We start from the raw sequence: 57671 nt of genomic DNA, 5'->3' as shown, positions 1-57671 counted from the left end.
ACTAGTCGCCCCATATATGCTTGAAAATTTTGGGGTATAGCCAAGCGGTAAGGCAACGGACTTTGACTCCGTGATGCGTTGGTTCGAATCCAGCTACCCCAGCCATATATGCGGAAGTAGTTCAGTGGTAGAACACCACCTTGCCAAGGTGGGGGTCGCGGGTTCGAGTCCCGTCTTCCGCTCTTCGTTTCATGGCGGCATAGCCAAGTGGTAAGGCAGAGGTCTGCAAAACCTTTACCACCGGTTCGAATCCGGTTGCCGCCTCCATTTTTTATGCGCCGGGGTGGCGGAATTGGCAGACGCACAGGACTTAAAATCCTGCGGTAGGTGACTACCGTGCCGGTTCGAGTCCGGCCCTCGGCACTGTAAAGGCTTGACAAAGCAAGTTTGTGTGATAAAATTTAATTGTTCCATGCCGATGTGGCGGAACTGGCAGACGCGCACGACTCAAAATCGTGTTCCCTTGCGGGAGTGTGGGTTCGACTCCCACCATCGGCACTGTTAAATAGGGAAAAGGTTTTAGGGACAAGGGGTTTCACAAAGGTGAAATCCCTTGTTTTTTATTTACCGAATACATTTGACGCATTTTTATTTTGGAAAGTAGGTGAATAAAATGATCATTGCGAACAACTATAAAGAAATTAAAGATCATTTTGATTTCACGGATAGTATCATAACGGATATGAAATGGAATAATCCATTAGACCTATCTATCACGATAGACTATTATTGGGATACACAGGAGAATAGGGAGGAAAATAGGACATTAGCGTTGCATTTTAAGGATTGCCTAGATGTGGAGTACAAAATAAAAAAAGAGATACTAGAAATGTCAAGGCGTGATATCCATTTTGATAGCTTGTTCACTATTATTCTCTTCGAAAATGTAGAAGCAAATTCAAGCGAATTTTACCATTTTCATATCTATACCTTTGATTATAAAGAGCCGTTGTTAAAAATTATTTGTAAGCAAGTTCAGTTGGAAGAAGTATAGCGCCACTCGTCATGGATTTTAACAAAGAGATGGGAAAGATTAACAACTAAAAGGCGGTTCGCTCCGCCTTGTTTTATTGTTGTTTTTGCGGTATTATCTCGTTAAGAAAAGCGAACGCGTCAAGTTGTTACTAACTCATATTTCGCACCTTGGTAGGGCGGAACAAAAGGATTTTTCATTCAGTTTTTTAGAAACCCGTGGTGCTATATAAAATCGAGTAAGCATAAAAATAGCCCTTGCTTGTGGATCTCCTATAGAATGGAAGTGCCAACCAACATTCGAAAGGAGAATTCCCATGCAAGAGCCCTTTCATTTTACTACAGATCAAGCAAAGATTCAAAAACAATATGCAGTCATTTTCTTTTTTGTTTCTGCCCAGCTGTCACAAATTCAATTCTATCTTCAACGTCGCAATCGTCATTTGGTGAAACAAGAAGATACGGTGATCATTGCTATTCATCTTTTAGGAAAGCTGCTTGGCTTCTCTTCCGAACGTGCATGGCATCGCTTTGTGACTGGGAACTTGTTTACAACGTTCTCGATACAATCGCCGTTGTCGAGCGCTGCGCTTTGCGATCAAATGGATCCGCCATGAGCTAGCCAAACGTGGACAACACCACGCCTATGCGGTCGTAGATAGTATACCACTCGAGTTGTGCCATGCCGCAAGAATGTACCGAGTCAAACGATTTCAAGGAATCGCGGACATCGGTCTCTGTGCATCGAAAAAGCAGTGGTACTATGGATTTAAGCTCCATCTTCAGGTGACCAACCAAGGACTGCCCATGGGATACGTGGTAACGGAGGCGTCCTGTCACGATCGAACTGCAGCTGAAACCGTCATGACCCAAATTCCTCATCCTTTTAATTTGGGTGATAAAGGATTTATCAGTAGCGAATTGCAAAAAAAGTTGTATGAAGCGTACCAAATCGCTTTTTGGACTCCATCTCGCAAAAATCATCGTTTTTGATTATATGAATTTGATTGTGTATGAAACCAAAAGGTGTTATGTCAAATCTCTTCTTCATTTGTAACCACGATGCCTATTATTGTCCAGGCATATATGCGCGCATTGATTTTATAGGGAAAAATGAGTTATAAAGAGATGAGTGATGCATTTTTGAAAAAGTTGTGAACAACGTATTGACTTGTCCGAGGGGAGTCGATATAATGTAAAACGTAATTACGAAACAGGGATTCCTGTTTTTATTTTTGCATCTGATTCGACAAATTTCTACTTTTTCTGCATGCGGGTGTAGTTTAGTGGTAAAACCTCAGCCACGAGCGACACATCGTCGAATAAGCGACGAGTTGCCTCGACGCACCGATCATCGTTGAGTAAGCGGGAAGAGGAAGAGGCATAGTTGAGCGTGCAGGGCAATTGTGGATATAGTGAATACAATGATGCGGGTGTAGTTTAGTGGTAAAACCTCAGCCTTCCAAGCTGATGTCGTGGGTTCGATTCCCATCACCCGCTCCATACATACGGGGACAACGCAGTGTTTCGTTTCGAAGATGAACGGGGCATTGCGTTTTTTTATTTCGCTTCGCCCCGTATTTGTTATATGATGAGTTGTGTATGAGCTGTACCCCCATGGATTTGAATAAACATCTCTTTCATCGCTTGCAATATTTGTTCACATTGCGTTTCTGTAAATGAGGGCAGAAAATATACGATTTGAATTGCATTTGTTGTTTGCTCTGTAACCATTGTTCGTTTCGAATCAACGATTGGACTGCCGAACGGGCCTTGAGCGTCTTTTGTGACGAGTTTTCGATCAAAATTTGTCGTCCGATCATTGATGCCGATATATTCATCTGCTTGTGTACCGATCGTGACGGCTATATCTCCTGTTAGATGATCTTGATCATAAATGCCGATCGGTAGTTTATAATATAAGGAAAAAAAGTTATTCACATCGGCCGCCGAGTGAATGGATGGAATAAAACTTTGCTTCTGTACGCGACGAAGCAAACTTTCCGATGAAGGACGATATCGGCTCGGATCTGTGCCAATTTGTTTAAATACAGACCGCCATTCTTTTACTTCTGGCCATTCAGCCAACGGAGTTTGTTCCATATCAAAATATAGCAACTCTTGAAATTGGCGAAGTTTCCCTTTCAACATGTTGGGGGACGGACCGACGACGATTTGATCGTATGTAAGGACACCGATTTTAAAATGGGATACGCGCTGTTTTATTGTGTCACAAATGGTTAACATATCGTTCACTCCTTTTTCTTTACATTGTAACATAAACAACGAAGAAAGGAGGGATTCAGGGATGGACGTTGAAGCGCTAAAAGAAGAAATCATTCAATATAGCCGAACAATCGGTATTGATAAAATTGGTTTTGCTCATGCGGATCCATTTTTTGAACTAAAAGAGCGATTGCGTCAACAACAACAACTCGGATATGAATCGGGATTTGAAGAGCCTGATATTGAAAAGCGGACAACCCCATCTTTATTGCTTCCAGAAGCACGTTCTATTATTGCAATTGCCCTCGCGTATCCGTCGAAGCTAAAAAACGCACCGCGAAGCACGAAAACAGAACGAAGAGGCATTTTTTGTCGAGCATCTTGGGGACAAGATTATCATGTTGTTTTACGCGATCGCTTACAAAAATTAGAACAATTTATTTTAGAACGTGTACCAGATGCAAAAGTAAAATCAATGGTAGATACAGGAGAATTATCGGATCGTGCAGTAGCCGAACGAGCAGGGATCGGATGGAGTGGGAAAAACTGCTCAATTATTACGCCAGAGTTTGGATCGTACGTATATTTAGGAGAAATGATTACAAATATCCCGTTTCCTCCTGATACGCCAATCGAAGACCAATGTGGGACATGCACGCGCTGCATTGATGCTTGTCCGACAGGAGCGCTTGTGCAAGGGGGACAGTTGAATGCGAAACGATGTATCGCTTTTTTAACGCAAACGAAAACGTTTATTCCTGATGAGTTTCGCGATAAAATTGGTAATCGATTGTACGGATGTGATACGTGTCAACTTGTTTGTCCGAAAAATAAAGGAAAAGACTTTCATTTCCATCCAGAGATGGAGCCGGATCCAGAAGTGGTGAAACCGCTATTAAAACCACTTCTTCATATGACGAGTCGCCAATTTAAAGAAACGTTTGGACACCTCTCTGGGGCATGGCGCGGAAAAAAACCGATTCAACGGAATGCGATCATTGCATTGGCTCATTACAAAGATGAAAGTGCCATCGACGATTTATTGATATTGCTTCAAAAAGATTCACGTCCAGTCATTCGTGGAACGGCCGCGTGGGCGCTTGGGAAAATCGGAAATCGTAAAGTTGTGCCGATGCTCCAGCAAGCAAAAGAAAAAGAACAAGATGAGGACGTTATTCGAGAAATTGATAACGCGTTAGCGATGCTTGAAAATGTGTAGTTGTTTTTCTTTCATCTCTGACATAACGTATTAAAAAACGAAAAAGTGGTGAGCGAGATGAGAAAACAGCTACACGCCCTTCTCGATCAGCGTATTCGTTCCTTTTTTGCGGCTAATGTGACGGATGAGGAAATGGAACGAAAAAAGCAACTGCTGGCGAAGCGACAGGCGAAGCTTGTGAAATGCGAAGGAAAAGGAGTCGTAATAGAAAAGAAACATATTGCCTCTCACACGTTCGTCCGCTACATCGTTCATTTCCGTTTTTTTATTTGGCAAGACGGGTGGATGTATGTTGAAGAGGAACAAGAGATGCGTGAAGCAATATTTGAACGACGTGAGCTTGTGAGTGATCGCCCGCTTTTGCCTAACATGGAGACGGAACAAGTTGAAAAAAAACAAGAACGTCATGAAGATGAACGAGTTCGTTATACGTATGATCGATTAGCCGCAGTACGATATGCTGAAGTATGGTGGAATGGTTATAACCCCGCGTTTCATCAATTCCATGTTGATTGCACAAATTTCGTTTCTCAATGTTTGCATGCGGGCGGTATTCCGATGATCGGATATCCAAATAAAACGAAAGGATGGTGGATGCGAGAAAACGATTGGAGCTATACGTGGACGGTTGCACATGCATTTCGTTGGTATTTAAGTGGAACGAAAACAGGTATTCAAGCAGTTGAAAAAAAATCGCCGGAACAGTTGTCTCTTGGTGACGTCATTTGTTATGATTTTCAAGGGGACGGACGATTCGATCACACGACGATCGTTGTCGCGAAAGATAAACAAGGGATGCCTCTCGTCAATGCCCATACGTCCAATAGTAGAATGCGTTATTGGTCATACGAGGATTCAACCGCTTATACGCCGAATATTCAATATAAGTTTTTTCATATTATTGATCGAATATAGGAGTGAAGAATGTGGCTTTACATGTCGTTTTATATCAACCAGAAATTCCAGCAAACACAGGAAATATCGCGCGTACGTGCGCGGCGACAGGAACGTCATTACATTTAATTCGACCGCTCGGATTTTCAACTGATGACAAAATGTTAAAGCGTGCCGGATTAGATTATTGGGAGTATGTTAACGTTCATTATTACGATTCATTACAAGAGCTTTTCGAAAAATATAAGGAAGGTCAATTTTTCTTTATTACGAAGTTTGGAGAAAAATATTACACCTCTTTTGACTATAGCGATCAAACGAAAGACTACTTTTTCGTTTTTGGTCGCGAAACAAGCGGATTGCCGAAAGATTTAATTGAAAATAACATGGAACGTTGTTTGCGTATTCCGATGAATGAATACGTCCGTTCGCTCAATTTATCGAACACAGCTGCTATCCTCGTGTATGAAGCGTTAAGACAACAAAACTTTCCAAACGTATTTTAAGCGACTTTCGAATGAAAGTCGCTTAATTTTTTACTTCTGGCTTATCATTATATCCTGCGGTGAAGATCGCCACCAAAAAGGCAGCGATTACGCCAAGAATGAGAAGCGTCTTCATATACAATCTCCTCCCTTGATGAAGTGACAACAAATGTCCACGTTTTCATTATAGCTTAATTGCATGTCGGGATGAAAGTCATTCTTTCACGAATGATCCCGGACATCCTTGCATACATATGGTATTAATCACAATGCTAGATCACAACGGTGGAGGAGGTCCGTGTATGGACATTTTAAAAAAAATACAAAAATATAGAGAAGAAGAACAGAAGTTAAAGTGGGAAGGGACATTTGCGGAATATTTAGAAATCGTAAAAGAAAAGCCATGGGTAGCTCAGTCTGCTCATTCTCGCGTTTACAATATGATCAAAGATGCGGGCGTAGAAGAAGTGGATGGGAAGAAAAAATACAACTTTTTTAGCGGCCAGTTGTTTGGACTTGAGGAAGCGCTAGAGCGTCTTGTAGAAGAATATTTTCATCCAGCTGCGAAACGATTAGATGTTCGAAAACGTATTTTGTTGTTAATGGGGCCAGTAAGCGGCGGAAAATCGACGCTTGTGACGATGTTAAAGAGAGGGCTTGAGGCGTACTCATATACCGATCGTGGTGCTGTATATGCCATTAAAGGATGTCCGATGCACGAAGATCCGCTTCATTTAATCCCGCACCATTTACGCGACGAGTTTTATAAAGAGTACGGTATTCGTATCGAAGGAAACTTATCTCCATTAAACATGATGCGGCTTGAAAAAGAATACGGTGGGCGCATTGAAGATGTGATGGTTGAACGCATCTTTTTCTCAGAAGATAAACGTGTTGGAATCGGGACGTTCAGCCCATCCGATCCGAAGTCCCAAGATATTGCTGATTTAACAGGAAGCATTGATTTTTCAACGATTGCTCAATATGGGTCCGAATCGGATCCGCGCGCATATCGCTTTGATGGGGAGTTAAACAAAGCAAATCGCGGCATTATGGAATTTCAAGAGATGCTGAAATGTGATGAAAAATTTTTATGGCATTTACTTTCTTTGACGCAAGAAGGAAATTTTAAAGCGGGACGTTTTGCACTTATTAGTGCTGATGAATTGGTTGTTATTTGATATCTACTAAAAATATATAAAAGCGTAAAAACAAATATGACCAAAAAATAAAAAAACTTCCCTTTAGTGGGAAGCAGAGGAGATAGTGTTTAAAATGATTTTAGGGTTAATGTAAGCATGCAGATTAAATTTCCCTTTACCTGTTTTTTCTAACACAATGTAATCAAAGATCCCTCGTAAAATTTCATTCTTTTCACCTTTAGATAAATCACCGTTTACATACAAGTCATACAAAGTTTTAAATCCTTGCTGTATAGACTCAACATTTACTTCTTCAATTTGCTCCTTATGTGTTTCTGCTTGCAAAAAATAAAGTTGTCTTTCTTTTTCCTCTTTTTGTTTTAAAATTTCTGCACGATCTTTTTCATATTCCTCATCTGTTATTTGTCCTTTCCGCAACATTCTCCGCAAAGCAGTCAATTCACCATCCAGACTTTCTAACTGTTTTTGTATGAGTAAAACTCGGTCAGTTGGATTAACAGAATTTTTCTGTTTCATTTTATCTAAGTCAATCATTTCTTCAAGCCTTTGTCTTAATATTTCAGTATCGACATTAATGAAATCTTCTTGCAGGATGCGGAGAATTTCTTGTTCTACAGTTCTATACTTCATATAAACCCTGCAAGCCAAACAATTTAGAAATTCTTTGTCATATACAGACTGTGTACCGTCTTTTTTCGTATAGTATTGTCTAGAGTACTGCCTTTGCATTTTATTTCCGCAACTTGAACAAACGATAAGTCCTGCTAGTGGTTGAGGCTCAAAATCTAATCTGACCTTAGGACTGTTTTTATTTTCTTCCATGATTTCAGCCGCTTTTTCAAAAGTTTGTTTGTCAATCAATGGAGGATGGGCATTTTCTGCTACTATCCAGTCTTTTTCCTCCAGTTTTATTTTTTTCTTATTTCTAAGTCGTGTGGTTCTAAATTGTACGGTGCCAATATAAACGGGGTTTCTCAATATTCGTCTAATAACCATGGGCTTCCAATATGTTTTTCCTATTGGAGAAGGAATTCCTTCTTCCCTAAGTTTTGTACTAATAGCATTGTAACCAATACGATGATTTACATAGTAATCAAAAATCTTTCGCACTACCCATGCGGTTTCTTCATCAGGTTCTAATCTCTGGGTAAAACTATTAAACTTATATCCATACGGAATCCCGCCACCACCCGTCATCCATCTGCCTTGTACCGCATATGTATAGCGCGCTTCCCGCATTCGTCGCGTTATTTTGCTATATTCCATATTGGCGAAGAACATATGGAATTTAATGTATTCCATATCGTTATCATCAAGAGGATCAAATGTTTGGAATGGAGTTATAATGTAAATGCATTTTTCTAATATGATTTTTTCTAGAAACCCCATCTGCTCATATGAACCACGCCCCAGACGGCTTATATCTTTGACCATTATAGCAACTGTGCGTGGTTTTACTTTTTGCAACTCTTCAATAATATGTCGAAAAACAGGCCGTTCCTCAATAGCATCTGCACCGCTCCCTACTTCTTCGTATAAATCCCAGTCGTAATGCTGGTATCGTTCGTTTAAGATTCTTTCCAATAACGCGCGCTGTTCTGCTAGTGTATCCTGATCTGTCTTTTTTTCCCGTTCCAAGTCTTGTCGAGAACGACGGATATAAGCGTATATATACTTAACGCTGGATGGTAACTTACTATCCATATACCCATTCCCCCTGTTTTGGTATGTGTTTAACGACTATTATACTACTAAATATACATATGTAGCACATACAAAAACACAATAGTTATTGCTATAAACACACAAGAAAATGGGAATTGGGATTTTTGTATAAAATAACCTAAGATTAGGTGTTTGGTATAATTAATATATGAACTCAATATATTTTTAGAATTTTTGTTACAAGGGGGAGGGGATAGGATGATTGAAATCGTATGGGAAAGAATAAAGGAATGTGAAGGTCAAGTTTTCAAGCAAATTCGTGGAGGAGAGTTTACGTACAAAGTTAAGGGAAATTCTATTGAGTTAAGCAGAACTAATCGCTCAATATCAAAAAATACTTTTAAAGAAGCACTAAAATATGTACCGTTAGAAAATACTGTACCTGTACAGCACTTGCAGGCTCCGTCTTATTTGTTTGCAATATTGATGGACAGGAGAGTAAGGCAAAATGATTGGTAATAGTAGAAGAAGATAAAAATTGAATATTGGACCTTTACAAGAAGTTTATGATGTAGTATCATAAAAGCAATCTAATTTTAGTATATTGTTATATATTGGTATATTTTTATATATAATAAATGGTTTGTTGTTTAATATACGGGAATTTTAACGTTTATATTTATACGATATCTCCTTCTTTTTAATACACGGAGAAGAAAAAATATATAATACACCGCATTTAATAGTTGAATATGTGCACATATAAGGATATCTGTGCCTGTTTATATGGGGGTATTATGTATTTTTATAATTTTTGTGTTTAAAAAGGAGGAGTTTTTTATGCAAAAAAGTCAATTTGATAAGAACGGAAAAAAAGTAGGTTATCTCGTACATCTTGCTCCATCTTACGACAACAGCATTGATTTATACTTAGAATCCCGAGTGGTGATTTCTTTATTAATTGAAACTACAGGATTAACTGTAGGCGGGTATCTTTCATATAAAGATAACCCAAAATGCGCAGAGTATTTTATCGAAAAACTTAAGAAAGATCAAATTGATACAATTGTTGTACATGATATTGAAATATTTAACAGAGACATCATTGATTTGTTCATACAAAAGGGATTCCAGTAACTATTCATCCCGATAGTAGTATGTAAAGAAGCGCAACACAAATAGGACATCCCCGTAATAGAAAATGCCCTAAGTGGTAGAAAGAACACGATCGAGCGTGTCACCCGTCAACAGAAGACATAACGAATCCCACACGTTTTTTTCGTGTTTCGTCAGTGTGGAAACGATGCTTCTTGCGATGCAAAACGACTGCGCGAATGTTTCTTCGCGAAACGTACCCGAAATGTTCTCTTTGACTTTAACCATGCGAAGATCGCGTTCGGCTTGGTTGTTGTCAAAGGGAACATGTACTTCACGTAAGAAACGCAACGCTTCTTCCTTTCGTTTCTGAAGCCGTCGAACAAAAGCGAGTGCTTTTTTCGGAAGAGGTGTCATCGTTTCCAATCGATGTTGTGCTCTTTCTAGGATGCGATCATACACTCGTTCCCACCGTCTCGCTTCTTCTTCGGAAAGTGCACCGTGATGGGCTTCGACGGCTTGCTTGGCGGCTAACAGAAACGTGGTCATGCGCATCGCCCACGTATGCCCTTGTTCGATGAATCCTTTTAACTCACGCAAATGGTGGGCATGACAAAGGGCATGGGTGGCATGTGTGTATTTCGGATACGTACCGAACCCATCGTGCATCATCGTCCCTTTGTATTGTGGAAGAATCCCGATCTCATCCGTTGCTTTCTTTCCACGAGAAGCGTGAGAAGCCAAGTATGTATATCTCGATGTACACGCGACATGCACCCATGCGAGTTTCCCATTGATGCGCAAACTCGTTTCATCGACATGCAGGATGTTGGATTCAAGTAAGGCGTCTTCGATGATGTCCATATTTGATTCCAGCGCTTCGCGTCCTCGTTTCACCATATTGGCAAGGGTTCCTGTACTAATCGAGTGTTGATATAACGCTTCGATTGTATCACTTAAACGCTTGTACGGGATCAATTGGATATGATGTAAATAAACAACGAGCGCAGTAAGGCGTGGACCGTATTGCACATGATTCGTGACATGGGATGGGAATTCGGCTTGTTGCACGCATCGACAATGCGGACACGATTTCACTTCACGTTCATGTTGTGTCACCTCGATCGCCACAGGAGGGACATCAAACACTTGACGGATATCGACTTTGAACGGTTTGACGTCACGCAAAGAAACCCCACATCCTTGACACGTATGCACACGGTGGACGACACGATGATGTGGATGTTCCACTTGACGGAGCGTCGTTCCTTGATGTCCTTCTTGTCCGCCTGGCTTGTTGCCAGATGGTTGACGAGAAGAACGTGTGTTGGCAAAACGGTCAGAAGATGGGGGCAAATGGCTATTGGAGCTGTTTTTTTTCGTGCGTGCTTCCAGCTCTTGAACGCGATACTTCAGTTGTTCATTTTCTTTGCGCAGCTGTTTGATTTCGTGACGCAAATGTTCATTTTCTTGAACGAGTTGATGAATGAGCTGTTTTTGTTGTTGAACTTTGCTGATTAAGCTTTCAACTGTAAATACAGCTTGTTGTACCGTCAACATGCGATTCACCTCCTTGTCTATCAATATTCACATCATAGACAAGGAAAGAAGAAAATATTCAGCTCACTTTATGATGTGGCTGAATAGTTACGGATTCCATTTCATTGTGGTAGAGATTGATAAGTTTAACTCTAAATATTGCATTTTTGAAATAGAAAACAACGGTAATAAAATTGATGCTTTTACCGTTTATTCCAAAAGAACAAATGCTCAATGGCACCGCCTTAAAACAAAATACAAAAAGGCAATTAGCAGAAATAAGATTCTTGCGAGAAACTTAAACAACATTTGCGAGCAGTTTGGACTTTAAAGTGAATAGGTTGTGTAAAGAATGAAGAGACCACTTGTTAATGGTGGTCTCTTTTTTATTTGGAATTGATTTTTTGAAGGTTTTTGGTTGCAAATGTTGAATTTTAGTTAATGAATGTCTGATTTACCTTGTTCAATACTTTTTATTCATCAAAATTGTGTAAGAACATTTATAACTACCAAGAATAATAAATAAAGAGCAAGTCACTTTTTTTCTTCTTTAGGAATCTGATGAAAAAATCTCTTTTAATTGATTTAAAACAGCAAGTTCTCCTTCTGGAAGATATAACTCTTTAGACAAATCAATAGTATTAATAAAGAGTTTTTCCATTTCTTGATTTTCGAATTTGTAAGCAATGCTTATGTCGTCAGTATATTTAGGATACAAGAGATAAATTTTCGGTTTCCCATATTTATGGTAATAACCAAACATTTGATATACATCTTGGTCACTGACACCACTTCTTCTTTGTTCTTTACGGAGAATTTTGTATTTAGTATCAATGAGAATGATTACACGCTTGTTACTTACCAATGCTATGTCTGGTTTTAGAAGAAAAGACCCTTTATCATTTTTATCGTATATTAAATGTGATTTACCATATTGAGAAAAAACACTTACCTGTTCAAATATATCAGTTGAAAATTCCTTAATTAATTCATAAATATACTCTTGGAATACGATATTCATATCTATGTTAAAAATAAAATTATCTTTATAATGAGAGTCGGAAATATCAAATGAGTGACCCTCCAAAAACATTTTAGCGAGTCGCAAGAGTTTAGAATATTCTCCTAGAAGTCGATCTTCCCTAATTAATGAAAATGTATCCTTAGTGATATAGATATTACTAACATCTGCTAATGTATGAATAATATTTTGAGCAATTGTTCTATTTTGGATGATGTATAAAATTTTGTGTAAAGCATTTTGCTAGGCAAAAAGAAAAAAGGTAGGGTATTCTCTGATTTGAACCAAAAATCTTAGAGAAAGGAGTACCCTACCTATGTCTAAAAGTATACCGAATGTAGACTGGGCAAATCAACTGGAAAGTGTCATTCGTCAGTTTGTGAAGGAAAAATTAGAGCTGATTATGCGGGAAGAAATCAAACATTTCCTCGAAATCGAACAGGCGGACACATCCAATATGAGAAACGGCTACTATCAACGAAATCTAGATACGCAATATGGCCGAATTGAAGGCCTTTTGGTCCCAAGGGATCGAAATGGGGAATTTCAAACGCAGCTGTTTGCCCCTTACCAACGTCATACTGGTTGGCTCGAGGAAGCCGTCATCAAAATGTATCAAAGTGGCATGAGTACGAGGGAAATTGGCAAGTTTATCGAACGAATTTTAGGAAATGCCTATTCTCCAACGACAATCAGTCGTATTACCGATGTAGTGAAGGAAGACATCGAGAAATGGCACAATCGTCCTCTACATCAGCGTTATTCGGTTTTATATTTGGATGGTTTATACGTAAAACTTCGTCGCGAAACCGTGGAGAAAGAAGTCATTTATGTGGTGTTAGGGGTGAACGAAGAAGGATATCGCGAAATTCTTGATTTCTTTGTGGGAGGACAAGAAAGCGCCTATGTATGGCAGGAAATCCTTCAACACCTCTATCAAAGAGGCGTCAAGGAAGTGCTTCTGGGCGTATTCGATGGACTACCGGGGTTGGAGGAAGCCTTTAAGGCGGTTTATCCGAAAGCCGATGTGCAGCGTTGTGTCGTTCACAAAGTCCGTAACACCCTCAGCCGTGTTCGGAAAAAAGATCAATTTGAAGTGGCAGAGGATCTCAAACTGATTTATCGCGCGCCGAATAAGGAGATGGCGTTACAAATGTTTCAACAGTTTGAGTCGAAATGGTCCAGCAAGTATCCGAGAGAAGTTCAATCTTGGGCCAATGAGTTGGATGTCCTCCTTACATTTATGGATTATCCAAGCAGTATTCGAAGTGTGATTTATACGACCAATGCCATCGAACGAACGATCAAGGAAATTCGGAAACGCCTAAAACCGATGAACAGTTTGAATAGTTTAGAAGCCGCTGAAAAAATCGTGTATTTGACCATTCAAGATTTTAATGAGAAATGGGCAGGGCGAAAGTTGCGAGGATTTGCCGAAGCGCATGAAGCCCTTCAACGAATGTTTGAAGAACGTTATTGTTAACCAAATATTGTAAATAAACAAAATAAGGGGATTCTCCCTTTCCACACAAGAGACTGAATATTCAGTCTCTTGTGTGGAGGAAACCAGTCTCCCCTCTATTCTAAATCTATTTCAGAGATACCCTATCTATTTTACATTACACAAAATTCTTGACGGTACCGATTATCCACAATTATTTATACCTGAATCCGTGACAAAACATCTTTACAATGGTCGCAAACCGTTGATACGATAAGGGAAAACGACGTTGACGACTCTTCATCAAGTAGGTGAATGTGATGAAAGATTTCCCGATTCGGTTTGTATTGACAGATGAAGCGATTACTCCAAGTGCTGGGCTTGCTCTCGTGGGCTACTTACTGCACCAAACGAAGCTGGATAAACGAGTAAACGCACTTCGGCTCCCAACGGTTCGTCGAGATGTGCACATTTCCCATAGCGACGTCATTCGCTCGATGATCGGCTTGCTTGCCACAGGAAAAACGGATTTTGATCATATCGAAGCGTATCGTCAGGACGATATCTTTTCGACATCAATGGGCATTCGGCACGTACCTTCCTCCCCAACGTTGCGACAGCGTCTCGATCAGCTCGCTTGTCTCCCGATGACCGAAACCATCATTTGGGAGGAATCGATGCGTCTGTTGGTTCGACAACACGCTACCTTGTCCGCTTGTTGGACGAAAGGGAAAACGACATGGCTTCCCCTTGATATAGATGCTTCCCCATTTGATAACTCCGATACGAAAAAAGAAGGAGTGAGTCGAACGTATAAAGGATTTGACGGTTTTACGCCGTTGTTTGCGTACGCAGGGAAGGAAGGGTATATCGTTCATGCCGAGCTGCGTCCAGGGAAACAACATGTACAAGACAACATGCCTTCGTTTTTAACTACCGCCATCCGTCGAGCTCGTCCGCTGACCTCGTCTCGTCTGCTTGTCCGCATGGATGCAGGGAACGATGCGGAAGCGAATGTGCACGTATGTCTAAAGGAAGACGTGGACTTTGTCATCAAGCGAAACTTACGCCGAGAATCGAAAGCGCTTTGGTTCCAGATCGCTTCGCAAAAGGGCAGACGCGTCGATGATGGACAAACAGAAGGAGTACAAACGTATGAGTTATGCCTTCCACAGACAGCAGCAATCGATGGACACACGTATACGTACGTTCAAGTCACCCAAGTGACGGAACGAACGATGGAACGAAATGGACAGCTGATGCTCGTTCCTGATTACGAAGTCGAAAGCTACTGGGTGCGCCTCGAAGGATACGAGCATGTTCGAATGAGTGATGTGCTCGCATTGTATCACGATCATGCGACATGCGAACAGTTTCATAGCGAACTGAAAAGCGACTTAGATTTAGAGCGACTTCCATCAGGGAAGATGAAAACGAATGCGCTCGTGTTAGTCATGGGAGCATTCGTGTACAACCTTCTTCGCCTGATTGGACAAGATCTATTAAGCGATCCGAGACATCCATTACATCATAAAGTGAAACGCCGCCGCATCAAGACGATCATTCAGACGGTGATCACGATGGCAGGTCGACTCGTCCGCCGATCACGACAGATCTGGATGAAACTGACGCGAAGGAGTGGGTACAGTATACTCCTACTGAATGTGTATCAAAAATGGAAAGAGGCAAGATAACAAACAGATGTTCGGGTACTCATATCCATCACTCCCCCCTGTACTTTTTTTGTCTCTTTTTTGGTTTGTATCTCCATAAAAGAGGATTTATCTCGTTTTCAAACATGAAAGTGGTGCAGGGAATCATCAAAAAAAGGGATGTATGGATCATATATCCATAGAACTAACACCAAAATCAAAGTTGATTTCCAACCATCACGGATTCAGGTTATAATTATTCACAATCATTTTAATTGTTGTAATGATTATTTTACTGTAGATGAGCAAAATCACTAACATAAATTTACATCGAAACAAAAAAGGAGACATGAACCCGATTCCTTGATTAGAATAGATGTGCTACCAAACCATTCACAAGGAGGTTCATGTCTCATGAATAGATTAGCACATCATCAAGGAATTCACAAGTTTTTCACGATGTTGGGGTTGGCCCTTTATTTTTCAAAACCCGTTATGAAGCATCTCGTTCATATCGTGGATGCGATGATCACGAAGGGATTTTCGGGAACATTGACCGATCTTCATCATGGGAGCTTTCATCCGAACCACCGCACGACACTCAGCCATTTTTTCACGAAAAGCCCATGGGAGGAAGAGGCGCTGCTTCATAAACTCCAGCAGTGGATCCTTCGTCGTGTCGAACGCATCGCCAAACAGGAGAATCAACCCTTGTTTGTTTCGATCGATGATACGATTTGCCAAAAAACCAAGCCTTCGTCACGGGCAACACACGCGATTCAGGGATGTGATTGGCACTACTCTCACTCAGAGAAAAAATCGATTTGGGGCCATTCTCTTGTTTGGTTCATGGTTCATACTGCAACCCAGGCGTTTCCCTTTGCCTTCCGCCTCTACGACAAGACGGCGGGAAAAAGCAAAGGGGAACTCGCAATCGAGATGCTTTCTTCGTTGGATGTACGCCGTCCCGTTTATGTGCTGATGGATTCGTGGTATCCATCGAAAGCGCTCGTGGAAGCTTGTCTGAAAAAAGGATTCCACGTCATCGCGATGCTCAAGACGAACCGGATTCTCTATCCGAACGGCGTTGCCGTCCAAGCGAAGCAGTTGGCCCGCTCCATCGAACCGAATGACACTCACCTCGTCACGGTGGGAGAAGAGCATTATCGCGTCTATCGTTACGAAGGAGCGCTCAACGGTCTCGACCATGCGGTGGTGCTGCTCGCTTGGAAAGCCAATCAGCCGATGACATCGGAACATCTTCACTGCGTCTTGAGCACCGACCGGGAGCTAAGCGATGAAGACATCTTGCGCCACTATGCCCAACGCTGGTCGATCGAATGCTTTTTTCGACAAGCGAAAGACCAGCTGAAGCTCGATGGGTACCGTGTTCGTCAGGTTCGAGCGGTGAAACGCTACTGGATCTTGGTGCAGCTTGCTTACGTGTACAGCCTATTCGAGTCGAACAGCGATTTTTCTGATGGGCTCGATCTCTTGCGCAAGAGAAAAGGACATAGCCTCGTGGAGTTCATTTACTGTGCAGCGAAACAAAATATTCCCATTGATACCGTGAAAAAACAGCTCCATGTGGCATAAGGGTTACCCTGTTTGTTTCTTTTTACATGGTAATTATTGTTATGAAAATTGCTCATCTACAGTATTTTATTAATGATGAAAGTAGTTAATGGAATTTTTAACAATGGGAAGCGAAGAAATAAATCAAGAAGAGGCTATTTATATAATGGAAGATTGAAAATGGGGCAATCACTCTGTTTTTAATTTTTTATAGACGTTGTCTTTTGCAAAAAGGACAAAATAGGATATGTGTTGAATGTATAATATATATAGTAAATAAGGCAAAATTGCGATATGTTATACATAAAGTAAATTCTACTGCTATAATCGTATTTGCGGGGGTGACGATATTGAATGAAATAGAACTAAAAAAATTATTGGATAAATTTAGAAGCCTCCCCTCCGAAAATGAATGGGTAGAGTTTAAAGAAGCCAAAAATAATTTTGGTTTTGATGATTTAGGTGAATACTTTTCAGCGTTAAGCAATGAGGCTAACTTAAAAAATCAGCCTTATGGGTGGCTTATTTTTGGAGTAAAAGATAAAAATAAAGAAATTGTTGGAACACAATACAGAGAAAATAGAGCCGATTTAGATAGCCTTAAACATGAGATATCGAGGCATACAAACGGTGGGCTGTCGTTTGTTGAGATTTATGAACTTTTTTATCCAGAGGGCAGGGTGATTATGTTTCAAATTCCTGCTGCGCTGAAGGGAATGCCAACATCTTGGAAAGGTCATTATTTTGGCCGAAATGGTGAGTCGAAGGTTCCACTCAGCATACAAGAAATCGAAAGTATTCGCAACCAACGTATGAAAGAAGATTGGTCGGCCGTGATTTGTCCCGGTGCTACGATTGATGACTTAGATAAAACGGCCATTGAGAAGGCAAGAGAAGAGTATAAAAAGAAAAATCCACGTTTAGCCGAAGATGTCGATAAATGGGATGATATAACGTTTCTGAATAAAGCAAGGGTAACGATTAACGGACAAATTACGAGAGCAGCCATTATATTGCTTGGTAAACCTGAATCCGAACACTTTTTGGCGCCGGCTGTTGCAAAAATGACATGGATTTTGAAAGACGAACATAATATTGAGAGGGATTATGAGCATTTTGGACCGCCATTTATTTTAAACACAAATGAACTTTTTGCAAAAATCCGCAATTTAAAATATCGCTATATGCCGGACCAAAGTTTGTTCCCAATTGAAGTGAATCAGTATGATCCTTACGTCATTCGTGAAGCATTGCATAACTGTATTGCTCATCAAGATTACACTCTTCAAGGACGAATTAATGTTGTTGAAAAACCAGAGGAATTAATTTTTACAAATCTTGGTGAATTTATTCCTGAAACGATTGAGAATGTGATTGAACGTGATGCACCTCAAGAATATTATCGAAATCGCTTTTTAGCCGAAGCAATGGTCAATCTGAATATGATTGATACAATTGGTTCGGGAATTAAGAAAATGTTTTTAGAGCAACGAAAAAGATTCTTTCCAATGCCGGATTATGATTTAAGTGAACCGAATAAAGTAAAAGTGACCATTTACGGCAAAATATTGGATTATAACTATACTCGTATGCTTATCAGCCATACAGATCTCGATTTGAGTGTAGTGATTGCGTTAGATAAGGTGCAAAAAAAGCAACGCATCACACAAGAAGAAGCAAAAAAATTAAGGGCATTAAAATTAGTGGAAGGCAGATATCCAAACCTATATGTTTCCGCTAAAATCGCTGAAATTACAGGAGATAAAACCACCTATATTAAAAACAGGGCCTTTGATAAAGAGCATTATAAGCAACTGATTATCTCATTTTTGCGTCAGTATAAAGTGGCAAGTAGGAAAGATATTGATGATTTGTTGCTAGATAAACTATCTGATGCTCTCAATGAAAAGCAAAAAAAGAGGTACATCGGAAACCTGCTTCAAGAAATGTCCAAGAAGGATAAAACTATTGTAAATCAAGGTTCTGCCCGCTATCCAAAATGGGTATTAACTAATTAGTTAAACTTAGTTTTAAATTAGTTATAGGTTTAGTTAATAAAATTAGTTATAAAAATTGCCCGAATATTGATTTTACGCGGTTTTTCCATTAACTAATTAGTTATAGGAATAGTTATTGTTAGTTGTAGGATTTAGTTAAAGACATCGGTTCAATTTAAACTGGTGTCTTTTTAATATTTACCAAAGAGTTTAAAACATATTCTAGAATTTGAGGTTTTTGTCTGAATATGTTGAATCTTTATTTGTAAAGAAGTAATCCCCTATAAAGAGGCTAAAGGTAGAATTTCTTTATTCAACTTAGCCTTTGGATGAAACAAAAAGTGGATACGATGTCACATTTTGTTCATGTAGATATTTTATCCAACTTTTTATAAGCACGAAGCAATATACGGTTAAATATCTATATATGAGATGTTCTACGAAAAAATGTGATGATGTAAGAAGAAAACAGCCTCTTTGATTTGGGAAACTCCCACTAAAATTTTTGATGATTCGGGTGAGACAATGTTTAGCGAAAAAATTTATAAAGAAGTGGATAGTGCTATAAAAAGGGTTTGGTTGGAAGACATCAAAGAAGATTATTTGCGGCATAGTTTATTGAAAGAGGATTCATTGAAAAATGCTTTTTATTATCACTTGAGAAGACGATTAGGCGACCATTATTTATTGGATAATCATTTAAGGATCTATACGGAATTTTATTATATGGGATTACGAGCAGACTTAGTTGTTGTAAAACTGAATGAAAATCCGGGGCAAAATGGCCACTTGAAAAACGATGTTGCCGAAATCATTGCAGCCATTGAAATGAAATATAAATATGATTTATCAGATAAACCATTTCTAAGTGACATCGAAAAAATACGAAAAAGTATTGAAGAATATAAAATAAATGCTCTCTATTATTTAGCATTTATCCATGAAGTCGAATATGAGGCGAATTCAACATTGTCTTGGATAGATATAGAAAAATCGCCTTGGGCAAAAGGGCGAGTCGTTGAATTGAATGGCTATTTTGTTACCGAAAAACAAGATCCGGTTTGGGGAGTTGTTTCTTATAACGGATTAAACGAAGAAATATTTAGGAGAGGAAATTATGGTAATGAAGAAAGAAAAGACAATCCAGCCTTTTCAGTTAGTAGCATTAGAGAAACTTTCTAAAATTATAGCCGATAGATATACCGGAACAGAAATTACAAATTTTTTTCATAAAGCAGGTTTTAGACAGTTTTTTCATGATGGTTCAACAAAATGGAGATTTGTTTATAATGTGTTGCAAGAGATACAAAACGAATATTATGGACCTTATAACGTCTTAAAAATTATTGAAACGCTATGCAACCCACAAGAATTTATAGGTGAATTGGAGAAATTCGAGGAGATTGTTACTGTAGTAAACGAAATTTTAAGATTTTATGGGTTAAAAGTCGATTTACGTGACGGTAAGGTAAAAAGAACAGAAATATCTACGCATGTTCATGATTCCGAAGAAAAGAGAATGTTTTATGCAAGAAATTTTCATTATGAAATCAGAAAACATGGAGAAGAATTATTCTTAGAGAAAAGGTATTTTCATGCAGTATTTGAGTGTTGCAAAGCCTTTGATAAGTACGTTAGGGAGAAATCTAAAATTGAAAAATTCGGTTCTGAGTTAATGTCTGCTGCACTTTCAATGAACGGAACTTTAAAATTAAATAAACAAATGAGCACAACTGATAGAAATGAACAGGAAGGGATAATGCTTTTATGTATGGGGGTAATGAGAGCAGTAAGAAATCCAAAGAGTCACGAGCCAGCATTAGAATGGAAAGTTTCACGGGAAGATGCTCTTGATATTTTATCTTTGCTAAGTTTCCTGTATAGACAAATTGACAGAGCGCAATATTTTTCGATGTAAGAAATTATAAGGGGAGGTCGCATTTCTCAACTTTGTCTCGATTTTTAGAATCAAGGGATTCACCTTTTTTCTGCCAAAATGACTTATGAATAGGTTATTACATCCTGTTGGGTGTACATAATGGAGTAAATGACTCGTGGTGTTTCCGAGTCAGTTTGGGATACTAGCCAAAGGCGAATAGCATTGCAAAAAATTTAATTGTAATTGGATGTATCACCCAATAGGCGTAAGGATGGAAATAATACAGGGGTGAAAATAGTGATTATTGAAACGCATGATATCGATTTTATCAAACAATTATACGAAAAGTTTAAAAATACGAATGAAGAAAATATTAAAAATCACGTCGTAACACGTTTTTTAGAAATGCTGGGGTATAACGCTTTTGATTTTTACTATGAGCATCAATTGTATCACAGAAACGGAAGAGCAGATATCGCAATAAAAATTAATGATTACACTTTTCTATATGTCGAGGTAAAATCTCCATACAATAAATTAGATATAAAAGAACAAGCACAATTGGCTTCTTATTTGTTCGATAGAGGATTAGAGTGGGGAATATTAACAAATGGAAGAAACTACATTTTATTTAATAATAATATTACTTCACTTCCAAATCCAAATCGTTCGGTTTATCTAGATAAAGTGGTTTTCAATATCGATATCTTTAACAAAACACAACTTGAGAACATAAAATATTTTTCTAAAGAAAGTATTTTTGATACGAAAGTGTCAAACTACTTTCGTGATATTGCACAATATAAAGCATTAAAATACCCTAACGGTGGTAGTAGTTGGAATGTTTATAAAGGGACTCTTTATAACTTTTTTAAATATTATGTTAAACAGCAAGGTAAGTATAGAAGTTTGGAGCAGATACGTGTTGATGAATTTGAAGAGTTTCTGAGTTATGAAAAAACGTTTAAAAATGAAACAAAAAAAGGTAAAAGAATAAATTCTGTAGATACTTTTGAAAATAAGTACTCTCACATAAGATCGTTTTATCAAACAATGAAGAAATATAATAAAATTAGTTCTCATCATTTTGAGGAAGAAAAAAAGAAACTAATTCAAAACTTTGATATAGAAGAAGAGAAGCAAGAAGTTAATCATGTTTTAAATAACGAAAACATTAGTTTGATTCTCGACTTTTACAGTAATCAAAAAGATGCAATAAGAAATAAAACAATATTCTTGCTTTGTTTGGCATTTGGTTTAGAGTATGAGTAAAATGTTTGTGGGAGAAAAAAAGACAGGTTCCTGATTTGGTATAATAAGGAACCTGTCAGATATGTAAGCAAAATAGATGAAAAACGGGCTCTCCTCCTGGTAAGGTAGTAAGTGTGAAAAAAAAATACAACCAAAGAAAGGAGTGGAGCCCATGCAGGATTATATCACAAACGGCTTGACATTAAAAGAGATCGAACAGTCTTTATTTAGAGTATGAGTAAAATGTTTGTGGGAGAAAAAAAGACAGGTTCCTGATTTGGTATAATAAGGAACCTGTCAGATATGTAAGCAAAATAGATGAAAAACGGGCTCTCCTCCTGGTAAGGTAGTAAGTGTGAAAAAAAAATACAACCAAAGAAAGGAGTGGAGCCCATGCAGGATTATATCACAAACGGCTTGACATTAAAAGAGATCGAACAGTCTTTATTTAGACATATGCAAAAACAATATGGTCATCTCCTTCAACAGGTGTTGGAGGAGATCGACCGCACATTGGCAGAACAGAGGGACAAGAAACGATATGCGCTCAAAGATAAGCGGACGATCCGACTCCAAACGCTATTTGGAGAGGTGGAAGTGAAGCGAAACTACTACTTTGACCGTGAAAAAAAGGTGTATACGTCTTTACTCGATGTCTTTCTCCAGTTCGATGGGGCGCATGGAGTGAGTCCGCTATTAGAGGAGACAGCGATTCATCTCGCCGTGACGGGTTCTTCGTATCGACAGGCTGCGCAGTCGCTTGAAAAGCTGGTGGGGTATGCATGTATGAGTCACGAAACGATTCGCCAGTCCATCATCGAGGCAGAGGTGGAAGGGCACCGTGCGATGGAGAAAAAAGGGCGCGTGTTTTTTATCGAAGCAGACGGGTTGTACGTGAAACGTCAACGAAGCCGCATCAAAGGAAAAGAAGAAAAGATCATCACGATTCACCAAGGATGGGAGAAAAACGGGAAACGCGTATCCTTAGTGAATCGACGGTATATGGTTCATCAAACGAATGAACCGATTTGGGAAGCTGTAGAGAATTTTCTGATGAAGGAATACAGCTATGATCCGTTTGAGGATTGGGTGGTCATCAATGGAGATGGAGCCCCATGGATTACAGCGTGTCGAGAATATTTCGGGGACAGGGGGTACTTTCAGCTTGATCGGTTCCATGTGGCAAGAGAGATTCGTCAATTGTTCCGAGGTCATGCGAGATATCGGGTGATTCGAAAGAAGTTAGCATCATGGGATGAAGAAGGTGTGTTACGAGAACTCACAAGTGCCATCGGTACGTTAGAACATGAGGAGAAGGAAAAGCAACTCGAGGCGCTTGTTCGTCGAATCGAGGAGATACCAGGATGTTTACGTGACTATCGCGTATGGTTGAAGGAAAAAGGGATTGACACGACAAACATGAGGGCGATGGGGAGTGCGGAAGGAACGATGCATGTGTTTGCGAAACGAAGTAAAAACGGTCGAAGTTGGAGGGATGCAGGGATTGAAGCGATGTTGCGAGCGATCGTCGCGATAAAAGATACGTTACTCATTCGGACACGCGATGGAGTGATGTATGGCGTGGAAGAACGAGAAGAAACGAAACGAGAAACGATCGTGAAAAAGGCACTGAAGCGCGTGCAAACGCAAATGACAGAAGTGGTACGAGATAACATCCCATACCTTCGCCAATCTTCAGGGACACCGATTTACGAGGCATTGCAAGCATTGAAAGGTTTTTAAAACGAGAGAAAACGCACATACCTACAGGATGAGAGTAAGTAAAAGCGCTTACATATAACGATTTTATAAAACCATATATAACCAAAAAAATCGGTCGAGAAAAAAATCTCCCACAAAGTCTTGACTCAAACTGGTTTAGAACGTTCTACTCTTATCAAACTTAATACTAGTAATATTAGAAATAATAAATTAATACTTGATAATAGAGAACTTGTGCTTCCTCCTGTACTGGAAAAAACAATTAACGAACTCATAATAGAGAATAAACAGAGGAACATAAGAAATGGTTATTTATTTAATACGAAGTACAATAAACAATATAAAGTTATCACGGAAGGCACTATTAATAGTATCTTTGATGTACTGAGAAAAATAAACAAGGAGTTTAGTGTGTTATCTCCCTCTTTTATAAGGACAAATCTTATAAAACGCTTGTTCTATAATGGTTATTCGATAGAGGAAATTGTATATTTAACCGGTACTGATTTGGTTAGTTTAAGTAAAATTATTTCTTATGAAGAAATTTTGGAACAAATAAAAGCAAAAAATAAAAAGGGAAATAAAAACCACCCATTTAAGGAATTTTTATATGAAAGAGGAGGACACTAAACTGCTTTAATTGTGTTCTCTCCTTTTGCAGATGATGACGAGATTAACTCATTAAATTAAAGAAAGTTTCATCATAATGTGTACTTGACAAACATTAAAGTTATGTAAGTACGTGTTGCGATTTATTATGATTTAGGTGGAACTTCAACACATTTTTCCAAGAAAATCAATCACAATTTATAGTGAAAACCCTAAAAGTTTTTTAATTATTGGCACTTGTACAATTATGGATAAATTTATATAATCAGTTATATATTGAATAAAATCTTAGCAAGTGGTTGCCTTTACAACACAATTGGTTAATAAGTATTTACAGAACGATTCAAACTACGGTTTAAACTCCACATGTAAACAATAACGCTAAAAACACAATTAAAACTACATATTTACAGTACTGTTTAAAATACATACCACTCCTGCTAGCACAGGGGGTATGTATATATGTACGTTAAAGAAAGAATATTACACGAAAATCGGACTCTTCACCTGCATACGATGTATAAACGGCATCGTGCAGGGGTGAAGGGAATGGAAACAGTTACTCAACCTTCCCAACAAATCAAAGAGATCGAAGGGAAGTATGGAGCAATCAAAGTATTTCAATCCCAGAGAGAAGTTTCAAAGACGGACGAGGATATCCATTCTTTAATTGCAAGAGTTCTGTTGATGAAACAGAAAAGACTGGCCAACAACGGCTAGTCTTTTTTGTTTCTCAGTGAAATAGATACATATTTTCATATTTTAGTAGATATCATACTATCACTGATGAGCTCATTGTTGCTCATACGAATGAAACAGAGTATCGTTCGTTTATTGCTAATAAGAAAAATGAGGCGCTTCATTCGCGAATTATCGTCATGCCGATTCCATATAACTTAAAAGTGTCAGAAGAAGAGCGTATTTATGAAAAAATGATTCGCGAAAGTGACGTAGAAGATGTGCATATTGCACCGCATACGCTGCGGGTAGCAGCGATGTTTACCATTTTAACGCGATTGAAAGAGCCGAAGCGCGGTGATATCGACCTTGTGAAAAAAATGCGCTTGTATGACGGTGAGTTAGTTGAAGGATTTAATGAAGTGGATGTCGAAGAGCTGAAAAAAGAATATCCAGATGAAGGAATGAGTGGTATTGATCCACGTTATGTTATTAATCGTATTTCGTCTTGTATCATTCGAAAAGAAGTGCCGTCCATTAATGCATTAGATGTATTGCGAGCATTAAAAGAAGGGCTAGAGCATCATCCGTCTATTTCAAAAGAAGATCGGGAACGTTATTTAAATTTCATTTCGATTGCAAGAAAAGAATACGATGAAATTGCAAAACGTGAAGTACAAAAAGCGTTCGTCTATTCGTATGAAGAATCAGCAAAAACGTTAATGGATAACTATTTAGATAATGTAGAAGCGTATTGTAACAGAGCGAAAATTCGGGACCCGCTCACAGGAGAAGAAATGAATCCAGATGAAAAGCTGATGCGTTCGATTGAAGAGCAAATTGGCATTTCGGAGAATGCGAAAAAAGCATTTCGTGAAGAAATTTTAATTCGTATCTCAGCATATGCCCGCAAAGGTCAACGATTCGATTACAATTCGCACGAACGGTTGCGTGAAGCGATCCAGAAAAAGTTGTTTGCAGACTTAAAAGATATTGTCAAAATTACGACGTCTACAAAAACACCTGATGAACAACAACTCAAGAAAATTAATGAAGTTGTTGCGCGGTTAATTGATGAGTATGGTTATAACTCCACTTCAGCAAATGAATTGCTTCGTTACGTCGGAAGCTTGTTAAACCGATAAAGCATGCCGCACTTGGCATGCTTTGTTTTATCATCGTATAAAACAGGCTTGTCCTTCAGAAAGGGATTTGAACAATTTTCGCAATCATTTGTCAATTTTTTTCGGTCGTCGCATAGGATAAAGTAACTAGCCATTCATTTATGATTTTTTATTAGCCAACATAGTGTATGCGAGGAAAAAGAATTTGTGCATGATTATTTCATATGTAGGAGGGGAAAAAATGAGTAGAAACTTCATTGTGTCAAAGGAAGATTGGTCCCTCCATCGAAAAGGCCACGATGATCAAAAACGGCACGAAGAAAAAGTGAAAGAGGCAATTAAAAATAATCTCGGTGACTTAATTACAGAAGAAAGCATCATTATGTCCAACGGTCGCGATGTCATTAAGATTCCGATTCGTTCGTTAGATGAATATAAAATTCGTTACAACTATGACAAAAATAAGCACGTCGGCCAAGGCGATGGGGACAGTCAAGTTGGTGATGTTATTGCGCGCGACGGTTCTGGTGACGGTCAAAAAGGACCCGGAAAAGGGCAAGGGGCAGGTGATTTGGCAGGGCAAGATTATTATGAAGCAGAAGTATCTCTAATGGAACTTGAAGAAGCGTTATTCAGTCAATTAGAACTTCCAGACTTAAGGAAAAAACAACACGCTGATCATGTTGTGCAACATATTGAGTTTAACGATATTCGCCGAACGGGATTGATGGGGAACATCGACAAGAAAAAAACAATGATGGCTGCGTTTAAACGAAATGCATTAAGTGGCAATCCGAGTTTTTATCCAATTTATCCCGAAGATTTAAAATTTAAAACGTGGAATGAAGTCATTAAGCCGGATTCGAAAGCGGTTGTCATCGCAATGATGGACACGAGCGGATCAATGGGCGTATGGGAAAAGTATATGGCTAGAAGCTTCTTCTTTTGGATGACGCGATTTTTACGGACGAAATACGAAACGGTCGATATTGTTTTTATCGCGCATCATACTGAAGCGAAAATTGTAACGGAAGAAGAATTTTTTACAAAAGGGGAAAGTGGCGGGACGATATGTTCATCAGCGTATCGAAAGGCACTTGAAGTCATTGAAACGACCTATTCACCGACGAAGTATAACATTTATCCATTTCACTTTTCCGATGGCGATAATTTAACGTCCGATAACGCCCGCTGTGTCAAGCTTGTGCAAGAATTAATGAAAGTATCGAATATGTTTGGATATGGAGAAGTGAATCAGTACAATCGTCACTCTACCCTTATGTCAGCATATAAACATATTAAGGATGAAAAATTCCGTTACTACATTTTAAAACAAAAATCAGACGTGTTACAGGCAATGAAAAGTTTCTTCCGAAAAGAAGAAAATAAGGCATTTGTATAATGGCACATCTTAAAATAGACGCGGTTTTCTATTCATGACGAGATCGGTTGAAAACTCAGTTCTATGGGTTAGGAAAATATCATGCAAAAGCCAGCCGTATAACCGGCTGGCTTCAGACTGTTGGCAAAATGGTTGTAAGGCAACTGCCTCACAACCATTTTGTTCTATTTTGATATTTGTTTTCCTCGATGAACCGACGAAAATAACGACATACATAAGTGAAAAAGAGGGGAGATGCCCATTCTCCATAGGCAGTTTGCTAATTTCTTTAAATTCATCGCAGCACAAACAAGCATCGCCTGCATCTGGTTTCTTTCCAATCCACGGTAATTCGTCCAGCGCAGACCATGCTTCCCTTTCAAATCTGCAAAATTTCGTTCGATTGTCTCTTTTCTCCGCTCATACAATTCTCGATGCTCCGGCACATATCGTAAGTGCTCGGCTTCTTCGTAGTAATCTTGCCAAACATGGCGTGTGACCACTTTCGTGTGGCTTTTGCTTTCTGTGCATTTTTCTAGATAAGGACACGTCTTGCACACAGATGGATTGGATTTATATTCCCGATAGCCTTCCCGATTCGTTGTTGAATAAGATAACACTTGGTTATTGGGACAAAGGTAACAGTCAAAATGTTCGTCATATGCAAATTCAGATTTCCGAAAGAACCCCTCTTTCGTCTTTGGACGCGTATATGGCCAAATCGGATCAATCCCTTGTTCTAATAGGTATTTCGCAATGGCTGGCGTCTTGTATCCTGCATCGATGCACAGCTTCACTTCCTTTTTGACTCGTTCAAACAGTTCAAAAAAGGCTTGACTATCATGCACGTTTGCCGCCGTGACATAGGATTGGAGGATCCAGCCATGGCGATCGCAAGCCGTGTGATAAGAGTAAGCAAATACTCGTTCGCGTTCATTTTTCACAAACATCCCACTCTCGGGATCCGTCTTACTGATCTTTACTTCTCGTTTTTTTTATCTGTTTCTGGCGGTAATGGAGATTTTCCGTGTGCGATCCGGTCTCGTTCAATCTCTTTTTCCAATTCCTCTTGATACGCTTTCGCTTCGACTTCTGCCACTTCGGTGTTGAATTTTCTTTTGTTTGCACTCGCCTTTACATGGGTAGAGTCAACAAATACGACACTTGGATCCACCAGCCCGTGTTGAAAGGCTTCTTCGAGAATTCTTGAAAAAATCTTTTGAAAGACGTCTGTACCTGCAAAACGTCGTGCATAATTTTTGCTTGGAGTCGAATGATGTGGGACAGGATCATGAAGACTCAACCCTAAAAACCACCGATATGCCACGTTGGTTCGAATTTGTTCCACCGTTTCACGCATCGAACGAATGCCGAAGATATAACGGATCAAGTACATTTTGAACAACACAACCGGATCAATACTTGGTCGTCCATGATCGGGTGAGTATGGGTCTTTGACAATGTCGTAAATAAAAGAGAAGTCAATCGCTTTTTCTAGCTTACGCACAAGGTGATCCTCAGGAACAAGGTCATCAATCAGTAGCTACACAATACTATACTCATCCTGCTCTACTTAAAGAATAGGCTTACTCCATGGGAACCCTGCCTTTTGGCAGGGGGTTTTTTTGTTTTTTGCGACATGTTTCGACATTTTTCATGATGGTTGTCTGATATGATAATAAACAAAAAATAACTAGGAGGATCAAAAATGTACGTTGTGGATAGTGTTGGTAGAGTCACTTATCCATCTAACTTTGCAAATAATTTATGGAGTGGGCAAACGCTAAAAAGAGGTGATCGAAATGATTATGTGAAAACGCTGCAATCTTGGCTTTACAAAGCCGGATTTAACCCTGGGGGAATTGATGGAGTTTATGGAGCAAATACAGAGAAGGCTGTGAAGGAATTTCAGAAGAAGGTGGGAATTACAGCCGATGGTATTGCAGGAAAGCAAACATATAATGCCTTGATTCAAATTAAAAATAATGATATCACAGGACAGAAAGATAGAGTGGAAATTTCTCAAGAATCTAGGCAACGTTTTGAGAATCAGTATAATATATATAATACATCAAAAACCTTGTTTACTAGTGCAACTAGTTGGACTAAATCAGCAGTTAGCTGGTTACAGAAAGCTGGAGAGTTTTTGCTTGATGCGGCTAAAGAAGGCCTCGATTTTTTAGTACTTGATGATATCCGTACGCTTTTTGATCCGAATTCAAGCAATCCCGAGAAAATTATCTCCCTCATAGGACTTTTTCCTGCAGGAAAAGTAGTGAAAGCGGGAAAGGTTTTTGATTTACTAAAAAGTAACTATTCAGCCACATCATAAAGTGAGCTGAATATTTTTTGCTTTTCCTGTCCATGATGTGAATATTGATAGACAAGGAGGTGAATCGCATGTTGACGGTACAACAAGCTGTATTTACAGTTGAAAGCTTAATCAGCAAAGTCCAACAACAAAAGCAGCTCATTACTCACCAACAACAAGTCATTGAGCAACTGTTGAAAGAAAACAAACAGCTACGCAAAGAAAATGAACAACTGAAGTACCGTGTTCAAGAGCTGGAAGCACGCACGAAAAAAAACAGCTCCAATAGCCATTTGCCCCCATCTTCTGACCGTTTTGCCAACACACGTTCTTCTCGTCAACCATCTGGCAACAAGCCAGGCGGACAAGAAGGACATCAAGGAACGACGCTCCGTCAAGTGGAACATCCACATCATCGTGTCGTCCACCGTGTGCATACGTGTCAAGGATGTGGGGTTTCTTTGCGTGACGTCAAACCGTTCAAAGTCGATATCCGTCAAGTGTTTGATGTCCCTCCTGTGGCGATCGAGGTGACACAACATGAACGTGAAGTGAAATCGTGTCCGCATTGTCGATGCGTGCAACAAGCCGAATTCCCATCCCATGTCACGAATCATGTGCAATACGGTCCACGCCTTACTGCGCTCGTTGTTTATTTACATCATATCCAATTGATCCCGTACAAGCGTTTAAGTGATACAATCGAAGCGTTATATCAACACTCGATTAGTACAGGAACCCTTGCCAATATGGTGAAACGAGGACGCGAAGCGCTGGAATCAAATATGGACATCATCGAAGACGCCTTACTTGAATCCAACATCCTGCATGTCGATGAAACGAGTTTGCGCATCAATGGGAAACTCGCATGGGTGCATGTCGCGTGTACATCGAGATATACATACTTGGCTTCTCACGCTTCTCGTGGAAAGAAAGCAACGGATGAGATCGGGATTCTTCCACAATACAAAGGGACGATGATGCACGATGGGTTCGGTACGTATCCGAAATACACACATGCCACCCATGCCCTTTGTCATGCCCACCATTTGCGTGAGTTAAAAGGATTCATCGAACAAGGGCATACGTGGGCGATGCGCATGACCACGTTTCTGTTAGCCGCCAAGCAAGCCGTCGAAGCCCATCACGGTGCACTTTCCGAAGAAGAAGCGAGACGGTGGGAACGAGTGTATGATCGCATCCTAGAAAGAGCACAACATCGATTGGAAACGATGACACCTCTTCCGAAAAAAGCACTCGCTTTTGTTCGACGGCTTCAGAAACGAAAGGAAGAAGCGTTGCGTTTCTTACGTGAAGTACATGTTCCCTTTGACAACAACCAAGCCGAACGCGATCTTCGCATGGTTAAAGTCAAAGAGAACATTTCGGGTACGTTTCGCGTAGAAACATTCGCCCAGTCTTTTTGTATCACAAGAAGCATCGTTTCCACACTGACGAAACACGAAAAAAACGTGTGGGATTCGTTATGTCTTCTGTTGACGGGTGACACGCTTGATCGCGTTCTTTCTACCACTTAGGGCATTTTCTATTACGGGGATGCCCTATTTGTGTTGCGCTTCTTTACATACTACTATCGGAGTGAATAGTTACACTAAAAAAATACGGTAAAGGTGAAATAGTAGATGTTGTAGCTGGAATGGGAAAGGTTTTAAAGTACAATAGCAGGGCTATTTTAATGGAAGGGAACTCGAAAGAAGGTTGGAAGCATATTGTTGATGGTCATGTAATTGGAAAGAAAGGAAAGACGTTATTTCCAAAGCATATGGGTGAAGGGGAAATTAAAAACTTAATAATGGAGAGTGTAGAAAAAGGAGGAATTCGGACAAAACATCCAGATGGGACAATGGAATATGTATATAATCCCAATAAATATGGTATTAGTGAAATGATTACCATTGTAAGTAAGGATGGAATCATTCGAACTTCCTATCCAACAAAAGGAATAAGTGTAGTTACGAAACAGTAAAAAACGAGGAGGATATATTATGGGTATCAAAATCTCATTAGAGGACTGGGAAGGAGATTGGAGAGAAACACTCAAAAGTGAAAATCTCAATAGTTTTTTTAGTTGTGAAATGTATATGACTGTTCATAACGGTATCGAACAAATGACGATCAATATTGCGACCCTCTATGGCACAGCTTTGCTAAGTATGGCTGTTGGTATTATGGAGATGATAGCCAACAAAGAGAATAAGCCGTTCCGCATCTCTGGATTTGGTTCTGTTTATGATTATTTTTTCATAGTGAAAGGACAACAAATCAAAATCGAAGCCGTAAATGTTACAAATGATGAGGTGGAATCCTTTCTTTTTTATGATAAAACAAAATTTGCTCATGATTTTGTGAAAGCGCTGAAAAACCATTTACAGGAGATTGCACAAATTAACATACGAATTAAGGAACAAGAAACATATAAGCTTCTAGAACAAAAAATGTATACTCTCAATTCCGTGCTTGAGAGTCATTAATAAGATTTTTGTAACTATTCAGCCACATCATAAAGTGAGCTGAATATTTTCTTCTTTCCTTGTCTATGATGTGAATACTGATAGACAAGGAGGTGAATCGCATGTTGACGGTACAACAAGCTGTATTTACAGTTGAAAGCTTAATCGGCAAAGTTCAACAACAAAAACAGCTCATTCATCAACTCGTTCAAGAAAATGAACATTTGCGTCACGAAAACAAACAACTACGCAAAGAAAATGAACAACTGAAGTACCGTGTTCAAGAGCTGGAAGCACGCACGAAAAAAAACAGCTCTAATAGCCATTTGCCCCCATCTTCTGACCGTTTTGCCAACACACGTTCTTCTCGTCAACCATCTGGCAACAAGCCAGGCGGACAAGAAGGACATCAAGGAACGACGCTCCGTCAAGTGGAACATCCACATCATCGTGTCGTCCACCGTGTGCATACGTGTCAAGGATGTGGGGTTTCTTTGCGTGACGTCAAACCGTTCAAAGTCGATATCCGTCAAGTGTTTGATGTCCCTCCTGTGGCGATCGAGGTGACACAACATGAACGTGAAGTGAAATCGTGTCCGCATTGTCGATGTGTTCAACAAGCCGAATTCCCATCCCATGTCACGAATCATGTGCAATACGGTCCACGGCTCACGGCGCTCGTTGTTTATTTACATCATATCCAATTGATCCCGTACAAGCGTTTAAGTGATACAATCGAAGCGTTATATCAACACTCGATTAGTACGGGAACTCTTGCCAATATGGTGAAACGAGGACGCGAAGCGCTGGAATCAAATATGGACGTCATCGAAGACGCCTTACTTGAATCCAACATCCTGCATGTCGATGAAACGAGTTTGCGCATCAATGGAAAACTCGCATGGGTGCATGTCGCGTGTACATCGAAATATACGTACTTGGCTCCTCACGTTTCTCATGGAAAGAAAGCGACCGATGACATCGGGATTCTTCCGCGATATCAAGGGACGATGATGCACGATGGGTTCGTTACGTATACGAAATACACACAAGCCATCCATGCCCTTTGTCACGCCCATCATTTGCGTGAATTGAAGGGTTTCATCGAACAAGGGCATATATGGGCATCGCGCATGACGACGTTTCTGTTAGCCGCCAAACAGGCCGTCGAAGCTCATCACGGTGCGCTTTCCGAAGAAGAAGCGAAACGATGGGAACGAGTGTATGATCGCATCCTAGAAAGAGCACAACACCGATTGGAAACGGCGACGCCTCTTCCGAAAAAAGCACTCGCTTTTGTTCGACGGCTTCAGAAACGAAAGGAAGAAGCGTTGCGTTTCTTACGTGAAGTGCATGTTCCCTTTGACAACAACCAAGCCGAACGCGATCTTCGCATGGTCAAAGTGAAAGAGAACATTTCGGGTACATTTCGCGAAGAAACATTCGCCCAGTCTTTTTGTATCACAAGAAGTATCGTTTCCACACTGACGAAACACGAAAAAAACGTGTGGGATTCGTTATGTCTTCTGTTGACAGGCGACACGCTCGATCGTGTTCTTTCTACCACTTAGGGCATTTTCTATTACGGGGATGCCCTATTTGTGTTGCGCTTCTTTACATACTACTATCGGGGTGAATAGTTACTATAATAGAAGTGGAGGGCACTCATTCTATTAATAGGGAGGTTAAAATCACTTGAAAAATAACTTACTTAAAAAATACCAACAATTAAATATGCCTCATAAGTTTTTAGTAACTGAGGTAGACAATGTAACTATTCAGCCACATCATAAAGTGAGCTGAATATTTTCTTCTTTCCTTGTCTATGATGTGAATATTGATAGACAAGGAGGTGAATCGCATGTTGACGGTACAACAAGCTGTATTTACAGTTGAAAGCTTAATCAGCAAAGTTCAACAACAAAAACAGCTCATTCATCAACTCGTTCAAGAAAATGAACATTTGCGTCACGAAATCAAACAGCTGCGCAAAGAAAATGAACAACTGAAGTATCGCGTTCAAGAGCTGGAAGCACGCACGAAAAAAAACAGCTCCAATAGCCATTTGCCCCCATCTTCTGACCGTTTTGCCAACACACGTTCTTCTCGTCAACCATCTGGCAACAAGCCAGGCGGACAAGAAGGACATCAAGGAACGACGCTCCGTCAAGTGGAACATCCACATCATCGTGTCGTCCACCGTGTGCATACGTGTCAAGGATGTGGGGTTTCTTTGCGTGACGTCAAACCGTTCAAAGTCGATATCCGTCAAGTGTTTGATGTCCCTCCTGTGGCGATCGAGGTGACACAACATGAACGTGAAGTGAAATCGTGTCCGCATTGTCGATGCGTGCAACAAGCCGAATTCCCATCCCATGTCACGAATCATGTGCAATACGGTCCACGCCTTACTGCGCTCGTTGTTTATTTACATCATATCCAATTGATCCCGTACAAGCGTTTAAGTGATACAATCGAAGCGTTATATCAACACTCGATTAGTACAGGAACCCTTGCCAATATGGTGAAACGAGGACGCGAAGCGCTGGAATCAAATATGGACATCATCGAAGACGCCTTACTTGAATCCAACATCCTGCATGTCGATGAAACGAGTTTGCGCATCAATGGGAAACTCGCATGGGTGCATGTCGCGTGTACATCGAGATATACATACTTGGCTTCTCACGCTTCTCGTGGAAAGAAAGCAACGGATGAGATCGGGATTCTTCCACAATACAAAGGGACGATGATGCACGATGGGTTCGGTACGTATCCGAAATACACACATGCCACCCATGCCCTTTGTCATGCCCACCATTTGCGTGAGTTAAAAGGATTCATCGAACAAGGGCATACGTGGGCGATGCGCATGACCACGTTTCTGTTAGCCGCCAAGCAAGCCGTCGAAGCCCATCACGGTGCACTTTCCGAAGAAGAAGCGAGACGGTGGGAACGAGTGTATGATCGCATCCTAGAAAGAGCACAACATCGATTGGAAACGATGACACCTCTTCCGAAAAAAGCACTCGCTTTTGTTCGACGGCTTCAGAAACGAAAGGAAGAAGCGTTGCGTTTCTTACGTGAAGTACATGTTCCCTTTGACAACAACCAAGCCGAACGCGATCTTCGCATGGTTAAAGTCAAAGAGAACATTTCGGGTACGTTTCGCGAAGAAACATTCGCGCAGTCGTTTTGCATCGCAAGAAGCATCGTTTCCACACTGACGAAACACGAAAAAAACGTGTGGGATTCGTTATGTCTTCTGTTGACGGGTGACACGCTCGATCGTGTTCTTTCTACCACTTAGGGCATTTTCTATTACGGGGATGTCCTATTTGTGTTGCGCTTCTTTACATACTACTATCGGGATGAATAGTTACTAGACAATATATTAAAAAAGAAATATAAAGCGGTTGAAGTTCCTGTCAATGAGTTTATAGAGTTTAAAAAAGATCCTTTTGTTGATTATTCAACATTTGTGAAAAGTTACTTTATTCAAAATGAGGAGATTTTGAATAGTTTGTATAGTGAGAAAGAGAAAGCGGACATTGATAGAATGAGAGAGTGTATTCAAGAGATGAGGGCGGCTGGTGAACTTCTTCTTCCGCAACCGAGTGATGAAGATTATGATTTGCAGGTTAGATATACTAATTTTGCAGAGGGAAGACTAATAGCAGTTATTTTAGAAAGTATAGATAGACAATATGTCAGTGGTTTTCAAATGCAAGGTGCAATGTGTGAGAAATTATATCATGAACTAAAGGTATTTAAAGGAATTGATCCAGCAGATTGTGTAGAAGGGAACCCTATTTTGGATGAGTATTTGGAAGCTTTGGTGAAAGCAGGTTATTTACAGGAATAAAAAATGGTAAGAAACTTCGCTCATCTAGAAAAATTACGAAGAGCAGGTTATATTACATGGGAACTCGGTAAACCAAGAACACTAAGAATCTTAAAATTACAAGGCATCAATTAATATGATGCCTTTTTTAAATGCTTCCTAAAGATCAATCTGTATTACAGTAGAGGATACATCTCCCACAGTGTATAATATTTATTAGATATTATAAATTAAACCTCACATTTCGCACCCTCTCGACAAAAATCGGGAGGATTTTTTTATCTTCCTGTCGAATAAAACCTTGGAATACAAGGAAAGCAAAGGAGTTTGCTCATCATGGACGTTCAAATTCGGGCCATTTATGAAAGTTCTTATTTGAATATAATAAGCGCCCTGTTCAAAGATCTTGACCTTCCTCAGTTGATTGATCGTCTCGTTCCCGTGGATCCGCAATGCCAAACTCGAGCCAGCGATATCGTCAAACTAATCGTTCTGGATATCTTGAGCGGCCGGCAAGCGCTCGTTCATTTGGAACAATGGGCGCATGACATCGATTTGCCGAAGCTGATTCGGCCAGGGCTGGAGCCGTCTTGGTTCAACGACGATGCCATCGCGCGTCATTTGGATCGCCTGTATGAGGCGAATATCCATCAAGTCCTTTCGTCTTGCCTCGTGCAGATCTACAAGAAAGAAGGCCTCTCTCTTCGCGTCTTCCACGCCGATACGACGGACAAGACCGTTTATGGCGCGTATGAATCGGCCTCGCCGGATGCCTTGCAGATTACGCATGGCTACAACCGGCATCATCGTTGGCAAAAGCAGATCGGATTTGGGCTGATTGGCAACGAGGATGGCATCCCGTTTTATGGCGATGTACACGACGGCAACCTGCCGGATAAGACGTGGAATCCCGAGGTGTTGTCCCGTGTGCAGAAACAGCTGAAGCAGGCGAAGATCGAAGATGAATGGATTTATGTTGCCGATTCTGCCGCCATGACGAAAGACACACTGGCGCAAACGAAGGCCGCCAACGCCTTTTTGATCACAAGAGGCCCTTCTTCGCTCCGGATCGTCAAAACCGCGCTGGCTAAAGCTGATGCCCAAGACACGCCGTGGAGCGATCCGTTCTCCTTAGCGGAGAAAAACGGAGCCACCTACCGGGTGTGGGAAACGACATCGACGTACGAAGGTCATTCGGTCCGGTTGATCGTCGTTGAATCCAGCGCGCTCGACCAACGAAAAGGAAAGACGCTCGAAAAAGAGCGAAACCAAGAAGCAGAGCTTCTTCGGCAGAAACAAACCCAGTGGGAAAGCCGTCTGTTTTCGTGCCGGGAAGACGCCGAACAAGCCCTAGCGTCTCTAAAGACGTCCCTTCGTCTCCGGTTCCATCGCGTCGAGGCGTCGGTCGAAGCGATCGTGCGTCCGAAAAAACGGCGCGGACGTCCGAAAAAAGGGGCGGAACCGGACATGGAAACGCTGTACGCCCTTCGCTTGAACGTGGAATTCGACCAAGATGCGTGGGAACAGGCGAGACGGAAAGCGTCCCGGTTTGTCCTTGTCACGACAGTTCCGGAGGAATGGAAAGGTCAACCGATGGATGCGAAAGAGATCTTGAAGTTGTATAAAGGCCAAATCTCGGTGGAAATGAACTTCTCTTTCTTGAAAGACCCGTTCTTTACGGATGAGATTTACGTAAAAAAACCGGAACGGGTCGCGGTATTGGGCTATTTGTTTCTGTTGGCCTTGGCGATTTACCGCGTCTTCCAGCGCCGGGTGCGTCAGTTCATCACCCCGGAACACCCATTAAAGGGCGCGGGAGGCCGGAAACTGACCCGACCGACCGGACAAGCGATTTTTCAATTGTTTTGGTATGTCAGAGTCGTCCTGTTGGAACTGCCGGATGGACGAATTCAACGCGCGTTAGGTCAACCGCTCACGTACGAGCAGCGAAGGATTCTGCAAGGATTAGGGATGGACGAGAGCATTTACGTCTAATGGGATAAAGAACGACCAACGATGGTAAAAAAAGGATACCATCGCTTTTGGTGTTGGTTTAAAAGTTATTCTAAAAAACTGAATAAAAAATCCTTTTGTTCCGCCCTACCAAGGTGCGAAATATGAGTTAAACTTTAATACGCAGAAGTGTACAGCGTTTATAGTTGTATCAGTACAATCGGCATTCGACTCTCATGTCCGCATATAAGCATATTAAAGATGAAAAGTTTCGCTACTACATTTTGAAACAAAAGTCGGATGTGTTACAGGCAATGAGGTCGTTTTTCCGGAAAGAAGAATTGAAAACACTCGTTTAAATCCTTGTGTCATGCAAGGTTTTTTTTTGGAGAAAAAACAGTTGACAAACGGGTGGGGGTTTTTGTAATATACTCATAGAGGTAATGGTAATAAATTATTTTTTGAGATTAAAAATACCCTTATGAGTATAGAGAGGTGATAAAAATGAAGCATATATTGCCACAGGAAGTAGATCAACAGTTAAAAGAAGGGCGTGCGCTAAGCATTATTGATGTCCGCGAGGATGAAGAAGTGGCTCAAGGGAAAATTCCTGGTGCTTGTCACATCCCGCTCGGTCAATTACTTGAGCGGATGAACGAAGTGAATAAAGATCAAGAACATATTCTTGTCTGCCGCTCAGGAAATCGAAGCGGTATGGCTTGCCAATTGTTAGAGAGTTACGGATACCGCGTCGTAAATATGACGGGCGGGATGCTCGAATGGACAGGAGAAGTTGAAAAAGGGGAGGGAGTAAAGTGACAATTCACGTAGATTATGTCGTTGATGCGCGTGGACTAGCGTGTCCGATGCCGATTGTTCGTACGAAAAAGGCGATGGAGCAATTACAACCTGGTCAAGTGCTTGAGGTGCAAGCAACGGATAAAGGATCGCTTGCCGATATTCAAGGTTGGGCAAAAAATACAGGCCATCAATACATCGGAACGATCGAAGAAGGGGAGGTATTGAAGCATTACCTTCGTAAGGCGAATCCTACCGAAGTGAAAGTAGAAACAAAATACCCTCATGTCGTCGCTTTAGATGAATTGCAAAGAAAAGTAGAAAACAATGAACAACCGTTTATTTTAGATGTGCGTGAAGAAGCAGAATATGCGTTTGGTCATATACCAGGGGCGTATCATATTCCGCTTGGACAATTAGAAATACGTATGAATGAATTAAACAAAAATGAGACGATTTACGTCATTTGTCGAACAGGCAATCGCAGTGACCTTGCAGCCCAACAATTAGCTGAAAAAGGATTTGCGCATGTATTTAATGTCATTCCAGGTATGACAGAATGGAAAGGAACAATGGTTAAAGGGGGAAATGAATAATGAAAAAACGTGTAGCAATTATTGCAGCAAACGGCGGTTTATTTGATGCATATAAAGTATTTAACATTGCAACAGCAGCTGCGGCAACAGAAGCGGAAGTAGCGATTTTCTTTACGTTTGAAGGACTGAATTTAATTCATAAGGAAGCGTATAAACAACTGCCGTTGCCAGAAGGAAAAGAACAAATTCAACAAGGATTTGCACAAGCGAACGTCCCATCCATTCCAGAACTTGTGGGAATGGCGCAAGAAATGGGCGTGAAGTTTATCGCATGCCAAATGACGATGGATGTTATGGGATTAACAAAAGAACATTTTGTAGACGGCATTGATGTTGGTGGAGCCGTTACATTCCTTGATTTTGCGAAAGACGCTGACATTACATTGACATTTTAAGGAGGGAAAAACATGAAAGCGGATCTTGTTGTTGATGCAAAAGGGTTAGCGTGTCCAATGCCGATTGTTCGGACAAAAAAAGCGATGGATACGTTACAATCAGGTCAAGTGCTAGAAATTCATGTCACGGATAAAGGAGCAAAAAACGATTTATCTGCATGGGCGAAATCGGCTGGTCATGAGGTGATCGACATGATTGAAGAAGGAGATGTACTAAAATTTTGGGTTCGTAAAGCGTAGTGAACATCGGGAATGTTTCCCGATGTTCAATGTAAGGAGTGAGCTAGCATGAGCATAGGTTTTATCGTGACGATTTTTCTCATCGGCTTCATCGGTTCGTTCATTTCCGGCATGGTTGGGATTGGTGGTTCAATTATTAAATATCCGATGTTGCTATATATCCCTCCATTGTTAGGCTATGCGGCATTCAGCGCACATGAAGTATCAGGTATTAGCGCCATTCAAGTATTATTTGCGACGATTGGCGGTGTTTGGGCGTACCGTAAAGGTGGGTATTTAAACAAGACGTTAATTATTTACATGGGAACGAGCATTTTGATCGGTAGTTTCATTGGCGGTTACGGCTCGAAATTAATGAGCGAAGGCGGCATCAATATCGTTTATGCGGTGTTAGCTACTATCGCGGCAATGATGATGTTCGTTCCGAAAAAAGGAATTGACAACATTTCACTTGATCAAGTAACATTCAACAAATGGCTTGCTGCGGCATTAGCATTCATTGTCGGTGTGAGCGCTGGAATTGTTGGTGCTGCTGGTGCGTTTATTCTCGTACCAATTATGCTCGTCGTATTAAAAATTCCAACGCGCATGACAATTGCGACTTCACTAGCTATTACGTTTATTTCATCGATTGGGGCAACAGTAGGAAAAATTACGACAGGTCAATTTGATTTTTGGACGGCGTTCATTATGGTTGTTGCAAGTTTAATTGCTTCCCCGATTGGAGCGAACGTTGGTAAAAAGGTAAATACAAAAATATTACAGTTTATTTTATCAGCACTTATCGTAGCAACAGCTATTAAAATTTGGTTGGATATTTTGTAAAAAATGTTGAAAAGTTCATCCTTCATGTTATAATACTAGTAGGGGTATATAGAATACCGTAACACAAAGGAGGAGTAGTGAGATGAAACAAGTAACTGTATATACAACAACAACATGTCCATATTGTACATTATTGAAAAACTTTTTAGCTGAACGCGGCATCCCATTTAAAGAACTGTAGATGAGCAAATTTACTAACATAAATTTACAACCAAACAAAAAAGAAGACATGAACCCGATTCCTTGGTTAGAATAGATGTGCCAACAAACCATTCACAAGGAGGTTCATGTCTCATGAATAGATTAGCACATCACCAAGGAATCCACAAGTTTTTGACGATGTTGGGGTTGGCCCTTTATTTCTCGAAACCTGTCATGAAGCATCTCGTTCATATCGTGGATGCGATGATTACAAAGGGCTTTTCGGGAACGCTGACCGATCTACATCATGGGAGTTTTCATCCGAACCATCGCACGACACTGAGCCATTTTTTCACGAAAAGCCCATGGGAGGAAGAGACGCTGCTTCGCAAACTCCAACAGTGGGTGCTTCATCGTGTCGAACGCAGCTCGAAACGAGAGAATCAACCCATTTTTGTTTCGATCGATGATACGATTTGCCAAAAAACGAAGCCCTCGTCACGGGCAACACACGCCATTCAAGGGTGTGATTGGCACTATTCTCACGCAGAGAAAAAGTCGATCTGGGGACATTCTCTCGTTTGGCTCATGGTTCATACGATGACCCAAGCGTTTCCTTTTGCCTTTCGCCTCTACGACAAGACGGTGGGGAAAAGCAAAGGGGAACTCGCGATCGAGATGCTTTCTTCGTTGGATGTGAGTCGACCCGTTTATGTGCTCATGGACTCTTGGTATCCATCGAAAACCCTCGTGGGAGCCTGCTTAAAAAAAGGGTTCCACGTCATCGCGATGCTGAAGACGAATCGGATTCTCTATCCAAAAGGGACGGCCATTCAAGCAAAAGAATTTGCCAAATCTATGGAGCCACGGGATACCCGCCTCGTCACGGTGGGAAAAGAGCGTTATCGGGTGTATCGCTACGAAGGCGCTCTGAACGGTCTCAAGGATGCCGTGGTGCTGCTCGCATGGAAAGCCGATCAGCCGATGACGCCGAAACATCTTCATTGCGTCTTGAGCACCGATCGCGAGCTAAGCGATGAAGAGATCTTGCGCTACTATGCTGCACGTTGGTCGATCGAATGTTTTTTCCGTCAAGCGAAAGACCAGCTGAAACTCGATGGATACCGCGTTCGCGGGCGTCGGGCGGTGAAACGGTATTGGATCTTGGTGCAACTTGCGTATGTGTACAGCATGTTCGAGTCTAACAGTGATTTTTCGGATGGGCTCGATCTCCTGCGCAAGAGAAAAGGACATAGCCTCGTGGAGTTCATTTATCGTGCAGCAAAACAAAATATTCCCATTGATACCGTGAAAAAACAGCTCCACGTGGCATAAGGGGTACCCTGTTTGTCTCTTTTTAAATGGTAATTATTGTAACGAAAATTGCTCAACTACAGTAAAGAAGTGAATTTGCATCAACATCCTGAGGCTATTGATTATGTTGTTCGCTCAACTGGACAAATGGGTGTGCCACAAACTGAAATTAATGGACGTTGGGTGATTGGATTTGATCCGCAACGCATTATGCAATTGTTACAACAATAATTTTTTATCTATAAAAATACCCTATAAGGTATAAAAGAGAGGTGGAGAGTATATGGCAGTACATGCATTAACGGCACAGCAAATAAACGAGATGATTGTAAATAAAGAACCGTTTTTCTTATTTGATGTTCGCAATGAGTCAGACTTTGCGGATTGGAAAATTGAAGGGGAACAAATTGAATATTTAAATATCCCTTATTTTGAACTCATTGATGGTGTGGAGCCTGTGTTAGAGCGTTTACCGAAAGATAAAAAAATCGTCGTCGTTTGTGCAAAAGAAGGGTCTTCTATGATGGTTGCGGAAATGCTCGCCGAAAAAGGATTAGAAGTATTTTATTTAAAAGGCGGCATGAAAGCATGGAGTGAATATTTATATCCGGTTGTCGTATATCAAAATGAAGATATGAAAGTATATCAATTCATCCGAGTCGGCAAAGGTTGTCTTTCTTACATGGTCGTATCAGGAAAAGAAGCTCTTATCATTGACCCTTCTCGTTTTATCGATGTGTATAAACAAGTGGCAGAAAAAGAAAATGTAACGATTACTCATATCGTTGACTCGCATCTGCATGCAGACCATATTTCAGGCGGATATGAATTGGCGAAACAAACAGGAGCAAAGTACTACTTAATGAAAAGTGAAGGAGCCGTATTTGAATTCGAGCCGCTTGAAAACCATGATCGCATTGAATTTGAAAAAGTCAGCTTAGAAGTATTAGCGATTAAAACACCAGGTCATACTCCGGGAAGTGTATCGTTCTTCGTAAACAATAAATTGTTATTCTCAGGCGATACCATTTTCGTCAGCGGTCTTGGTCGACCAGACCTTGGTGGAAAAGCGCGCGAGTGGGCAAAAGACTTATACGACACAGTATATAACAAAGTCGCACAAATTGCAGATGATGTCATTGTCCTGCCAGCACACTATGCAAACTTCGATCAAGAAGTGAATGAGCAAGGATATATTGGCAATACGTTAGGAAACATTCGTCAAATGAATGAAATTATGCAAGGGAAAACGAAAGAGGAGTTCGTTGAACATGTGGCACAATCGGCATCTTCTGAAACACCGCCAAACTTTGAAGACATTATTGCTATTAACCGTGGCGTAAAAGATGCTACACAAGAGCAACAACAAGAACTTGAAATTGGTCCAAACCGTTGTGCTGTTCACCATACACACTAAAACAAAATACCCCAATTTGTTGGGGTATTTTGTTTCTAGAATGAAAGGAGATGAACAAATGGAAAAGAAGGAGAAAACAACAATTATTTTATTTAGTGGTGATTTAGATAAAGCGATGGCAGCGTTTATTATTGCCAACGGTGCTGCGGCTTATGATCATGATGTGACGATTTTCTTTACCTTTTGGGGATTAAATACGTTACGAAAAGAAGAAAGCGTGTCTGTAAAAAAAGGATGGCTTGAAAAAATGTTTGGCTGGATGATGCCAAAAGGAGCGAATCGACTAGGATTATCGAAAATGAACATGGGCGGACTCGGTCCAAAAATGATTAAACATGTGATGAAAAAACATAACGCGATGACGCTTCCGCAATTAATTGAAATGGCACAAGAGCAAGGAGTGAAACTTGTCGCTTGCACGATGACAATGGATTTATTAGGCATTAAGAAAGAAGAATTAATTGATGGTGTTGAACTTGGAGGGGTCGCTGCTTATTTAGGAGATGCGACAGAAGGAAAAGTAAATTTATTTATTTAACCTCGCTTATGGTGAGGTTTTTTTTCGGTTTTATGAAACTTTTTGGACACAATAGTCGTATATAACATATGTAAAGGGTATTCTCTTTCATTTTCGATCATTTTTCACTAAAATAAATGTATGGAGGGATGATGTGATGTTTTTTCATCCAATGGATTTTCTCATTTTAATTGCCTTCGGGGTATCGATTTGGGCGCAATTCAAAGTAAGAGGAAACTTTAGCAAATGGTCGGATGTTCCAGCTTCATCTGGTTTAACAGGAGCGGAAGTTGCGCGACTCATTTTAGACAGAAATGGGTTATATGATGTGCCAGTTGAGCTTGTTCCAGGCACATTAACGGATCACTACGATCCAATTGCGCGTGCGGTTCGTTTATCAGAGCCTGTGTACTACGGTCGTTCGATTGCTGCTGTATCGGTGGCTGCCCATGAAGTTGGCCACGCAGTGCAACATCAACAAGCGTATGGTGCGCTCGTTTTACGGCACCGTATGTTCCCGCTCGTGAATTTTACATCAGGAATTGCTCCATTCCTTCTTCTTGGCGGGTTTTTGATGCAACAATTTTCGTTAATTGGTTTAGGGATCATTTTATTCTCGTTTGCCGTTGCATTCCAAGTTATTACATTGCCAGTTGAGTTTAATGCAAGCTCACGCGCCAAAGACTTTATGATTGCGGAAGGTATTATTCGCAATGAAGAAGAACGTGGAGTCAGTAAAGTATTAAACGCCGCAGCGTTAACATATGTTGCTGCAGCGCTTATTTCGGTGTTAGAATTAATTAAGTATGTGCTTATTTTTGTACAAGGAAACGATGAAGATTAATCAATAGGAGGTCAACAACCCAACGGTTAAAGCCGTGGGCTTGTAAGCCCCGTGTTGACTAGACCAAGGCTTGAAACAGAGCCTACGTTATAGATGTCATGACACGGTGGGGTGCTTCTCCAGCCCTACCCTCTGTCGTGCAAGATTAAACAAGCGTGGTGGGTAGCGCTAGTGTCTTGCATATAACAAGCATCTATAACATGGTCGAGGAGAATATGACCTGCTTTATGCAGAGGAAAGGGGAGAACCCTATGGTTTTTGTATTAGATACAAATAAGCGTCCACTCGCCCCTTGTCATGAGGCGGTCGCAAGAAAGTTATTAAAGCAAGGAAAAGCAGCGATCTACAAACGCTATCCATTTACGATTATTTTAAAAGAAATTGTCGATAATTTTCGACCGAAAACACCGTATCGGCTCAAAATCGATTACGGAAGTAAACACACAGGACTTGCGATTGTGCGAGGACAAGAAGTGGTATGGTTAGGGCAACTTGACCATCGCACAGACATCAAAGAGCGATTAGACAAAAGACGGGCGTTTCGTCGTGCAAGAAGAAAGCGAAAAACTCGATACAGAAAACCACGTTTTCTTAATCGTAGGAGAAAAGACGGGTGGTTGCCACCATCGTTAGAGAGTCGTGTGCAAAATATTCAAACATGGGTGGAGCGTTTAAGGAAGATATGTCCGATTGAGCATATATCGTACGAGAACGCAAAGTTTGACACGCAACTCATGCGAAATCCTGAAATCAATGGTGTAGAGTATCAACAAGGTACGCTACAAGGATATGAAGTACGGGAGTATTTGCTTGAAAAGTTTGGGCGGAAGTGTTGTTATTGCGGAAAAGAAAATGTTCCACTTGAAGTGGAGCATATCATTCCAAAATCGAGAGGTGGAACAGACCGAGTGGATAACCTATGTCTTGCCTGTCATGACTGTAATCAGCGCAAAGGAAGTAAGACAGCAGAAGAATTCGGGTATCCACATATTCAAGAAATGGTCAAAAAAACGCTAAAAGACGCAAGTGTAGTGAATGCCACTCGATGGAAAGTGTATGAAGTGTTAAAACAAAGCGGATGCGAAGTAGAGTGTGGAACAGGCGCACGAACGAAAATGAATCGAATACGATTAGGACTACCGAAAATTCACTATTTTGATGCTTGTTGTGTAGGCGAAAGCACGCCACTCCAATTGCATTTCAAAACAAAAGAAGCATTATTTATCAAGGCAAAAGGACGCGGAAGTCGCTCTCGTACAAATCTTGATAAGTATGGCTTTCCAAGAGGATTTTTGGCAAGACAAAAGTTCTTCTTTGGTTTTCAAACAGGGGACATGGTTAAGGCTGTTGTCCCAAGAGGGAAATATCAAGGCGTTTGGTTTGGCGAAGTCGCATGTAGAAAGACTGGAAGTTTCGATATTAAAGGTAAGGACGGAAAGCGTATCGCACAAGGAATAAATTATAGATATGTCCAAGTCATTCAGCGATTCGACGGATACACATATCGAAGGGAGGGAATGAACATTGCGTAAGGCGCAATTCCTCCCCGTGCCTTAAGGCAGGGGCTTCCTTGCGCAAGTGTTCGTGAAAAAAATTGAAGTGACACGTCTTCCCCATAACGTAGATGTAGTGACAGATATGAATGAAGAGGCAGCGTTATAATAACGTGCCTCTTTTTATGTGACCGAAAGTGGTTTCATCAGGCAAAGCGGAACAAGTGATACGTTCCCCAGTAAACGGATGTAGGAACGATAAAGAGAACGCATGTAACGCTTGTCGATCGATCCACGGTTTTCCTCCATATAACGTATCACCAACTAATGGATGGCCAATATAGCTCATGTGGACACGAATTTGGTGCGTTCGTCCTGTATCAAGCGTGAGACGAACAAGTGATACGTGCTTTTGTTTGTCATATTGGAGACGTTCATAGTGCGTGATAGCTGTATCTCCTGTTTTTGATACGCGGCGTCTTGTTGGATGATGGCGATCACGGCCGATCGGTGCTTCGATCGTTCCCTTTTTTTGTTTGACATATCCGTGAACAAGTGCAATATATGTGCGATGAATCGTTCGTTTCGCTAAATATTGATCCAGAATAGCCCCAGCCAGTGCATGCTTGGCGAATAAAATAACGCCGCTTGTATCGCGATCGAGTCGATGAATATGACGAACTTTACTATAAATGCCTTCACATTGAAAGTGGAAGGCTACAGCGTTTGCTAACGTATTTGTTTGACTCGGTTGCGTCGGATGGACGTCTATATGCGCTCGTTTGTTAACGACGAGCACATGATCGTCTTCAAATACAATATGAAGCGGGAGCGGTGTTGGAGTCGGTTCAATCGTTTCTTCTTTCATATGAATGCGAATGCGATCATGCGGTGAAATGATTGTTCGAAAAGAAACGATTTTGTCATTTATAGCCACTGCCTTTGTCATTCGCCATTCATGCAACATCTTTTTCGGAACGAACCATTTCGTTTGAAATGCTTGTTCGAGCGATAAACCGCTCCATGATTTTGGCGCTTCAAACAGAAGCCAATTTCCTTTCTTTTGCACATTCATTCGTCTCACTCTTTCTGTACAATAAATTACCAACACCATAAAGTGCGTTGATATGTTACAATTTCGTTATACATTAGGAAGTGAAATGGAATAAGGTGAGGCCAATTGAAAACCGTCTATGCTGCTACGGAAGAACAAAAGCAATATATTCATTCGCTTATTGAACAGTTTTATACATGTATTTTTCCAAAATATTTTACAGACGATGAAATTGAAACGTTTCAATCGCTCGGTGTATTACAATTTGAAGCGTCCACATATGACGGAACGTTGAAAGAGGCATTTACGATTATTTCTGCATTGCAATCACTACAAGCCATCATTGAGTTTGTTTCGTTCCATCATCGTTCCGCCCATTATGAACAGCTGTTTCAGCGAAATATTGAGCAGCTAGAACAGCATGGGATTAGTTTTCCACTCACTCTTGAACATTTTTTGCATCAAAGAGATGAGTATGTAAGCATGTATATGAAGCCTATTCATGCTTGGGTGATGTAAAAAAAGCCTTCGTGATGAAGGCTTTTTATTCCATTTGTTCAAACCATTTTCGAAATACGTCTTCCTCGTAATATCCTTCAATACGCGCGACTTCTTGTCCATTTTTAAAGTGAACAATGGTCGGTGTTGCCTCGATATGATACTCATCCCAACCTTCTTCAAATTCAAGCAGGTTAAATTGCTTCAAGTCGATTCCCATTTCTTTCGCTAATGGTACGACGATTGGTGTCGTTTTTTTACAAAACTCACATGTTGAACTGTAAAAATAAATCGTCATCGTTTCTTTATTGTTTAATGCTTCTCTTAATTCATCAGGCAAAATAATGTTTTTGTAATTCGGATCATCGAGAAGATCGATCGTGGCAGGATGTAGCTCTTCTTTCCCGAACGGGTTCCCTTCTGCTTTTTGTTTTTGGGTATATGATGTAATCCAAGCTAGCGCCCCGAATAAAATGATAATGATCCCACCGAAAATAAGCAACTTTTTCATATGTATTTCCCTTCTTTCTCCATTTGAATTACTCGGTAACTAATTACACTAATGGAAATAAAGGCAATCAATGCTAGTAGTGGGATGGTAATAAACCCAAGCCAGTTTAAATAATCTCCTGTGCAAGGCACAATGCTACATGATGGAGCGGTATTACGGAAAAATGGAACTTTTTGAATGAAATAATGGTATAAAGAAATCGTTCCACCGATGATGGACAACATCAGTGTATAACGTGCGATAATAAATTGTTTTCGTACGAAAGCCATACCGAGCAAAAATACTTGTGGATACATAAAAATACGCTGGTACCAACAAAGTTCACACGGAATAAATTTTAGTACCTCGGAAAAGTAAAGGCTGCCAAGTGTAGCGACCAGCGCGACGCTCCAAGCGGCTAATAAGTAATTTTCTTTATGCATCATCGTCCCACCTTTTTATATTTCGCTCTTCGTTCATTATAGTACATAGAAAGAAATGATGTAAATTCCGACGATATTTTACTTACATAATGAACGGTTGAACGTACACAATAAAAAGCGAAAGGGGAGGATGATATTGAGTCATACTGTTGAATCGATTATGACGCGCCAAGTGGCAACGGTTACACCAGAACAATCTGTTCAAGAGGCCGCGCAATTAATGAAGGAACATAATGTTGGTGCCATTCCTGTCGTTGAAAATGGAAAGGTCAAAGGGATGGTTACTGACCGCGATATTACCCTTCGCACAACAGCGAAAGGGCTAACTCCTTCGACAGCTGTTTCGCAAGTGATGTCAAGCGATGTTATTACAGGCACACCAAATATGAGCGTTAACGAAGCAGCGAAAGTGATGGCGAAAAATCAAATTCGTCGTTTACCGATCGTACAAAATAACGAGCTTTGCGGCATTGTTGCGCTTGGAGATATTGCCACAAATCATACGTATGATGAAGCGGCAGGACAAGCGCTATCCGAGATTTCTGAACCTTCATACCATTAAGCGACAAGGGGCTTCTTTTAAAGAAGCTCCTTTTTAACTACGAAAAAGGAATTTGTATAAAAAAGCGAGAATTTTAACTACGAAAAAGGAATTTGTATAAAGAAGCGAGAATAAGTTACAATAGACAACGGGTATGGAGGGATAAACATGACGTGGAAAATCATATATGAGCGTTGGAAAGAAGCACAGTTAGATGAAGAATTGCGCTCACACTTGCAACAACTAGAAAAAGACGAAAAGCTGTTAGAAGATTGCTTTTACAAAACGTTAGAATTTGGCACAGGAGGCATGCGGGGAGAAATTGGACCAGGAACGAACCGCATGAACATTTATACCGTACGAAAAGCATCGGCAGGATTAGCACGATACATCGCATCGTTTGGGGAGGAGGCGAAGAAACGGGGAGTTGTGATCGCATACGACTCGCGTCACAAGTCGCAACAGTTTGCGATGGAAGCAGCCAAAACGCTTGCCACCCATGGTATTCAGACGTACGTATTCGATGAGCTTCGCCCGACACCGGAGCTTTCATTTGCCGTCCGTCATTTACGTGCTTTTTCGGGTATTGTCATTACCGCAAGCCACAACCCACCAGAGTACAACGGGTATAAAGTATACGGAGAAGACGGGGCGCAATTGCCGCCACACATTGCGGATGTTGTCATTGAATATGTCAATGCGATTGAAAACGAATGGGAACTCGTGGTTGAACGAGAAGAGGTATTAAAAGAAAAAGGACTTATTCAAATGATTGGCACAGAGATTGACGATGCATACATACAAAAATTAAAAACGATTTCGCTACATCCAGAACTCTCTCACGAAGTTGATGTCAAAGTCGTATTTACACCGCTTCATGGCACAGCAAATAAACTCGTTCAACGTGGATTAAAGGAATTCGGCTATGAACACGTGTTTGTTGTAAAGGAACAAGAACAACCGGACCCGAATTTTTCAACGGTAAAATCACCGAACCCAGAAGAACATGCTGCGTTTGAATTAGCGATTCAGCTTGGAAAACAAGTCGATGCAGACGTGTTAATTGCAACAGACCCGGATGCGGATCGTTTAGGCATTGCAGTTAAAAACGATGAAGGGGAATACGTTGTTTTAACGGGCAACCAAACAGGTGGATTGTTACTTCATTACATTCTTTCACAAAAGAAAGAAAAAGGGATATTGCCAAAAAACGGGATTGTATTTAAAACGATCGTCACATCTGAATTTGGGCGTGCGATTGCCAAGTCGTTTGGAATCGAAACGATGGATACATTGACAGGGTTTAAGTTTATTGGTGAAAAAATTAAACAGTACGAACAAACAGGCGAGTATGTTTTTCAATTTGGTTACGAAGAAAGCTACGGCTATTTAATTGGTGATTTTGCCCGTGATAAAGACGCGATTCAAGCGGCTGTGTTAGTTGTTGAAGTGTGCGCGTTTTATAAAAAGCAGGGCTTATCTTTATACGAGGCACTTATGCGATTATTTGAACAATATGGATATTATCAAGAAGGACTTCGCACATTAACGCTCAAAGGAAAAGAGGGAGCGGAGCGCATTGAATCGTTATTAGCTACGTTTCGCTCGGAGCCACCGACTATTGTTGCCAATCAGCGTGTAGTCATTCGCGAAGACTATAAGACGAGCGAACGAGTGCATATGGAAACAGGAGAAAGAGAGAACATCGATTTGCCGAAGTCGAACGTATTAAAATACGTATTGGAGGACGGCTCGTGGTTTTGCGTGCGTCCGTCTGGAACGGAGCCAAAGATGAAGTTTTATTTTGGGGTGAAAGGGCAAACATTGACGGAGGCGAAAACGAAGCTAGAACAGTTAGAAACGGCAGTCATGGAGCGTGTATATGCATTAACAGCTGATAAGGTGTAATACCTTATCGGTTGTTTTTTTGTATAGGGTGAGGGTAACATAAAAGCGACAACATAGAAAGGGTGTGTTCAACATGTTACAAGGGCAGGTTGCGATTGTGACGGGGGCGTCACGCGGCATCGGTTTGGCAATCGCACATGCGTTGGCTAAGCAAGGAATGAAACTTGTATTAATTGGGAGTTCATCCGATATTCACCGTGTTGGCGAACAATTGAAAGGGTCGAAAACATTTCAAGCGGACGTATGTAATGAACAACAAATGAACGAGGTCGTCGCGGAAACTGTTGCCACATTTGGTCGCATTGATTTGCTTGTAAACAATGCAGGCATTGGTGTATTTAAGCCTGTGGAAGAAACGACAGTCGAAGAATGGAAGCGGTTGTTTGAAGTAAATGTACAAGGTGTATTTATCGGGACGAAAGCCGTTCTCCCACAAATGAAAAAGCAACGTTCTGGTACGATTATTACCGTTTCATCGGACGTTGGACGATACACCATCGCAAACGGTTCGGCATATACAGCGACGAAATATGCGGTTCAAGGATTTTCAGGAAGTGTGGCTCAAGAAGTGCGCCCATACGGCATTCGTGTCGGTACGATCAATCCAGGGATGGTTGATACATACTTCGCTAACTCGACGCAAGGATTGCCTGAAAAAGCAGAATGGTTAAAGGCAGAAGACGTCGCCGAAGCTGTTGTCTATATGGCAAGCGCACCGAAACATATGTTGGTCGATGAAATCGTATTACATCCGCTTATTCAAACGTATCCGGTCGTATAAAAAGCGAAAGGAGATCGTTCCTTTCGCTCTAATAATCATATTGCATCGTAAGTGTTGGCTCTTGTTCGTACACATCCAACGCGTGGTCGATGTAACGCAACAATGCATTTAATCGCTTTTGGACGACGGTATAATCTTTTTCGAAGTTGTATGCATGAAGAAACTGTTCAATTTTTTTTGAAAGTAAATCGTCTTTTGTGCGTACCATAAGAATGAGTAAATGATCCCATTCCGATCGGTACGTATAGTAAAGCGCTTTGTCGTAATCGGCTGTATGCACCGCAAACCCTCCTTGTCGTGAGGAGCTATATGTAGTTTATGAAAAAACGGTCATTTTTCTCGCTGTAAATGTTGTGCGATTTGGCAGAGGAGAGTTGGACATGGAGAAACACGTTGTGTATTATGAATCACCGATCGGTTGGTTACAAATCGTTGGAACGAATGAAGGAATCGAGCGGATTGATGTCGTTGAACGAGGTGAAGATCAGAACGAAAAAGTGGCGGAGCCTCTCATGCAATCGCTAGAAGAACTTGAACAATACTTCCAAAAGAAACGGACGTCGTTTTCGATGCCCTTAAAGCTCGTGGGCACTCCGTTTCAACTGCGTGTATGGGAAGCATTACAAACGATTCCTTATGGACAAACGGTTTCATATGCCGATATTGCCAAACAAATTGGGCAACCGAAAGCGGTACGGGCGGTTGGCAACGCTGTCGGCAACAATCCCATAACGATCGTTGTTCCTTGTCATCGCGTCGTTCGTACGGGTGGGGGACTTGGTGGATATGCGTGGGGAATCGAAAGAAAAAAATGGTTACTTACACATGAAACGCGCTGAAAGCTCAGCGCGTTTGTCCTAATAGCCATTTCGCATACGGTGAGTTGGCTGGTAAAATGACAACCGTATCTTCGCCGATCGTTGTCTTATACGATTCGAGCGTACGGTAAAATGAGTAAAATTCAGGATCTTTTGCGAATGTTTCGTTATAAATGCGTGCTGCTTCTTGTTCACCTGCTGCGCGAATGCGCTCCGCATCTGCTTGCGCTTTAGCGAGCATTTCTTTCACTTCGCGGTCTGTTTGCGCGATAATACGTTGTTTTTGGGCATCCCCCATTGATAAATATTCTTGTGCTTTCGATTCACGCTCGGAAATCATACGTTTATAAACGGACTGTTCGTTTTCTTTCGGTAAGTCAATACGTTTTAAGCGCACATCTACAACGCGAATGCCGTAGCTGTCTTTTTGTAGTAGGTCGTTTACTTTCGCTGTTACTTCGTCATTTAAACTACCGTGTGATGATTTTTCGTCGTTAATAATTTCATCGTAATTTAACTGTCCAAGCTCGGTGCGGACAATCGAGAAAATAAATTCGTCCATTTTCGATTCTGCATTTTCTAACGTGCGCGCGTTTTGAATCATCTCTTTTGGGTTTGTAATTTCCCAAATGGCGTAATGGTTGACGAGAATGCGTTTTTTATCTTTTGTATTAATTTCTGCTTCGGCGACGTCATAAAAAATTTGGGCTTTTGGCAACGATGTTACGCTTTGAATAAAAGGAATTTTAAAGCGTAATCCTGGCGTTTGATCAATGCGAACAATTTCACCAAATTGACGTACAACTTTATATTCATTTTCATGAACAATGTAGACGTTTGTTAAAGCGATAACGAGTAAAACAAGTCCGATGACTCCCCCGATAAAAAAACGAAACCATTTCGTTGGCAGTTTATCTTTCAAGCTAATGACGTTTTGATCATCTTGGAAGTTTGTCATTCGTTACCACTCCCTTGCTCTTTCTTTTTCTCTGTCGTTTGTTTTTCTAGTGGTTGGATTGGTAAATATTTTAACGTATTGCCATCGTCGTTCATAATGTAAATGCGTGTGTACGGTAGGACTTGTTCAAGCGTTTCAATCATTAACCTCTGTTTTGTAATGTCTTTTGCGTTTTTATATTCTTCGTATAAGGCATTAAATTTAGCGACATCTCCATACGCTTTTTCGATGCGTGCCACTTTGTCAGCCTCCGCTTGGGAGATGAGGGCGTCTTTTTCCCCTTCGGCTTCTTTCGTTCGTTTGTTGCGATATTTATTCGCTTCGTTAATTTTTGTGTTCATTGTTTCGCGCGCATCTGTGACATTTGTAAATGCTTTGCGCACTTCGTCGTTCGGTAAGTCAACGTCCTGTAATTTCACAGCTAAAATGGAAATGCCGATATCATATTTTTTCATTAATGCGGTGAGCAATTCGCGCACATCCGCTTCAATTTTTGCTTTACCTGATGTTAACGCATCATCAATTTTTGAACTGCCGATGACGCTACGCAAAGAAGCAGACGTCGCATTATATAAAATTTGTTCCGGTTCGTATGAGCGATAAAGAAATTTTGCAGGATCAGTAATTTTCCATTGAACAACCATATCGGCAAGAACAATATTTTCATCACCTGTAATCATTTTCGTATCGCCTTGGTTTGTAGCGACAACTTTTCCGTTTTCTTCTTTGTAGCCAAACTGTAAACTAAACGTTTCTCGCGACAACGTTTCGACCGTTTGAATCGGCCAAGGAAGTTTAAAATGTAGTCCGGGTGTTGTCACTTCTTCATCAATTTTACCAAATGTTAAAATAATGGCTTGTTCTGACTCATCGACGGTGTACCATGATGTTAGTGCGGCAACAAGAAGAAAAATACCAGCAATCGACCCGATGACGATGCCTGTAATAGAGCGCTTACCCATATAAATCCACCTTTCTTGTTATTTATATGTATGTACGGAAAAAACAGAAAAAAGTTTCAATAAAAAAGCAAGCTACTGATGTGCTCAGTAGCTCATATATATTTTCTTTGTACGTTTCTTCCGTCGTATGTGAATAGCGTCGGTTTGTTTTCAATGATCGTTTCCATATGAACCGCTCGGCCCCAAAGTTGATAAATATACGGAAGCACTTTTTCTAAATATTTGACGTCTAGTTCAATGCCTTCGTACGAATGTTTTAAATACAACTCCCCATTGCGCATGTAATCGCCGTCATTGACTGTAATGTATGGAAAGCCACCGTTGACGCGCATGTTCACAAGTTGATCGCGCACATGTTCCCAATGTTTATCAACAATTTTATAGTCTTTTCCTTGTTTTTGGAATAAATACATATCTTCACGCATAACGAGTTCTTTCGTTAAATAGTTGCGTAAAAACGAAATGTCCGATTCTAGCTCGCGCACTTCAAATATTTTTGCACGCCCTGAACCTGGTTTGACTCCGAGCTTTTTCATTTCTTCCGTCGGATTGTCCCACCGTTTTTCAATATCTTCAAAAATTTTTAATCCTAAGTAATATGGATTAATGCTGGTGCGAGAAGGTTGGACAACACCTGCGTTTAATTTGGCAAATTCGATCGCTTCATCACTCGTTAAATCCATTTCGCGTAAAATGCGTTGATGCCAATACGTTGCCCAGCCCTCATTCATAATTTTCGTTTCAAGTTGAGGCCAAAAATAAAGCATCTCTTCACGCATCATCGTTAAAATGTCGCGTTGCCATTCATCAAGCTCGCGGCTATATTCCTCAATAAAAAGCAACAAATCTTTTTCAGGTTGAGGAGGAAATTTTCTTCTTTTTTTTCGATTCGATGGTGTTTTCCTTTTTTCATCAAGCGACCATAAATCGTCATATGGGGACGGTTTCTGTGCTTCATCATCTTCTTCGTATACCTCTGTATCTGCTAACGTCCACGCTAGCTTTGGACGAAGAAGTGAAGGATCAATATGCTCTTGAATAGCTAAAACAGCATCTAAAAATTTTTCAACTTCTTGCTTCCCATATTCATGTTCGTAATGTTTAATTCGTTCCGCTGTCGCCGCCATGCTTTCAACCATATCCCGTTTCGTATTGCTGAAGCGAACGTTATTTTTAAAAAAGTCGCTATGGGCAAGGACATGCGCGACAATTAATTTATTTTGAATAAGGGTGTTTGTGTTTAATAAAAAGGCATAGCACGGATCGGAGTTAATGACAAGCTCGTAAATTTTACTTAATCCGAGATCATAATGAAGTTTCATTTTATGAAATTGTTTCCCAAAACTCCAATGCGAAAAGCGTGTCGGCATGCCGTACGCTCCGAACGTGTAAATAATATCAGCTGGGCAAATTTCATAGCGTATTTCATAAAAATCAAGCCCAAATCCTTCGGCAATTTCTGTAATTTCCGCAATCGCTTTTTCTAATGCTTTTTGCTCATCACGTTTCATCACATTCCCTCCTCGTATAGTATGTTTAGAAAGATTTTTAAATCGAATTTCCAGTTGGATATGCTCCTTGACAATCGCATATGTGTAAGTGATTTGCCCACGGGGGAGGGGCGCGCCCCTCCCCCGTGGATGGCACTACATCGGGGTTGGACTTTTCGCGATGTTCTTGGATAATGGTCTTAGGATCATCGGGGACACTCTTCTCTCTCCTGTAGCTTTGACTACTTAGAAAGTCTGTCTCCCCGGCTCCTGTTCGGACTTCTAACCCGCAGGCTGTTCCCGTTGGTTTCCCATGCTGGAAGGAGCAGCTTCCAGGCAGCCCATGGCCCAACGTGAGTTCTCATATGCGAGGGTGACTGGTCAACAGGCGCGGTCCGGGGGCATCCCGAAGAGTCCCAACCCCACGATCCTACTACGATTGGAGGTGATCTCATGAAACTCTACGTCGGGATTGACGTGAGCTCAACGGACTTATACACGTGTATCATGGATCAAGAAGGAAACACGTGCGCCCAATTCAAGGTGGACAATCATCTCCTTGGCGCGACCTTCCTTCGCGATCAAATCCTCCTGTGGGCCAACAAGCTCCAACCATCCGAAATTCTCATCGGGATGGAAGCCACTTCGGTCTACAGCTGGCATCCAGCGATGTTTTTCCACCAACAGGAGGAGCTGAAGTCTTGGAATGTCAAGGTGTTTACCATCAATCCAAAGCTCATTCGCAAATTTAAAGAAGCGTACACTGACTTGGATAAAACGGACGGCATCGATGCGTGGATCATCGCCGATCGGCTTCGCTTTGGCCGTTTGAAAGTGACAGCTGTCATGCAAGAACAGTTTATCGCCCTTCAACGGCTCACGCGCATGCGCTATCATCTCGTCCATCAGCTGACTCGGGAAAAGCAGTACTTCCTCCAACACTTGTTTTACAAGTGCAGTTCCTTTACCCAAGAGGTGGAC

General features: G+C 40.8%; 54 protein-coding genes, 7 tRNA genes and 6 pseudogenes (2 of these 67 only partly in view). 55 read left to right on the top strand and 12 right to left on the bottom strand.

What is annotated here, in order from left to right:
• The 9 genes and pseudogenes from NST18_RS12225 to NST18_RS12185 all read left to right on the top strand — a co-directional run.
• Positions 1-13, top strand: a tRNA-His gene (locus NST18_RS12225); it begins 63 nt to the left of the window's first position.
• Positions 14-30: 17 nt separating this feature from the next.
• Positions 31-105: transfer RNA gene (locus tag NST18_RS12220), tRNA-Gln, on the top strand.
• Between the two features lie 5 nt (positions 106-110).
• A tRNA-Gly gene (locus tag NST18_RS12215) sits at positions 111-182 on the top strand.
• 11 nt (positions 183-193) lie between these two features.
• Positions 194-267: transfer RNA gene (locus NST18_RS12210), tRNA-Cys, on the top strand.
• A 10-nt stretch (positions 268-277) separates the two neighbouring features.
• Positions 278-363 (top strand) — tRNA-Leu (locus NST18_RS12205).
• A 51-nt stretch (positions 364-414) separates the two neighbouring features.
• A tRNA-Leu gene (locus NST18_RS12200) sits at positions 415-498 on the top strand.
• Between the two features lie 115 nt (positions 499-613).
• Positions 614-994 carry a hypothetical protein gene (locus NST18_RS12195; RefSeq protein ID WP_051035038.1) on the top strand — a complete coding sequence of 127 codons (381 nt, stop codon included), beginning with the start codon at positions 614-616 and terminating at the stop codon, positions 992-994.
• Positions 995-1289: 295 nt separating this feature from the next.
• Positions 1290-1959, top strand: a pseudogene (locus tag NST18_RS12190) (IS982 family transposase); the annotation flags it as partial.
• A gap of 442 nt (positions 1960-2401) precedes the next feature.
• A tRNA-Gly gene (locus NST18_RS12185) sits at positions 2402-2475 on the top strand.
• A gap of 81 nt (positions 2476-2556) precedes the next feature.
• On the opposite strand, the gene NST18_RS12180 is transcribed toward NST18_RS12185, so the two are convergent.
• The gene (locus tag NST18_RS12180; protein ID WP_164875866.1) at positions 2557-3219 is read right to left on the bottom strand and encodes a B3/B4 domain-containing protein; all 663 of its coding nucleotides are present in this window, start codon (positions 3217-3219) and stop codon (positions 2557-2559) included.
• A gap of 61 nt (positions 3220-3280) precedes the next feature.
• On the opposite strand from NST18_RS12180, the gene queG reads away from it, so the two are divergent.
• The 4 genes and pseudogenes from queG to NST18_RS12160 all read left to right on the top strand — a co-directional run.
• On the top strand, positions 3281-4417 hold the full coding sequence (queG, locus tag NST18_RS12175; protein ID WP_004892267.1) for a tRNA epoxyqueuosine(34) reductase QueG: 1137 nt from the start codon (positions 3281-3283) through the stop codon (positions 4415-4417).
• Between the two features lie 57 nt (positions 4418-4474).
• Complete coding sequence (locus NST18_RS12170; RefSeq protein ID WP_340721473.1) at positions 4475-5332, top strand: amidase domain-containing protein; 858 nt, start codon at positions 4475-4477, stop codon at positions 5330-5332.
• An 11-nt stretch (positions 5333-5343) separates the two neighbouring features.
• The gene (gene trmL, locus NST18_RS12165) at positions 5344-5817 is read left to right on the top strand and encodes a tRNA (uridine(34)/cytosine(34)/5-carboxymethylaminomethyluridine(34)-2'-O)-methyltransferase TrmL (RefSeq protein ID WP_004892264.1); all 474 of its coding nucleotides are present in this window, start codon (positions 5344-5346) and stop codon (positions 5815-5817) included.
• Between the two features lie 281 nt (positions 5818-6098).
• Positions 6099-6971: pseudogene (locus tag NST18_RS12160) on the top strand (protein prkA); the annotation flags it as partial.
• A 69-nt stretch (positions 6972-7040) separates the two neighbouring features.
• Here NST18_RS12160 and NST18_RS12155 read toward each other — a convergent pair.
• Positions 7041-8663 carry a recombinase family protein gene (locus NST18_RS12155; RefSeq protein ID WP_192954374.1) on the bottom strand — a complete coding sequence of 541 codons (1623 nt, stop codon included), beginning with the start codon at positions 8661-8663 and terminating at the stop codon, positions 7041-7043.
• A 219-nt stretch (positions 8664-8882) separates the two neighbouring features.
• Between NST18_RS12155 and NST18_RS12150 the strand changes: the two genes are divergently transcribed.
• Complete coding sequence (locus tag NST18_RS12150; protein WP_111646563.1) at positions 8883-9143, top strand: hypothetical protein; 261 nt, start codon at positions 8883-8885, stop codon at positions 9141-9143.
• 321 nt (positions 9144-9464) lie between these two features.
• The gene (locus NST18_RS12145) at positions 9465-9761 is read left to right on the top strand and encodes a hypothetical protein (protein WP_340721472.1); all 297 of its coding nucleotides are present in this window, start codon (positions 9465-9467) and stop codon (positions 9759-9761) included.
• A 69-nt stretch (positions 9762-9830) separates the two neighbouring features.
• Here the strand turns inward: NST18_RS12145 and tnpC (NST18_RS12140) are convergent, their stop codons facing one another.
• Positions 9831-11279: an IS66 family transposase gene (gene tnpC / locus NST18_RS12140; RefSeq protein WP_340721183.1), complete on the bottom strand. Its 1449-nt coding sequence runs from the start codon at positions 11277-11279 to the stop codon at positions 9831-9833.
• 13 nt (positions 11280-11292) lie between these two features.
• On the opposite strand from tnpC (NST18_RS12140), the gene NST18_RS12135 reads away from it, so the two are divergent.
• Entirely contained in the window at positions 11293-11589 is a 297-nt protein-coding gene (locus NST18_RS12135) for a hypothetical protein (RefSeq protein WP_340721471.1), read from the top strand.
• A gap of 219 nt (positions 11590-11808) precedes the next feature.
• On the opposite strand, the gene NST18_RS12130 is transcribed toward NST18_RS12135, so the two are convergent.
• A complete protein-coding gene (locus NST18_RS12130; RefSeq protein WP_340721648.1) occupies positions 11809-12477 on the bottom strand; it encodes a 5-methylcytosine restriction system specificity protein McrC in 669 nt (222 codons plus the stop codon).
• A gap of 118 nt (positions 12478-12595) precedes the next feature.
• Between NST18_RS12130 and NST18_RS12125 the strand changes: the two genes are divergently transcribed.
• The 12 genes and pseudogenes from NST18_RS12125 to yhbH all read left to right on the top strand — a co-directional run bounded on the left by NST18_RS12125 (position 12596) and on the right by yhbH (position 27609).
• On the top strand, positions 12596-13762 hold the full coding sequence (locus NST18_RS12125) for an IS256 family transposase (RefSeq protein ID WP_340721470.1): 1167 nt from the start codon (positions 12596-12598) through the stop codon (positions 13760-13762).
• A 278-nt stretch (positions 13763-14040) separates the two neighbouring features.
• Complete coding sequence (locus NST18_RS12120; protein WP_088223305.1) at positions 14041-15414, top strand: IS1380 family transposase; 1374 nt, start codon at positions 14041-14043, stop codon at positions 15412-15414.
• Between the two features lie 372 nt (positions 15415-15786).
• Positions 15787-16968: an IS701-like element ISBsm1 family transposase gene (locus NST18_RS12115; protein WP_088223322.1), complete on the top strand. Its 1182-nt coding sequence runs from the start codon at positions 15787-15789 to the stop codon at positions 16966-16968.
• Between the two features lie 320 nt (positions 16969-17288).
• Complete coding sequence (locus NST18_RS12110) at positions 17289-18965, top strand: RNA-binding domain-containing protein (protein WP_083979169.1); 1677 nt, start codon at positions 17289-17291, stop codon at positions 18963-18965.
• A 456-nt stretch (positions 18966-19421) separates the two neighbouring features.
• Positions 19422-20126, top strand: a complete 705-nt coding sequence (locus NST18_RS12105) for a hypothetical protein (protein ID WP_192953102.1) — start codon at positions 19422-19424, stop codon at positions 20124-20126.
• Entirely contained in the window at positions 20062-20862 is an 801-nt protein-coding gene (locus tag NST18_RS12100) for a TIGR02391 family protein (protein ID WP_192954377.1), read from the top strand. Before NST18_RS12105 ends, NST18_RS12100 begins: the two co-directional genes overlap by 65 nt.
• Before the next feature lie 258 nt (positions 20863-21120).
• Positions 21121-22095, top strand: a complete 975-nt coding sequence (locus NST18_RS12095) for a type I restriction enzyme HsdR N-terminal domain-containing protein (RefSeq protein WP_340721469.1) — start codon at positions 21121-21123, stop codon at positions 22093-22095.
• A gap of 372 nt (positions 22096-22467) precedes the next feature.
• Complete coding sequence (locus tag NST18_RS12090) at positions 22468-23817, top strand: ISLre2 family transposase (RefSeq protein WP_075039588.1); 1350 nt, start codon at positions 22468-22470, stop codon at positions 23815-23817.
• A gap of 120 nt (positions 23818-23937) precedes the next feature.
• Entirely contained in the window at positions 23938-24426 is a 489-nt protein-coding gene (locus tag NST18_RS12085; protein WP_340721468.1) for a hypothetical protein, read from the top strand.
• 441 nt (positions 24427-24867) lie between these two features.
• Positions 24868-25125 carry a hypothetical protein gene (locus tag NST18_RS12080; protein WP_192953075.1) on the top strand — a complete coding sequence of 86 codons (258 nt, stop codon included), beginning with the start codon at positions 24868-24870 and terminating at the stop codon, positions 25123-25125.
• Between the two features lie 65 nt (positions 25126-25190).
• Positions 25191-26228 (top strand): annotated as a pseudogene (locus NST18_RS12075) (protein prkA); the annotation flags it as partial.
• Positions 26229-26448: 220 nt separating this feature from the next.
• On the top strand, positions 26449-27609 hold the full coding sequence (yhbH, locus tag NST18_RS12070) for a sporulation protein YhbH (RefSeq protein ID WP_004892258.1): 1161 nt from the start codon (positions 26449-26451) through the stop codon (positions 27607-27609).
• 164 nt (positions 27610-27773) lie between these two features.
• Here yhbH and NST18_RS12065 read toward each other — a convergent pair.
• Positions 27774-29128, bottom strand: a pseudogene (locus NST18_RS12065) (IS1182 family transposase).
• Positions 29129-29296: 168 nt separating this feature from the next.
• Here NST18_RS12065 and NST18_RS12060 point away from each other — a divergent pair.
• The 21 genes and pseudogenes from NST18_RS12060 (at position 29297) to iscB (ending at position 46786) form a co-directional block, all read left to right on the top strand.
• Entirely contained in the window at positions 29297-29920 is a 624-nt protein-coding gene (locus NST18_RS12060; protein WP_004892256.1) for a peptidoglycan-binding domain-containing protein, read from the top strand.
• A 68-nt stretch (positions 29921-29988) separates the two neighbouring features.
• On the top strand, positions 29989-31437 hold the full coding sequence (tnpC, locus tag NST18_RS12055; protein WP_088223283.1) for an IS66 family transposase: 1449 nt from the start codon (positions 29989-29991) through the stop codon (positions 31435-31437).
• A gap of 119 nt (positions 31438-31556) precedes the next feature.
• Positions 31557-31886 (top strand): hypothetical protein, encoded by a 330-nt coding sequence (locus tag NST18_RS12050; RefSeq protein ID WP_035018890.1) that lies wholly within the window; start codon positions 31557-31559, stop codon positions 31884-31886.
• Between the two features lie 19 nt (positions 31887-31905).
• Positions 31906-32391, top strand: coding sequence for a hypothetical protein (locus tag NST18_RS12045; protein WP_035018887.1), 486 nt, complete (start codon positions 31906-31908; stop codon positions 32389-32391).
• Between the two features lie 101 nt (positions 32392-32492).
• Positions 32493-33941 (top strand): IS66 family transposase, encoded by a 1449-nt coding sequence (tnpC, locus tag NST18_RS12040; RefSeq protein ID WP_340720647.1) that lies wholly within the window; start codon positions 32493-32495, stop codon positions 33939-33941.
• 290 nt (positions 33942-34231) lie between these two features.
• Entirely contained in the window at positions 34232-35680 is a 1449-nt protein-coding gene (gene tnpC / locus NST18_RS12035; RefSeq protein WP_340721183.1) for an IS66 family transposase, read from the top strand.
• 171 nt (positions 35681-35851) lie between these two features.
• Complete coding sequence (locus NST18_RS12030; RefSeq protein ID WP_340721467.1) at positions 35852-36235, top strand: hypothetical protein; 384 nt, start codon at positions 35852-35854, stop codon at positions 36233-36235.
• A 315-nt stretch (positions 36236-36550) separates the two neighbouring features.
• Entirely contained in the window at positions 36551-38209 is a 1659-nt protein-coding gene (locus NST18_RS12025) for an IS1634 family transposase (protein WP_340721135.1), read from the top strand.
• A gap of 170 nt (positions 38210-38379) precedes the next feature.
• Positions 38380-38526, top strand: a pseudogene (locus tag NST18_RS12020) (sporulation protein YhbH); the annotation flags it as partial.
• 145 nt (positions 38527-38671) lie between these two features.
• A complete protein-coding gene (locus NST18_RS12015) occupies positions 38672-38986 on the top strand; it encodes a rhodanese-like domain-containing protein (RefSeq protein ID WP_004892241.1) in 315 nt (104 codons plus the stop codon).
• Complete coding sequence (locus NST18_RS12010) at positions 38983-39561, top strand: sulfurtransferase TusA family protein (protein ID WP_004892239.1); 579 nt, start codon at positions 38983-38985, stop codon at positions 39559-39561. The genes NST18_RS12015 and NST18_RS12010 overlap by 4 nt, the downstream gene beginning before the upstream one ends.
• Positions 39561-39956, top strand: coding sequence for a DsrE/DsrF/DrsH-like family protein (locus NST18_RS12005; protein ID WP_003399177.1), 396 nt, complete (start codon positions 39561-39563; stop codon positions 39954-39956). The genes NST18_RS12010 and NST18_RS12005 overlap by 1 nt, the downstream gene beginning before the upstream one ends.
• A gap of 12 nt (positions 39957-39968) precedes the next feature.
• Positions 39969-40196 carry a sulfurtransferase TusA family protein gene (locus NST18_RS12000; RefSeq protein ID WP_004892237.1) on the top strand — a complete coding sequence of 76 codons (228 nt, stop codon included), beginning with the start codon at positions 39969-39971 and terminating at the stop codon, positions 40194-40196.
• 48 nt (positions 40197-40244) lie between these two features.
• Positions 40245-41021 (top strand): sulfite exporter TauE/SafE family protein, encoded by a 777-nt coding sequence (locus tag NST18_RS11995; RefSeq protein ID WP_004892235.1) that lies wholly within the window; start codon positions 40245-40247, stop codon positions 41019-41021.
• Positions 41022-41103: 82 nt separating this feature from the next.
• Positions 41104-41199, top strand: a pseudogene (locus NST18_RS11990) (glutaredoxin domain-containing protein); the annotation flags it as partial.
• A 116-nt stretch (positions 41200-41315) separates the two neighbouring features.
• Positions 41316-42497 carry an IS701 family transposase gene (locus tag NST18_RS11985; protein ID WP_088223189.1) on the top strand — a complete coding sequence of 394 codons (1182 nt, stop codon included), beginning with the start codon at positions 41316-41318 and terminating at the stop codon, positions 42495-42497.
• A gap of 48 nt (positions 42498-42545) precedes the next feature.
• Positions 42546-42707, top strand: coding sequence for a glutaredoxin family protein (locus NST18_RS11980; protein ID WP_340721466.1), 162 nt, complete (start codon positions 42546-42548; stop codon positions 42705-42707).
• Between the two features lie 52 nt (positions 42708-42759).
• Complete coding sequence (locus tag NST18_RS11975) at positions 42760-43893, top strand: MBL fold metallo-hydrolase (RefSeq protein ID WP_004892231.1); 1134 nt, start codon at positions 42760-42762, stop codon at positions 43891-43893.
• A gap of 58 nt (positions 43894-43951) precedes the next feature.
• Positions 43952-44431 carry a DsrE/DsrF/DrsH-like family protein gene (locus NST18_RS11970; protein ID WP_003399194.1) on the top strand — a complete coding sequence of 160 codons (480 nt, stop codon included), beginning with the start codon at positions 43952-43954 and terminating at the stop codon, positions 44429-44431.
• 136 nt (positions 44432-44567) lie between these two features.
• Positions 44568-45254, top strand: coding sequence for a zinc metallopeptidase (locus NST18_RS11965; RefSeq protein WP_004892229.1), 687 nt, complete (start codon positions 44568-44570; stop codon positions 45252-45254).
• A 251-nt stretch (positions 45255-45505) separates the two neighbouring features.
• Positions 45506-46786, top strand: coding sequence for an RNA-guided endonuclease IscB (gene iscB, locus NST18_RS11960; RefSeq protein ID WP_340721644.1), 1281 nt, complete (start codon positions 45506-45508; stop codon positions 46784-46786).
• 124 nt (positions 46787-46910) lie between these two features.
• Here the strand turns inward: iscB and NST18_RS11955 are convergent, their stop codons facing one another.
• Positions 46911-47822, bottom strand: a complete 912-nt coding sequence (locus NST18_RS11955; RefSeq protein ID WP_004892224.1) for an RluA family pseudouridine synthase — start codon at positions 47820-47822, stop codon at positions 46911-46913.
• Between the two features lie 105 nt (positions 47823-47927).
• On the opposite strand from NST18_RS11955, the gene NST18_RS11950 reads away from it, so the two are divergent.
• Entirely contained in the window at positions 47928-48320 is a 393-nt protein-coding gene (locus NST18_RS11950; protein ID WP_004892222.1) for a YhcU family protein, read from the top strand.
• A gap of 25 nt (positions 48321-48345) precedes the next feature.
• On the opposite strand, the gene NST18_RS11945 is transcribed toward NST18_RS11950, so the two are convergent.
• On the bottom strand, positions 48346-48810 hold the full coding sequence (locus tag NST18_RS11945) for a thioredoxin family protein (protein WP_004892220.1): 465 nt from the start codon (positions 48808-48810) through the stop codon (positions 48346-48348).
• Entirely contained in the window at positions 48807-49235 is a 429-nt protein-coding gene (locus NST18_RS11940) for a disulfide oxidoreductase (protein WP_004892216.1), read from the bottom strand. Before NST18_RS11940 ends, NST18_RS11945 begins: the two co-directional genes overlap by 4 nt.
• 127 nt (positions 49236-49362) lie before the next feature.
• Here NST18_RS11940 and NST18_RS11935 point away from each other — a divergent pair, with 127 nt between their 5' ends.
• From NST18_RS11935 to NST18_RS11925, 3 genes are all read left to right on the top strand, one after another.
• The gene (locus NST18_RS11935) at positions 49363-49794 is read left to right on the top strand and encodes a CBS domain-containing protein (protein ID WP_004892214.1); all 432 of its coding nucleotides are present in this window, start codon (positions 49363-49365) and stop codon (positions 49792-49794) included.
• Between the two features lie 147 nt (positions 49795-49941).
• Positions 49942-51681, top strand: coding sequence for a phospho-sugar mutase (locus NST18_RS11930; RefSeq protein WP_004892212.1), 1740 nt, complete (start codon positions 49942-49944; stop codon positions 51679-51681).
• A gap of 73 nt (positions 51682-51754) precedes the next feature.
• Positions 51755-52462, top strand: coding sequence for an SDR family oxidoreductase (locus NST18_RS11925; protein ID WP_004892209.1), 708 nt, complete (start codon positions 51755-51757; stop codon positions 52460-52462).
• A 28-nt stretch (positions 52463-52490) separates the two neighbouring features.
• On the opposite strand, the gene NST18_RS11920 is transcribed toward NST18_RS11925, so the two are convergent.
• Positions 52491-52742, bottom strand: coding sequence for a YhdB family protein (locus tag NST18_RS11920; RefSeq protein WP_004892205.1), 252 nt, complete (start codon positions 52740-52742; stop codon positions 52491-52493).
• A 100-nt stretch (positions 52743-52842) separates the two neighbouring features.
• Here NST18_RS11920 and NST18_RS11915 point away from each other — a divergent pair, with 100 nt between their 5' ends.
• Positions 52843-53301 (top strand): methylated-DNA--[protein]-cysteine S-methyltransferase, encoded by a 459-nt coding sequence (locus NST18_RS11915; protein WP_004892201.1) that lies wholly within the window; start codon positions 52843-52845, stop codon positions 53299-53301.
• Between the two features lie 4 nt (positions 53302-53305).
• Here NST18_RS11915 and hflC read toward each other — a convergent pair whose 3' ends face one another.
• The 3 genes from hflC to NST18_RS11900 all read right to left on the bottom strand — a co-directional run bounded on the left by hflC (position 53306) and on the right by NST18_RS11900 (position 56711).
• Entirely contained in the window at positions 53306-54238 is a 933-nt protein-coding gene (gene hflC, locus NST18_RS11910; RefSeq protein ID WP_340721465.1) for a protease modulator HflC, read from the bottom strand.
• Positions 54235-55200, bottom strand: coding sequence for an FtsH protease activity modulator HflK (gene hflK, locus NST18_RS11905; protein WP_004892196.1), 966 nt, complete (start codon positions 55198-55200; stop codon positions 54235-54237). The genes hflC and hflK overlap by 4 nt, the downstream gene beginning before the upstream one ends.
• A 92-nt stretch (positions 55201-55292) precedes the next feature.
• The gene (locus tag NST18_RS11900) at positions 55293-56711 is read right to left on the bottom strand and encodes a SpoVR family protein (RefSeq protein WP_004892194.1); all 1419 of its coding nucleotides are present in this window, start codon (positions 56709-56711) and stop codon (positions 55293-55295) included.
• Positions 56712-57143: 432 nt separating this feature from the next.
• On the opposite strand from NST18_RS11900, the gene NST18_RS11895 reads away from it, so the two are divergent.
• On the top strand, positions 57144-57671 hold the start of the coding sequence (locus NST18_RS11895; RefSeq protein ID WP_064214420.1) for an IS110 family transposase. The gene runs 702 nt beyond the window's last position; 528 of the gene's 1230 nt are visible here — the first part of the coding sequence; it begins with the start codon at positions 57144-57146; its stop codon lies beyond the right edge, outside the window.

Origin of the sequence: Anoxybacillus sp. FSL W8-0104 (genome assembly GCF_038004465.1) — a bacterium.
GTDB classification, from domain to species: Bacteria; Bacillota; Bacilli; order Bacillales; family Anoxybacillaceae; genus Anoxybacillus; species Anoxybacillus flavithermus_G.
The sequence above is the reverse complement of the archived record's forward strand: the minus strand, read 5'-3'. Positions and strand labels throughout refer to the sequence as shown.

Bases quoted from the DNA above. Each gene is read 5' to 3' on its own strand.
- NST18_RS12000 (WP_004892237.1), top strand. From the start codon at position 39,969: ATGAAAGCGGATCTTGTTGTTGATGCAAAAGGGTTAGCGTGTCCAATG.
- queG (WP_004892267.1), top strand. From the start codon at position 3,281: ATGGACGTTGAAGCGCTAAAAGAAGAAATCATTCAATATAGCCGAACA.
- NST18_RS12080 (WP_192953075.1), top strand. From the start codon at position 24,868: ATGTACGTTAAAGAAAGAATATTACACGAAAATCGGACTCTTCACCTG.
- iscB (WP_340721644.1), top strand. From the start codon at position 45,506: ATGGTTTTTGTATTAGATACAAATAAGCGTCCACTCGCCCCTTGTCAT.
- NST18_RS12150 (WP_111646563.1), top strand. From the start codon at position 8,883: ATGATTGAAATCGTATGGGAAAGAATAAAGGAATGTGAAGGTCAAGTT.
- NST18_RS11900 (WP_004892194.1), bottom strand. From the start codon at position 56,711: ATGAAACGTGATGAGCAAAAAGCATTAGAAAAAGCGATTGCGGAAATT.
- NST18_RS12005 (WP_003399177.1), top strand. From the start codon at position 39,561: ATGAAAAAACGTGTAGCAATTATTGCAGCAAACGGCGGTTTATTTGAT.
- tnpC (WP_340720647.1), top strand. From the start codon at position 32,493: ATGTTGACGGTACAACAAGCTGTATTTACAGTTGAAAGCTTAATCGGC.
- NST18_RS11930 (WP_004892212.1), top strand. From the start codon at position 49,942: ATGACGTGGAAAATCATATATGAGCGTTGGAAAGAAGCACAGTTAGAT.
- NST18_RS12015 (WP_004892241.1), top strand. From the start codon at position 38,672: ATGAAGCATATATTGCCACAGGAAGTAGATCAACAGTTAAAAGAAGGG.
- NST18_RS11965 (WP_004892229.1), top strand. From the start codon at position 44,568: ATGTTTTTTCATCCAATGGATTTTCTCATTTTAATTGCCTTCGGGGTA.
- NST18_RS11925 (WP_004892209.1), top strand. From the start codon at position 51,755: ATGTTACAAGGGCAGGTTGCGATTGTGACGGGGGCGTCACGCGGCATC.
- NST18_RS11915 (WP_004892201.1), top strand. From the start codon at position 52,843: ATGGAGAAACACGTTGTGTATTATGAATCACCGATCGGTTGGTTACAA.
- NST18_RS12120 (WP_088223305.1), top strand. From the start codon at position 14,041: ATGAAAGATTTCCCGATTCGGTTTGTATTGACAGATGAAGCGATTACT.
- NST18_RS11945 (WP_004892220.1), bottom strand. From the start codon at position 48,810: ATGAAAAAGTTGCTTATTTTCGGTGGGATCATTATCATTTTATTCGGG.
- NST18_RS11975 (WP_004892231.1), top strand. From the start codon at position 42,760: ATGGCAGTACATGCATTAACGGCACAGCAAATAAACGAGATGATTGTA.
- NST18_RS12100 (WP_192954377.1), top strand. From the start codon at position 20,062: ATGGTAATGAAGAAAGAAAAGACAATCCAGCCTTTTCAGTTAGTAGCA.
- NST18_RS12090 (WP_075039588.1), top strand. From the start codon at position 22,468: ATGCAGGATTATATCACAAACGGCTTGACATTAAAAGAGATCGAACAG.
- NST18_RS12145 (WP_340721472.1), top strand. From the start codon at position 9,465: ATGCAAAAAAGTCAATTTGATAAGAACGGAAAAAAAGTAGGTTATCTC.
- hflC (WP_340721465.1), bottom strand. From the start codon at position 54,238: ATGACAAACTTCCAAGATGATCAAAACGTCATTAGCTTGAAAGATAAA.
- tnpC (WP_340721183.1), top strand. From the start codon at position 34,232: ATGTTGACGGTACAACAAGCTGTATTTACAGTTGAAAGCTTAATCAGC.
- NST18_RS12050 (WP_035018890.1), top strand. From the start codon at position 31,557: ATGGGAAAGGTTTTAAAGTACAATAGCAGGGCTATTTTAATGGAAGGG.
- NST18_RS12195 (WP_051035038.1), top strand. From the start codon at position 614: ATGATCATTGCGAACAACTATAAAGAAATTAAAGATCATTTTGATTTC.
- NST18_RS12125 (WP_340721470.1), top strand. From the start codon at position 12,596: ATGTCTAAAAGTATACCGAATGTAGACTGGGCAAATCAACTGGAAAGT.
- NST18_RS12045 (WP_035018887.1), top strand. From the start codon at position 31,906: ATGGGTATCAAAATCTCATTAGAGGACTGGGAAGGAGATTGGAGAGAA.
- NST18_RS11935 (WP_004892214.1), top strand. From the start codon at position 49,363: ATGATATTGAGTCATACTGTTGAATCGATTATGACGCGCCAAGTGGCA.
- NST18_RS12155 (WP_192954374.1), bottom strand. From the start codon at position 8,663: ATGGATAGTAAGTTACCATCCAGCGTTAAGTATATATACGCTTATATC.
- NST18_RS11940 (WP_004892216.1), bottom strand. From the start codon at position 49,235: ATGATGCATAAAGAAAATTACTTATTAGCCGCTTGGAGCGTCGCGCTG.
- tnpC (WP_088223283.1), top strand. From the start codon at position 29,989: ATGTTGACGGTACAACAAGCTGTATTTACAGTTGAAAGCTTAATCAGC.
- NST18_RS12115 (WP_088223322.1), top strand. From the start codon at position 15,787: ATGAATAGATTAGCACATCATCAAGGAATTCACAAGTTTTTCACGATG.
- NST18_RS11955 (WP_004892224.1), bottom strand. From the start codon at position 47,822: ATGAATGTGCAAAAGAAAGGAAATTGGCTTCTGTTTGAAGCGCCAAAA.
- NST18_RS12180 (WP_164875866.1), bottom strand. From the start codon at position 3,219: ATGTTAACCATTTGTGACACAATAAAACAGCGCGTATCCCATTTTAAA.
- yhbH (WP_004892258.1), top strand. From the start codon at position 26,449: ATGAGTAGAAACTTCATTGTGTCAAAGGAAGATTGGTCCCTCCATCGA.
- hflK (WP_004892196.1), bottom strand. From the start codon at position 55,200: ATGGGTAAGCGCTCTATTACAGGCATCGTCATCGGGTCGATTGCTGGT.
- NST18_RS12170 (WP_340721473.1), top strand. From the start codon at position 4,475: ATGAGAAAACAGCTACACGCCCTTCTCGATCAGCGTATTCGTTCCTTT.
- tnpC (WP_340721183.1), bottom strand. From the start codon at position 11,279: ATGTTGACGGTACAACAAGCTGTATTTACAGTTGAAAGCTTAATCAGC.
- NST18_RS11995 (WP_004892235.1), top strand. From the start codon at position 40,245: ATGAGCATAGGTTTTATCGTGACGATTTTTCTCATCGGCTTCATCGGT.
- NST18_RS12060 (WP_004892256.1), top strand. From the start codon at position 29,297: ATGTACGTTGTGGATAGTGTTGGTAGAGTCACTTATCCATCTAACTTT.
- NST18_RS11970 (WP_003399194.1), top strand. From the start codon at position 43,952: ATGGAAAAGAAGGAGAAAACAACAATTATTTTATTTAGTGGTGATTTA.
- NST18_RS11985 (WP_088223189.1), top strand. From the start codon at position 41,316: ATGAATAGATTAGCACATCACCAAGGAATCCACAAGTTTTTGACGATG.
- NST18_RS12025 (WP_340721135.1), top strand. From the start codon at position 36,551: ATGGACGTTCAAATTCGGGCCATTTATGAAAGTTCTTATTTGAATATA.